General features: G+C 64.4%; 50 protein-coding genes (2 of these 50 only partly in view). 28 read left to right on the forward strand and 22 right to left on the reverse strand.

Going from position 1 to position 57229, the window contains the following annotated elements; all coding sequences use genetic code 11:
* On the reverse strand, nt 1-413 hold the start of the coding sequence (locus tag JYK05_RS15310; RefSeq protein ID WP_206469284.1) for a hypothetical protein. Its footprint begins 859 nt before the window's first position; 413 of the gene's 1272 nt are visible here — the first part of the coding sequence; the start codon lies at nt 411-413; its stop codon lies beyond the left edge, outside the window.
* Nucleotides 414-568: 155 nt separating this feature from the next.
* On the opposite strand from JYK05_RS15310, the gene JYK05_RS26715 reads away from it, so the two are divergent.
* On the forward strand, nt 569-1087 hold the full coding sequence (locus JYK05_RS26715) for a hypothetical protein (protein WP_206469286.1): 519 nt from the start codon (nt 569-571) through the stop codon (nt 1085-1087).
* A complete protein-coding gene (locus tag JYK05_RS15320; RefSeq protein WP_371826447.1) occupies nt 1065-2069 on the forward strand; it encodes a L,D-transpeptidase in 1005 nt (334 codons plus the stop codon). The genes JYK05_RS26715 and JYK05_RS15320 overlap by 23 nt, the downstream gene beginning before the upstream one ends.
* A 12-nt stretch (nt 2070-2081) precedes the next feature.
* Here JYK05_RS15320 and JYK05_RS15325 read toward each other — a convergent pair whose 3' ends face one another.
* Nucleotides 2082-2963: a DMT family transporter gene (locus tag JYK05_RS15325; protein WP_206469288.1), complete on the reverse strand. Its 882-nt coding sequence runs from the start codon at nt 2961-2963 to the stop codon at nt 2082-2084.
* Nucleotides 2964-3138: 175 nt separating this feature from the next.
* Between JYK05_RS15325 and phnS the strand changes: the two genes are divergently transcribed.
* The 5 genes from phnS (at nt 3139) to JYK05_RS15350 (ending at nt 9680) form a co-directional block, all read left to right on the forward strand.
* Nucleotides 3139-4227, forward strand: coding sequence for a 2-aminoethylphosphonate ABC transporter substrate-binding protein (gene phnS, locus JYK05_RS15330; protein ID WP_206469290.1), 1089 nt, complete (start codon nt 3139-3141; stop codon nt 4225-4227).
* Nucleotides 4224-5300 (forward strand): 2-aminoethylphosphonate ABC transport system ATP-binding subunit PhnT, encoded by a 1077-nt coding sequence (phnT, locus tag JYK05_RS15335; protein WP_241269980.1) that lies wholly within the window; start codon nt 4224-4226, stop codon nt 5298-5300. Before phnS ends, phnT begins: the two co-directional genes overlap by 4 nt.
* Nucleotides 5278-6189 carry a 2-aminoethylphosphonate ABC transporter permease subunit gene (gene phnU, locus JYK05_RS15340; protein WP_206469292.1) on the forward strand — a complete coding sequence of 304 codons (912 nt, stop codon included), beginning with the start codon at nt 5278-5280 and terminating at the stop codon, nt 6187-6189. Before phnT ends, phnU begins: the two co-directional genes overlap by 23 nt.
* Before the next feature lie 43 nt (nt 6190-6232).
* Nucleotides 6233-7003, forward strand: coding sequence for a 2-aminoethylphosphonate ABC transport system, membrane component PhnV (phnV, locus tag JYK05_RS15345; RefSeq protein WP_241269999.1), 771 nt, complete (start codon nt 6233-6235; stop codon nt 7001-7003).
* 223 nt (nt 7004-7226) lie between these two features.
* On the forward strand, nt 7227-9680 hold the full coding sequence (locus JYK05_RS15350; RefSeq protein ID WP_206469295.1) for a glycogen/starch/alpha-glucan phosphorylase: 2454 nt from the start codon (nt 7227-7229) through the stop codon (nt 9678-9680).
* 42 nt (nt 9681-9722) lie between these two features.
* On the opposite strand, the gene JYK05_RS15355 is transcribed toward JYK05_RS15350, so the two are convergent.
* The gene (locus JYK05_RS15355) at nt 9723-10115 is read right to left on the reverse strand and encodes a DUF6232 family protein (protein ID WP_206469298.1); all 393 of its coding nucleotides are present in this window, start codon (nt 10113-10115) and stop codon (nt 9723-9725) included.
* A 446-nt stretch (nt 10116-10561) separates the two neighbouring features.
* On the opposite strand from JYK05_RS15355, the gene JYK05_RS15360 reads away from it, so the two are divergent.
* Nucleotides 10562-11026 (forward strand): YMGG-like glycine zipper-containing protein, encoded by a 465-nt coding sequence (locus JYK05_RS15360; protein ID WP_241270000.1) that lies wholly within the window; start codon nt 10562-10564, stop codon nt 11024-11026.
* 53 nt (nt 11027-11079) lie between these two features.
* Here the strand turns inward: JYK05_RS15360 and JYK05_RS15365 are convergent, their stop codons facing one another.
* From JYK05_RS15365 to JYK05_RS15390, 6 genes are read right to left on the reverse strand one after another with little or no spacing between them, the layout of a single operon-like run.
* Nucleotides 11080-11676: a membrane integrity-associated transporter subunit PqiC gene (locus tag JYK05_RS15365; protein WP_206469301.1), complete on the reverse strand. Its 597-nt coding sequence runs from the start codon at nt 11674-11676 to the stop codon at nt 11080-11082.
* Nucleotides 11676-13277, reverse strand: coding sequence for an intermembrane transport protein PqiB (locus JYK05_RS15370; protein WP_206469303.1), 1602 nt, complete (start codon nt 13275-13277; stop codon nt 11676-11678). Before JYK05_RS15370 ends, JYK05_RS15365 begins: the two co-directional genes overlap by 1 nt.
* Nucleotides 13274-14569 carry a paraquat-inducible protein A gene (locus JYK05_RS15375; RefSeq protein ID WP_206469305.1) on the reverse strand — a complete coding sequence of 432 codons (1296 nt, stop codon included), beginning with the start codon at nt 14567-14569 and terminating at the stop codon, nt 13274-13276. The genes JYK05_RS15370 and JYK05_RS15375 overlap by 4 nt, the downstream gene beginning before the upstream one ends.
* Nucleotides 14566-16041, reverse strand: a complete 1476-nt coding sequence (locus JYK05_RS15380) for an efflux transporter outer membrane subunit (protein WP_175941106.1) — start codon at nt 16039-16041, stop codon at nt 14566-14568. The genes JYK05_RS15375 and JYK05_RS15380 overlap by 4 nt, the downstream gene beginning before the upstream one ends.
* Nucleotide 16042: 1 nt before the next feature.
* A complete protein-coding gene (locus JYK05_RS15385) occupies nt 16043-19261 on the reverse strand; it encodes an efflux RND transporter permease subunit (protein WP_175941108.1) in 3219 nt (1072 codons plus the stop codon).
* A 53-nt stretch (nt 19262-19314) separates the two neighbouring features.
* Nucleotides 19315-20598: an efflux RND transporter periplasmic adaptor subunit gene (locus JYK05_RS15390; RefSeq protein ID WP_206469307.1), complete on the reverse strand. Its 1284-nt coding sequence runs from the start codon at nt 20596-20598 to the stop codon at nt 19315-19317.
* A gap of 603 nt (nt 20599-21201) precedes the next feature.
* Here JYK05_RS15390 and JYK05_RS15395 point away from each other — a divergent pair.
* From JYK05_RS15395 to JYK05_RS15410, 4 genes are all read left to right on the forward strand, one after another.
* Entirely contained in the window at nt 21202-21495 is a 294-nt protein-coding gene (locus JYK05_RS15395; RefSeq protein WP_175941112.1) for a helix-turn-helix transcriptional regulator, read from the forward strand.
* A 61-nt stretch (nt 21496-21556) separates the two neighbouring features.
* A complete protein-coding gene (locus tag JYK05_RS15400; protein ID WP_175941115.1) occupies nt 21557-22618 on the forward strand; it encodes an alkene reductase in 1062 nt (353 codons plus the stop codon).
* Nucleotides 22619-22966: 348 nt separating this feature from the next.
* Nucleotides 22967-24658, forward strand: coding sequence for an aspartate-alanine antiporter (gene aspT / locus JYK05_RS15405; RefSeq protein WP_206469309.1), 1692 nt, complete (start codon nt 22967-22969; stop codon nt 24656-24658).
* Between the two features lie 65 nt (nt 24659-24723).
* Nucleotides 24724-26364, forward strand: a complete 1641-nt coding sequence (locus JYK05_RS15410) for a bifunctional aspartate transaminase/aspartate 4-decarboxylase (RefSeq protein WP_175941119.1) — start codon at nt 24724-24726, stop codon at nt 26362-26364.
* A gap of 55 nt (nt 26365-26419) precedes the next feature.
* On the opposite strand, the gene JYK05_RS15415 is transcribed toward JYK05_RS15410, so the two are convergent.
* Nucleotides 26420-27613, reverse strand: a complete 1194-nt coding sequence (locus JYK05_RS15415; protein ID WP_206469310.1) for a porin — start codon at nt 27611-27613, stop codon at nt 26420-26422.
* A 260-nt stretch (nt 27614-27873) separates the two neighbouring features.
* Here JYK05_RS15415 and JYK05_RS15420 point away from each other — a divergent pair, with 260 nt between their 5' ends.
* Nucleotides 27874-28242, forward strand: coding sequence for a nuclear transport factor 2 family protein (locus JYK05_RS15420; RefSeq protein ID WP_206469311.1), 369 nt, complete (start codon nt 27874-27876; stop codon nt 28240-28242).
* A 14-nt stretch (nt 28243-28256) separates the two neighbouring features.
* Here JYK05_RS15420 and JYK05_RS15425 read toward each other — a convergent pair whose 3' ends face one another.
* Together JYK05_RS15425 and JYK05_RS15430 are read right to left on the reverse strand one after the other, a co-directional pair.
* Nucleotides 28257-29372 carry a succinylglutamate desuccinylase/aspartoacylase family protein gene (locus JYK05_RS15425; protein ID WP_206469312.1) on the reverse strand — a complete coding sequence of 372 codons (1116 nt, stop codon included), beginning with the start codon at nt 29370-29372 and terminating at the stop codon, nt 28257-28259.
* Nucleotides 29373-29612: 240 nt separating this feature from the next.
* On the reverse strand, nt 29613-30404 hold the full coding sequence (locus JYK05_RS15430) for an ABC transporter substrate-binding protein (RefSeq protein WP_206469313.1): 792 nt from the start codon (nt 30402-30404) through the stop codon (nt 29613-29615).
* Nucleotides 30405-30754: 350 nt separating this feature from the next.
* Here JYK05_RS15430 and JYK05_RS15435 point away from each other — a divergent pair, with 350 nt between their 5' ends.
* Nucleotides 30755-32200: an MFS transporter gene (locus JYK05_RS15435; protein WP_206469314.1), complete on the forward strand. Its 1446-nt coding sequence runs from the start codon at nt 30755-30757 to the stop codon at nt 32198-32200.
* 87 nt (nt 32201-32287) lie between these two features.
* Nucleotides 32288-33181 (forward strand): ferritin-like domain-containing protein, encoded by an 894-nt coding sequence (locus tag JYK05_RS15440; RefSeq protein ID WP_206469315.1) that lies wholly within the window; start codon nt 32288-32290, stop codon nt 33179-33181.
* On the opposite strand, the gene JYK05_RS15445 is transcribed toward JYK05_RS15440, so the two are convergent.
* Entirely contained in the window at nt 33174-33914 is a 741-nt protein-coding gene (locus JYK05_RS15445) for a TetR/AcrR family transcriptional regulator (protein ID WP_206469317.1), read from the reverse strand. The genes JYK05_RS15440 and JYK05_RS15445 overlap by 8 nt on opposite strands.
* 163 nt (nt 33915-34077) lie before the next feature.
* Between JYK05_RS15445 and JYK05_RS15450 the strand changes: the two genes are divergently transcribed.
* The 3 genes from JYK05_RS15450 to JYK05_RS15460 are packed head-to-tail and all read left to right on the forward strand — an operon-like array spanning nt 34078 to nt 38888.
* Nucleotides 34078-35259 (forward strand): isovaleryl-CoA dehydrogenase, encoded by a 1182-nt coding sequence (locus JYK05_RS15450; RefSeq protein WP_206469319.1) that lies wholly within the window; start codon nt 34078-34080, stop codon nt 35257-35259.
* Between the two features lie 11 nt (nt 35260-35270).
* Nucleotides 35271-36878 (forward strand): carboxyl transferase domain-containing protein, encoded by a 1608-nt coding sequence (locus JYK05_RS15455; RefSeq protein WP_206469321.1) that lies wholly within the window; start codon nt 35271-35273, stop codon nt 36876-36878.
* 15 nt (nt 36879-36893) lie between these two features.
* Nucleotides 36894-38888 (forward strand): acetyl/propionyl/methylcrotonyl-CoA carboxylase subunit alpha, encoded by a 1995-nt coding sequence (locus JYK05_RS15460; protein WP_206469323.1) that lies wholly within the window; start codon nt 36894-36896, stop codon nt 38886-38888.
* Here the strand turns inward: JYK05_RS15460 and JYK05_RS15465 are convergent.
* On the reverse strand, nt 38885-39409 hold the full coding sequence (locus JYK05_RS15465; RefSeq protein WP_206469324.1) for an OmpA family protein: 525 nt from the start codon (nt 39407-39409) through the stop codon (nt 38885-38887). The genes JYK05_RS15460 and JYK05_RS15465 overlap by 4 nt on opposite strands.
* A gap of 170 nt (nt 39410-39579) precedes the next feature.
* Between JYK05_RS15465 and JYK05_RS15470 the strand changes: the two genes are divergently transcribed.
* On the forward strand, nt 39580-40671 hold the full coding sequence (locus JYK05_RS15470) for an AI-2E family transporter (protein WP_206469325.1): 1092 nt from the start codon (nt 39580-39582) through the stop codon (nt 40669-40671).
* 13 nt (nt 40672-40684) lie between these two features.
* On the opposite strand, the gene JYK05_RS15475 is transcribed toward JYK05_RS15470, so the two are convergent.
* From JYK05_RS15475 to pcaH, 3 genes are all read right to left on the reverse strand, one after another.
* Entirely contained in the window at nt 40685-40993 is a 309-nt protein-coding gene (locus JYK05_RS15475) for a DUF2288 domain-containing protein (protein WP_206469326.1), read from the reverse strand.
* Between the two features lie 78 nt (nt 40994-41071).
* Nucleotides 41072-41662: a protocatechuate 3,4-dioxygenase subunit alpha gene (gene pcaG, locus JYK05_RS15480; protein WP_206469327.1), complete on the reverse strand. Its 591-nt coding sequence runs from the start codon at nt 41660-41662 to the stop codon at nt 41072-41074.
* Nucleotides 41663-41664: 2 nt separating this feature from the next.
* A complete protein-coding gene (pcaH, locus tag JYK05_RS15485; protein WP_206469328.1) occupies nt 41665-42366 on the reverse strand; it encodes a protocatechuate 3,4-dioxygenase subunit beta in 702 nt (233 codons plus the stop codon).
* Nucleotides 42367-42478: 112 nt separating this feature from the next.
* Here pcaH and pcaQ point away from each other — a divergent pair, with 112 nt between their 5' ends.
* Together pcaQ and JYK05_RS15495 are read left to right on the forward strand one after the other, a co-directional pair.
* Nucleotides 42479-43417: a pca operon transcription factor PcaQ gene (pcaQ, locus tag JYK05_RS15490; RefSeq protein WP_206469329.1), complete on the forward strand. Its 939-nt coding sequence runs from the start codon at nt 42479-42481 to the stop codon at nt 43415-43417.
* A 190-nt stretch (nt 43418-43607) separates the two neighbouring features.
* Nucleotides 43608-43976, forward strand: a complete 369-nt coding sequence (locus JYK05_RS15495) for a PleD family two-component system response regulator (protein ID WP_206469330.1) — start codon at nt 43608-43610, stop codon at nt 43974-43976.
* On the opposite strand, the gene JYK05_RS15500 is transcribed toward JYK05_RS15495, so the two are convergent.
* A complete protein-coding gene (locus JYK05_RS15500; protein ID WP_175941156.1) occupies nt 43973-44686 on the reverse strand; it encodes a 1-acyl-sn-glycerol-3-phosphate acyltransferase in 714 nt (237 codons plus the stop codon). The two genes, JYK05_RS15495 and JYK05_RS15500, sit on opposite strands and share 4 nt — an antisense overlap.
* 136 nt (nt 44687-44822) lie before the next feature.
* Here JYK05_RS15500 and pip point away from each other — a divergent pair, with 136 nt between their 5' ends.
* Nucleotides 44823-45794, forward strand: a complete 972-nt coding sequence (gene pip, locus JYK05_RS15505) for a prolyl aminopeptidase (protein WP_206469332.1) — start codon at nt 44823-44825, stop codon at nt 45792-45794.
* 507 nt (nt 45795-46301) lie between these two features.
* Here the strand turns inward: pip and JYK05_RS15510 are convergent.
* Nucleotides 46302-47540, reverse strand: coding sequence for an EAL domain-containing protein (locus JYK05_RS15510; protein ID WP_206469334.1), 1239 nt, complete (start codon nt 47538-47540; stop codon nt 46302-46304).
* 302 nt (nt 47541-47842) lie between these two features.
* Between JYK05_RS15510 and JYK05_RS15515 the strand changes: the two genes are divergently transcribed.
* The 3 genes from JYK05_RS15515 to JYK05_RS15525 all read left to right on the forward strand — a co-directional run bounded on the left by JYK05_RS15515 (nt 47843) and on the right by JYK05_RS15525 (nt 52659).
* Nucleotides 47843-48265: a hypothetical protein gene (locus JYK05_RS15515; RefSeq protein ID WP_159834340.1), complete on the forward strand. Its 423-nt coding sequence runs from the start codon at nt 47843-47845 to the stop codon at nt 48263-48265.
* Between the two features lie 472 nt (nt 48266-48737).
* Nucleotides 48738-49523: a hypothetical protein gene (locus JYK05_RS15520; protein WP_206469336.1), complete on the forward strand. Its 786-nt coding sequence runs from the start codon at nt 48738-48740 to the stop codon at nt 49521-49523.
* A 166-nt stretch (nt 49524-49689) separates the two neighbouring features.
* Nucleotides 49690-52659 (forward strand): bifunctional diguanylate cyclase/phosphodiesterase, encoded by a 2970-nt coding sequence (locus tag JYK05_RS15525; protein ID WP_206469338.1) that lies wholly within the window; start codon nt 49690-49692, stop codon nt 52657-52659.
* Nucleotides 52660-52692: 33 nt separating this feature from the next.
* On the opposite strand, the gene JYK05_RS15530 is transcribed toward JYK05_RS15525, so the two are convergent.
* A complete protein-coding gene (locus JYK05_RS15530; protein ID WP_175941166.1) occupies nt 52693-52902 on the reverse strand; it encodes a hypothetical protein in 210 nt (69 codons plus the stop codon).
* Between the two features lie 230 nt (nt 52903-53132).
* Here JYK05_RS15530 and hutU point away from each other — a divergent pair, with 230 nt between their 5' ends.
* Both hutU and hutI read left to right on the forward strand, forming a co-directional pair.
* Nucleotides 53133-54806, forward strand: a complete 1674-nt coding sequence (hutU, locus tag JYK05_RS15535; RefSeq protein WP_206469339.1) for a urocanate hydratase — start codon at nt 53133-53135, stop codon at nt 54804-54806.
* Nucleotides 54803-56023, forward strand: coding sequence for an imidazolonepropionase (gene hutI, locus JYK05_RS15540; protein WP_175941170.1), 1221 nt, complete (start codon nt 54803-54805; stop codon nt 56021-56023). The genes hutU and hutI overlap by 4 nt, the downstream gene beginning before the upstream one ends.
* Before the next feature lie 60 nt (nt 56024-56083).
* Here the strand turns inward: hutI and JYK05_RS15545 are convergent, their stop codons facing one another.
* Nucleotides 56084-56338 (reverse strand): GlsB/YeaQ/YmgE family stress response membrane protein, encoded by a 255-nt coding sequence (locus JYK05_RS15545; RefSeq protein ID WP_175941172.1) that lies wholly within the window; start codon nt 56336-56338, stop codon nt 56084-56086.
* 215 nt (nt 56339-56553) lie between these two features.
* Here JYK05_RS15545 and JYK05_RS15550 point away from each other — a divergent pair, with 215 nt between their 5' ends.
* On the forward strand, nt 56554-57042 hold the full coding sequence (locus tag JYK05_RS15550) for a hypothetical protein (protein WP_175941174.1): 489 nt from the start codon (nt 56554-56556) through the stop codon (nt 57040-57042).
* Nucleotides 57043-57120: 78 nt separating this feature from the next.
* Here JYK05_RS15550 and JYK05_RS15555 read toward each other — a convergent pair whose 3' ends face one another.
* Nucleotides 57121-57229: the end of an OmpA family protein gene (locus JYK05_RS15555; protein ID WP_206469341.1), read on the reverse strand. The gene runs 1721 nt beyond the window's last position; the window shows 109 of its 1830 coding nt (coding positions 1722-1830); the start codon falls outside the window, past its right edge; its stop codon occupies nt 57121-57123.

Consider the following 57229-nt stretch of genomic DNA (forward strand, 5'->3'; position numbering starts at 1 on the left):
AAGGCAAAAGGCAAAAGGCAAAAGGCAAAAGGCGGAGTGCCAAATGCAATGCAAAACGCCGAATGCAAGATCGCGCACGCGGGCACCACCCGCCACTCATTTAACGGCGAGCGCGACGCGCATGGCCAGTTGCTAGCCGACAACCACGAACCACAAACCACGAACCACGAACCACGAACCACGAACCACGAACCACGAACCAAGAACCAAGAACCAAGAACCAAGAACCAAGAACCAAGAACCAAGAACCAAGAACCAAGAACCAAGAACCAAGAACCAAGAACCAAGAACCAAGAACCAAGAACCAAGAACCAAGAACCAAGAACCAAGAACCAAGAACCAAGAACCAAGAACCAAGAACCAAGAACCAAGAACCAAGAACCAAGAACCAAGAACCAAGAACCAAGAACCAAGAACCAAGAACCGCGAGCGGTCCGTGAGCCGCGCGCCGAGAACCGAGAACCGAGAACCGCGAGCCGGTAGCCGTGCACTGCGAGCCGTGCATTGCCGCACTTGCACTCCGCCATCGCGCATTTCTCCAATCGCGCAGCTACCGCCGGAACAGACCTTGCTCCTTCGATGGGACGAACTAAACATCACAGCGAAGCCGGTGCCATCCCAAACACCGGCTTTTTTGTCGATGCGCGTTCGTGCGGTGGACGGTCCGGCAAACCGTCCGTGGTCGAGACTCAAGCGGATCATTTATGCGGCACGAAGGAAACAACGAGACGCCAATGGGCGCACGAATCATCGGGGTCGCGGCACTGATCGCACTATTCGCCTGCATGCCGCAAGCTCGCGCGGAAAGCGCGTCGTCGGGGTCGGTTGTGCAAGGGCGGGTCGCGCCTGCGCCAGTACCGCCCGCGCCGCCTTTTCTGCGTGGCGCCAGTGCGCCACAGGCCGCGAGCGCGCCGCCTCGCGCGTTGCCCGCGATGCCGGTCCCAATGACACCGCAAGGAGCATCGGCGGCGTTAGCCCGATCGAGTGCATCGGCAGCAAGCGGGGCATCAGCCGAACGCGGAGCATCGGCAGCAAGCTGGGCATCGTCAGCAAACAAGGCATCAATGGCACGCAAAGCATCGGCTGAAAGCGGACCGTCAGCGATTAGCGGTGCATCGGCAGCAAGCGGGGCATCAGCGGCAAGCGAAGCATCCGCAGCAAGCGAAGCCTCCGCTGCCTCCGCAGCATCATCAGCCGAAGCCGCCTCCGCCGCCGAAGCCGCATCCGAAGCCGCCGCGCCCGAAGTCCCGCTTCCGCCCGAGCCGCCCGAGCCGAACGTCGCGCAGCGCACCGGCCTTCCGGCGACGGGCGCGTACGCGATGCGTCAGACGTTCGCGAGAGAAGTCGATCGCCGCCTGAACGTGCCGCTCGCCGCACAGCAGGCCTATGCACGCCTCCTGCAAAACGCGCTCGACGAACACGGCCACGGCGATCTCGCGAAGGAGTTCGTCGTGCTCGTCGATCGCGGTGAGAACGTACAGGCGCTCTTCGTCTACTTTCGCGCGAAGCCGGGCGATGCCTGGTCGATGATCGGCGCATCGCCCGTATCGACCGGACGGCCCGGCACATACGACCACTTTCTGACGCCGCTCGGCGTGTTCCAGCACGTCCCCGGCAACATGGACTTCCGCGCCGAAGGCACGCAGAACGAATACAAAATTCGCGGCTACGGCGCGCGAGACATGCGCATCTACGACTTCGGCTGGGCCGATGGCGAACGCGGCTGGGGCAAAGGCGGCGTCTCGCCGATGCGCTTCCAGATGCACGCCACCGATCCGGAAAAGCTCGAGCCGCTACTTGGCATGCAGCATTCAAAAGGCTGCGTGCGCATTCCGTCGACGCTCAACACGTTTTTCGATCACCACGGCATCCTCGATGCGCAGTACGAAGCGCGCGCGGCCGAAGGGGAATCCATGTGGGTGTTGAGGTCCACGCGGCAGACGACGCCGTGGGCGGGGCATTACCTCGTCGTCGTCGATAGCGGCGCGAAGGCGCGGCCCGCGTGGGCGCCCGGACCGGGCAAGGCGGCGCGGGCACGTACGCCGGTGGGCGCGAATTCCGTCGACTGAACGCGGCGAACGCTACTTCGACCGCGCGAGCACCACGCCCGCCAACGCGACGGCGAACCCTGCCAATTGCAGCGCGCCGAGCGTCTCGCCGAACGCGAGATAGCTCATCAGCGCGGCGAGCGGCGGCGCGAGAAAGAGCAGGGCCGTCGCGCGCGACGCGTCCCCACGCCGGACCATCCACACGAGCAGCGTCGTCGCAACGCCCGAGAGCATGAGCACGCCCCACGCGATGCACGCCCACGTCGTTATCGTCGGAATGAAGCGGTGTTCGCCGAGCGCCAGCGCGAGCACCGCCGCGACGATGGCCGCGCCCGCGTTTTGCAGCGCGCTCGCGCTACGGATGTCGGCGCTCGCAAGCGATGTCTTCTGATACAGCGTGCCCGCGGTGATCGCGAAAACGGAGACCACCGCGACCGTCACGACGAGCCATTGCGGCGCGGCGTTCGCGATATGCGCCGCCGGCGCGCCGCTTTGCGCGAGCTTCGGCGCGAGAACGAGCGCGACGCCCGCGAGACCCACGAGCAGCCCGCTCCACGATCGCGCTGAAAGCCGCTCGCCGAACACGCGCGCCGCGATAGCCGCTGTGAGAAGCGGCTGAAGCGCGCCCAGCAACGCCATCACGCCGACGCCCAGACCTTGCGCCACCGCCCAGTAGCCCGCGCCGAGATACACGCCTTGCAGCAGCGCGCCCGCGAAGAGATGCCGCGCGGCATCGCGTGCATTCGGCCATGCCACGCGAGCGGCGAGCGCCAGCACGACGAACAGCAGCGCCGTGCCGCAAAAGCGCGCGAGCAGATACAGATTCGGGTCGACGTAAGGCGTGATCGCCCGCGCGACGATAAAGCCCGTCGACCATAGAAACACGAATACGGGCGCGATGAGCAAGGAGAGCATGAGCGAGTGTGGCAGACCAAAAAGGCAGCAGTATCGACGCAATCGCGCGTGCCGTCTTGTTCAACCGTGCACTGCCCAAGGCGCACATGACAGCGCCGCGCAGTCACGCCGATGTCACAGAGCTCTGCAATGCTTCGGCTCTACCGTCCTCTGTCATCCAGCCACGAGACCCTACATGACCCGCGATTCATCCCTCGCGCGCCGGCTGCTGCCCGGCGCGTGCGCATCGATTGCACTGGCTGCACTGGCTTCTTTCGCGGCGAAGCCCGCGCTGGCCGCCGACGCGGTCGTCCTGTACACCGCCGACGGCCTCGAAAATCTCTATAAGGACGTGCTGCCTGCCTTCGAAAAGAAAGAAGGCGTGAAGATCAATATCGTGACGGCGGGAAGCGGCGAAGTGGTAAACCGAGCGACCGTCGAGAAGGACTCGCCGAAGGCCGATGTCCTTGTCACGCTGCCGCCGTTCATCCAGCAGGCCGCGCAAAGCGGGCTTTTGCAAAACTATCAGAGCGTGAACTACAAAAACGTGCCGGCCATCGCGAAGGCGCCGGATGGCGCGTGGGCCACGTTCGTGAACAACTACTTCTCGTTCGCGATCAATCCGGAAGTCACGAAGACCGCGCCGAAGACGTTCGCGGACCTTCTGCATCCGAACTACGCGGGCAAGGTGGCGTATTCGAATCCGGCCACCGCCGGCGACGGCATGGCGGTCATCATCCTCACGTCCGCGCTGATGGGCGAGGACAAGGCGTTCGACTACCTGAAGTCGCTCGAACAAAGCGCCAAGTTCCACACGAAGGGCACAGGTTATCTCGACGTGCTGCTCTCGCGTAACGAAATCGCGTTCGCGAACGGCGACCTGCAAATGGATCTCGACGATGCCGCGAACGGCGGTTTGTCGATCAAGCCGCTCTTTCTCTCGCATGCCGCGGGCGAAGCGCCGACCACGTTCCAGCTTCCGTACGCCATCGGTCTCATCAAGGGCGGGCCGAATCAGGCGGAAGGCAAGAAGCTGATCGACTATCTGATGTCGGCCGACGTGCAGGCGAAAGTGCCGGACATCTACGGCATCCCGGCGCGCACCGACGTGCCGCTCGCGGGCAAGAACGGCGACACGGTCAAGCAGGCAATCTCCGGCGTCAAGCTGATTCCGGTGGACTGGAATCAAGTGATGCAGAAGAAGGCCGGCTGGAACGACCGATGGAAGAACGAAGTCATCGGCAATTCGGGCAAGCAGACCGAAGTCGTGAAGCCGAAGTCGTGAGCACGCTTGCACTGTCGCCGGTCCCGCGCGAGGAACGCTCGCTCGCCGCGACCTCCGGCGTGCGCATCGAGCGCCTGACCGTGCGCTTCGGCGCGCGCACGGTGCTGGACGACCTCACGTTCAACATCGAGCGCGGCGAGTTCCTGACCGTGCTCGGCCGAAGCGGCTGCGGCAAGACCACGCTTCTGCGCTTCATCGCGGGATTCGTCAACGCGGACGCGCTCGCGGGCACGCTCAGCATCGCCGGGCGCGATCTGACGCACGTGGCCGCGCATCGCCGCAATCTCGGCCTGCTGTTTCAGAATTACGCGCTCTTCCCGCATTTGTCCGTATTCGATAACGTCGCCTTCGGGTTGCGCGCGCGCAAGCTCAACGCGGCGGAAATCGCGCGGCGCGTCGCCGATGCACTCAAGCTCGTGCAACTCGCCGACGCTGGGCACGTGATGCCCGCGCAGCTTTCCGGCGGCATGCAGCAGCGCGTGGCGCTGGCGCGCGCGCTCGTCATCGAGCCGGACGTGCTCTTGCTCGACGAACCGCTCTCCGCGCTCGACGCGAATCTGCGCGCGTCCGTGCGCAGCGAACTGAAGGCGCTGCACGAGCGTCTGCCGAACCTGACTATCGTCTGCGTGACGCACGATCAGGACGACGCCCTCGTGCTGTCCGATCGCACGCTTCTGATGCGCGATGGCCGCATCGCGCAACTCGGCTCGCCGCGCGAGCTGTACGACGCGCCCAACGACGGCTTCGTCGCGCGCTATCTCGGCGCGGCGAATCTGCTGCCGCCGCGCGTGGTGTATCCGGTCGGCGATGCGCGTCACGACGAGCGCGAGCGTCTTGCGTGCATCCGTCCCGAGCGTTTCGCGATTGCGCCGCTCGGCGAAGGGCCGCTGCACGGCACGATTGCATCGGTGGACTGGTACGGCGCGGCGCTGTCCATTGCTGTCGCGCTCGATGCGCTGCCCGGCGAGCCCGTCCTCGTCACGATGCAGCGCGGCCACGCGCGCATGCCCGAAAAGGGCTCGCGCGTTTCTCTTCGCTTCGAGGCTGACGATGTCGTCCTTGTTCGTCCCTGACAGCGTCGCGCAAACGGCAGCGAACGCTGGCGACTTCGCCGCGCATCGGGCGGCGGCGCAGCGTCGCGAAAAGCGCGCTCAGTGGCAGTTGCTCTTTCTTCTCGTCGTGGTGCTCGGGCCGCTTGTCGTGTATCCGCTCGCGCGCCTCGTGTGGCTGAGTGCAACGGGTCCGCACGGCCTCACGTTCGATGCGTACACCGCGTTCTTCGGCAACCCGGAGACGCGCGGCGTGATCGGCACGACGTTCGGCGTTCTCTTCGCGAGCGCGTCGATTGCGTCGCTGCTGGGCGTCGCGCTGGCTTCGATGCTGTTCTTCCGGCCGTTTCCGGGCGCGAAGCTGCTCACGCGCTTTCTCGAACTCTTTGTCGCGTTCCCGTCGTTTCTCGTCGCGTTCACGCTGATCTTTCTGTATGGATCGCAGGGCGCGGTGAGCATCGGATTGAAGCGCATGTTCTCGCTGGAAGCGCCGCCGCTCGATTTCCTGTTCGGCATCGGCGGCGTGATTCTGGCGGAAGTCGTGTTCTATGCGCCGTTCGTCGTGCGTCCGACGCTCGCTTCCTACGCCACGCTCGACATGCGTCTCGTCGAAGCCGCGAAAAGCCTCGGCGCCGATGGCTGGATGGTCGCGACGAAAGTCGTGCTGCCGATCGCGTGGCCGGGCATCGCGGCGGGGACCATTCTGTGCTTTCTGCTGACGTTGAACGAATTCGGCATTCTGCTCGTGCTTGGCAGCGCGCATCTGATTACTCTGCCCATTGCGATCTATAGCGCCGCCACCGTCGATCTCGACCTGCGCGCGGCGGCGGCGGGCTCGGTCGTCATGCTGCTGATGTCGCTTTCGCTCTACGCGCTGTATCGCCGCGTCGATGCGCGCGCGAAGGGTCGCTGACATGCAGCTTTCGGCATCCTACAAACCGGTCTCGCTGTTGCGCATGATGACGATGTCTGTTGTCGCGCTCGTCTGCTTCTGGCTCTTCGTGCTGCCGGTGATCGTAGTGGCGCTGTCGAGCGTGGCGTCGCACTGGTCGGGCACGATTCTTCCTGACGGCTTCAGCACGCGCTGGTTTGCGCGGCTCGGCTCCAGCGAATTCGACGCGCTCACGACGAGTCTGACGACCGGCTTCGCCGTCGCCGTGCTCGGCACCGCGCTCGGCTTGTGGCTTGCGCTCGCGCTCGAAGGGCGCGACCGTCGCGGGCTCGGCGCGCTCGTTGATGCCGTGGCGATGGCGGGCAGCGGCGTGCCGAGCGTCGTGCTGGGGCTCGCGGTGCTGATCGCGTATCACAAGCGGCCAGTCGATTTGTCCGGGTCGGCGGCCATCGTCATTCTCGTGCAGCTCGCGCTCGTGCTGCCGTTCTGTTACCGCTGCGCCGCCGCCGCGCTGCGCCCGGAACTGACCACGTTGCGCGAAGCCGCCGCGAGTCTCGGCGCGCCGCCGCGCATGGTGTTCTCGCGCGTGGTGCTGCCGCAACTGCTGCCCGCCGTGCGCGCGAGCCTCGCGCTCGGCTTCGCGCTGTCGCTCGGCGAACTCGGCGCGACGCTCACCGTGTATCCGCCGGGCTTCGCGACCGTGCCTATCGTCGTGGTCGGGCAGGTCAATCGCGGCTACTATCTGCCCGCGTCGGCGCTGTCTTTCATTCTGCTGGCCGTTTCGCTGGCCGCGCTCTTCGTGATCGCGGGCCGCGCGCCGCGTCGTCAAGGCTAAATCGTTCGACGTCCGAAATAAAATTTACCGGGTTTTTACGCCACAAAGGCTGGAACCTTCGCGCCGCTCGTCATACCAAAAAAAATAAAACTGGCGTAACCTGCCTTTTTCGGGCGACCGCGTCCGCGCGTCTGTGCGCGAAATCAGTCGGTCATGCGAAATCCGGCCGAACTCGCGGCGCCCGTCGCTGTCGTTGCATAAGTTGAAAACACCGGAGGTTTCGATGACATCCGTCGACCTGGAATTCGACCAGCTCAATAGCACCGTCGAGGCGCTGCGGCGCTCCATCTCGAACCGCCTGATGTACGGCGTAGGCAAGGACGCGGCGACCGCGCAGCCGCGCGACTGGCTGCATGCGGCGGAACTCGCCGTGCGCGACCGGCTCGTCGCCCGCTGGATGCGCACGACGCGCCAGCAATACGAACAGGACGTGAAGCGCGTCTATTACCTGTCGATGGAGTTTCTCATCGGCCGCACCTTCACCAACGCGCTGCTCGCGCTCGGCATTCACGACGAAGTGCGCGACGCGCTCGCGAGTCTCGGCGTCGATCTGGCCACGCTGGAGGACCTCGAACCCGACGCCGCGCTCGGCAACGGCGGTCTCGGGCGGCTCGCGGCCTGCTTTCTGGATTCGATGGCGACGGTCGGCGTGCCGGGCTTCGGCTACGGCATCCGCTACGAATATGGCATGTTCCGGCAGACGATCGTGGACGGCAATCAGGTCGAAATGCCCGATTACTGGCTGCGCGCGGGCAACCCGTGGGAATTTCCGCGGCCGGAAGTGGTGTACACCGTGCATTTCGGCGGGCGGACGGTGCAGCACGACGACCGCATCGACTGGATCGACACCGAGCACGTCAACGCGATGGCCTACGACACGGTCATTCCCGGTTTCGCGACCACCGCCACGAACACGCTGCGCCTCTGGTCCGCGCGCGCGACCGACGAATTCGATCTCTCCGCGTTCAATCAGGGCGACTACCGCCGCGCGGTGGAAGCGAAGAACACGTCCGAGCACGTGTCGCGTCTTCTGTATCCCGACGATTCGACGCAGGCCGGCCGCGAATTGCGTCTGCGCCAGGAATATTTCTTCGTGTCCGCGACGATGCAGGACCTGATTCGCCGCTATCAGCGCACGCACACGCATTTCGGCCGGCTCGCGGAGAAGGTCGCCGTGCACCTGAACGACACGCATCCGGTGCTGGCCATTCCCGAACTGATGCGCCTGCTCGTCGATACGCATCGCGTGCCGTGGGACAAGGCGTGGAAGCTCGTGCAGCAGATGTTCTCGTACACGAATCACACGTTGATGCCCGAAGCGCTCGAAACGTGGGACGTGGAGATGCTCGCGCGCCTGTTGCCGCGGCATCTGGAGATCATCTTCGAGATCAACGCGCAGTTCTTGAAACAGGTCACGGAGAAGTTCGGGCGCGATGTCGAACTGATCCGCCGTATCTCGCTCGTCGATGAATTCGGCCAGCGCCGCGTGCGCATGGCGCATCTTGCCATTGTCGCGAGTCAGAAGGTGAACGGCGTCTCGAAGCTGCATTCGCAGCTGATGGTGCAGAACATCTTCTCCGACTTCGCGCGCATGTACCCGGACCGCTTCACGAACGTGACGAACGGCATCACGCCGCGACGCTGGCTCGCGCAGGCGAGCCCGTCGCTGTCGTCGCTCATCGACAAGCGCATCGGGCCGCGCTGGCGCACGGACCTCTTCGAGCTCGGACGCCTGCGTGAATGGCGCGACGATCCCGAGTTCCGCAAGGCATTTCACGACGCGAAGTTCGCCAACAAGCTGCGTCTCGTGGAACGCGCGCGGCGCGAAGCCAACGCGATCATCAATCCCGAGGCGCTGTTCGACTTGCAGGTCAAGCGCATCCACGAATACAAGCGGCAGTTGCTCAACATTCTGTACGTGATCGTGCGCTACAACCGCATTCGCGAGAATCCCGAACGCGACTGGACGCCGCGCGTGGTGATGTTCGCCGGCAAGGCGGCGTCGGCCTACAAGATGGCGAAGAACATCATCAAGCTCATCAACGAGGTCGCGCGCAAGATCAATGCGGACCCGCTCGTCGGCGACCGGCTGAAGGTGGGCTTCATTCCGAACTACGGCGTGAGCGTCGCGGAACTCATCATTCCGGCAGCGGATCTGTCACAGCAGATTTCGATGGCTGGCACCGAAGCGTCCGGCACCGGCAATATGAAGCTCGCGCTGAATGGCGCGCTGACCATCGGAACGCTTGACGGCGCCAACATCGAAATATGCGAAGCGGTCGGGCGCGAGAACATCTTCATCTTCGGCAATACGACCGACGAAATCGAATCGCTGCGCGCGGCGGGGTATCGGCCGCGGCTGATCTATGAAGAGAATCCGGAGTTGAAGCTCGCGCTCGACCAGATTCGCCTTGGGCATTTTTCGCCGGACGAGCCGCATCGCTTCTATGACATCTTCCACACGCTCGTGGACTGGGGCGATCATTACATGGTGCTCGCGGACTTCGAGAGCTTCGACAAGACGCAAACCGAGGTCGATATCAAGTTCCGGGACAAGGACGCGTGGACGAGAAGCGCCATAGAAAACGTCGCGGGAATGGGCATTTTCTCTTCGGACCGCACGATTGCCGAGTACGCGCGCGAAATCTGGCACGTGGAGCCGTTGAGCTTCGATTGACCGGCGGTAAAAGCTGGCCGCGAGCGCGCGGCCAGCGAAAAGTCACGCCTGCGGCCGCGCCGCGTGCTTCGCCACGGCCTCGCCCACGAGCGCCGCCACGCGGTCCGCGAATGCCTGATCTTTGGTGATCAGCAGTTCGCGCTCGCCATCGGGCGTCGAGACCATCAGCTGATAGATCACGTCCTGCGTGATCCACGACAGATAGCCGACCACGACGATCATGACGCCGAGCACGAGCGCCGCGCCCGTGCCGGTTGCCACGCCGGCGCCGAGCACGGCCAGCCCGATCAGCGCGATGATGATCGGCAGCGGCTTCTTGCGCTCGATCTTCACGACCCGCGCCGCGCGCAATTCGCGCAGCGGAATCATCTGTCCGGAAGCGGAAAGGCCGGCGCGCGAGAGCGTCACGCCGCGTTCGTTGAAGGGTGTATCCATAAGCGGTTCGATTCAGTATTGACGGCAAGAGACCGGGCAGATTACCAGACGTCGCGCTCGAGCGAAGAAGTCGCGAACGAGAGCGATTGTAAGTGGCCGCCCGACTCCGGCTGTCGAAATCTGACAGCCGGCGAGCTTCTTTCCGAAAGTATCGTTCGGAGCGTTTCTCCGGCATATTCATTCGGATGCCGAAACATTGTGCGCATGTTGTTGGCACTTCGTTCATGCCGCATCCGTTCGAGCCGTGATGCGCAAACATCGCTGGACTGAGCGGCGCAAAGCGCCTCTAATGATCGTGTATCCGCGCGACGAGCGGGTACGTGTGCCCGTTCCCGCATGGCATGCGGCACTTCATTTGACGCCTGCGATTGTTCAGCGCGTGATTGACTGTATTGCATGCAGTGCTCGGACGTGGTCGACGAGGACAAGGAGAAGCCATGAATGCAATGAGAGGGCGCGCGGTCAGTGCGGTCGTGATCGCCGCGCTGGCGCAGAACGTCGCGGCGCAAAGCAAGCCGATCGCATATCCGTCGAAGGGGCAGAGTCCGCAGCAACAGCAGAGCGACGACGGCGCGTGCTATAGCTGGGCCAAGAGCAACACCGGCATCGATCCCGCGACGGCGTCCACCGCGCCGCCGCCGCCCTCCGGTCCAGCAGTAGGCGGCGGCGAACGCGTGGGCGGCGCGGCGCGGGGCGCGGCGGGCGGCGCGGTGATCGGCGCCATAACGGGCGATGCAGGCAAGGGCGCGGCCATCGGCGCGGCAGCCGGCACGATGGCAGGCGGCGCGAGAGCCCGCCAGAACCGGCGCGCGCAGCAGGCGAACGCGCAGGCGCAAAGCCAGGGCGCGATGGACACTTACTACCGCGCGTGGGCCGCCTGCATGCAGGGGCGCGGCTATTCGATCCACTAGCGCCGAGACGGTTCGACGCATCCACGCGCAGCCGGGTTCGTGGGCATCGCGCCTCACGGGCCTGCGCTGCGGCCGATTCCCGCCGCGATGTCGCGGCTCACGCTCGCGAGCGCGCGGCTATGCGCGGCGACGAGCGCATCGAAGTCGGTTCCCGTCACCGGTTCGCGCACGACCGAGCGGCCGCTTAGCGCCGTATCGCCGCCGACACTGCGCACGGTCCAGTGAGCATCGATCATGACGGTTTCGCCGGGAACGGATTCGAACTGCTGGATATCGACGCGCACGCGCCACGCCTGCGAGTCCGCCACCGCGCGCGACGCCACCGCCACGCGGTCGGAGCCGAGCAACAGCGTGAGATCCCCGGCGATGGCATCGGCGATGCTGCTCTTGAGCGGCGCGCCCCAACGCGCGTATTCGTTGAGCGTGACCTGGTTGGCCGAATCGCGCGTGACGATCTGCGGACGATCGACCAGTTCCGGCACCGTTACGGGGCCGACGATCAGCGGCTGGCCCGGTTCGAAACGGGTCGTCGCGGTAAGCGACGGTTCCGCGCTCAGCCGGTAGAAGCTCGCGCGCGGCGACGCGCAGCCCGCGCAGATCGCGGCGAAAAAAGCGACGGACAAAACGACGGACACGAGAGCGGCGCGCATCACTTCTTGTCCTCCGGCTTGCCGCGCAACAGCGCTTCAGGATGCTCCTGCAGATAGTCCGCGAGACTGCGGAACGAGGCCGCCGTGCGCGTCAGTTCGCGGACCGCTTCGGCCGTGTCCTGCTGCAGGCCGGAATCGGGCATGAGCGTGGAATGCGCGGCATCGAGCGCGGCGCGGGCGGCCGCGAGCGTCGTCGCGGCTTGCGGGACGATTTGCGTGTTCAGGTTGCTCATCAGCTGGCTCGTGTTGTCGAGCGTCTGCTTCGCGCTCGCCGTGAGTTCCTCGATCGGCAACTTGTCGATGCGCGTCATGATGCGGTTGACCGAATCCTGCAACGACGCGAGACCGCTCGGCGTGGTGGGCAGAAGCGGCGGCGTGCGGTTCCAGTCGATGCTCGCCTTCTTCGCAGTCGGGAAGAAGTCGAGCGCCACGTACAGTTGTCCGGTGAGCAGACTGCCCGTTCGCAACTGCCCGCGTAAGCCGCGAGCCACGAGCAGTTCCGCGAGCGCGCGCGGGTCGCTCACCATCCGGCCGCCCTTCGCGCCACTGGCGAAACGGGAGGTGAATCGCTCCGGATAGAGCTTCACTTCGACGGGAATGCTGATCTGCCGCGTCGCCGGATCGAAGCTCGTGTAGATGGCCGATACCTCGCCGATGGTGATGCCCCGGAAATCCACCGGCGCGCCGACGGCGAGCCCGCGCACCGAGCCGTGAAAGTCGAACGCGTAGGTCTCGACGATGCGCTCCTGCACGCGCAGCGCGTCGGCGCGCGTCGGAAAAAGCGCGAACGTCGTGTTCGCGGGCGCCTCGGCCCAGTCGAGCGATGCTGCGGGCGTCTCGAACGCGAGGCCGCCGATCACCATCGAAACCAGAGACTGCGTGTTGAGCTTGAGCCCGTCGGTGCTGAGCGTGAGGTCGATGCCGCTTGCCTGCCAGAAGCGCGAATCCGCGTTCACATAGCGGTCGTAGGGCGCGTTCACGAACACGTGAAGGGTGACGCCGCTGCCGTCCTGATCCAGTTCGAACGACGTCACCTGGCCCACTTGCAGGCGACGGAAGTAGATCGGCGCGCCGACATCGATCGAGCCGAGATCGGCCGCTTTGAGGATGAATTGCCGCCCCGGAACGTCGTTCGAGAAGACGGGCGGCGTTTCGAGGCCCACGTAGTCGCGCCGCTCGCGCTTCGTGCGGCCGATGTCCATGCCGATATACGCGCCCGAGAGCAGCGTGCTGATGCCCGATACCGAGCCGCCGGCCACGCGCGGCCGCACGACCCAGAAGCGCGTGTCGTCGACGAGCATCTTGCTGGCATCGCGCGTCAGCTCCGCCGTGGCGACGACGCGCGAATAGTCCTTCGAAAGCGCCACCGACTTGACGAGCCCGATCTCCACGTCCTTGAACTTGATCTTCGTCTTGCCCGCTTCGAGCCCTTCGCCGGTTCGGAAGCTGATGGTGACGGTCGGCCCTTGTGCGAGCACGGCCTGTGCCGCGAGCCAGATGCCGATCGCCACAGCGATGGCCGGCACGATCCACACCCACGGAATGCGGAAGCGGCGTCTGGGCACGACCTCGGCGTCGGGCGTCTCGTCCGGCGTGCTCATCGTGCCTCCTTGCGCGGCGTCGCGGTGTCCCAGATGAGGCGCGGATCGAACGACATGGCGGCGAGCATGGTCAGCACGACGACCGCGCCGAACGCAATCGACGCGGGACCGGCCTCGATGGTCGCCACCGCGCTGAACTGCACGAGCGCGACGAGCACCGCGATCACGTAGATATCGAGCATCGACCAGCGGCCCACCAGTTCGACTATCCGGTAGATACGAGCGCGCTGTGCGTTGCGCTGGGTCATGCGCAGGTTGGCGCTCGCGGCGAGATAGCCGATGGCGAGAATCTTGAGCATCGGCACCGCGATGCTCGCGATGAATACGATGATCGCGAGCGGCCACGATCCCGACTGCCACAAATAGGCGACGCCGCTCAGAATCGTGTCCTTCTGCGCGCCGAAGAGCGAGCTCGTGTTCATCACCGGCAGCGTGTTGGCGGGAATGTAGAGGACCGCCGCCGCGCTCAGATAAGCCCATGTGCGCGACAGGCTTGCAGGCTTGCGCAGATGCACGCGCGCGCCGCAGCGCGGACAGCACAAGTGAGCGTGCCGGCGCGCGCCTCGCGTGCACAGGCCGCAGTCGTGACAGATGAAGATGCCGTTGGCGGCGGCGGTCGCGCCCCGTAGCGGCGTGTCGGGCGGCATGCCGGGCGGCGCGCCTTCGATGCGCGCCCACATGGCCCGCTCGTCGAATGCCGACGATGCCGCGACGAGCAGCAGCATCAACGCCGCGAGCGACCACAGCGCCGGACCCGTCACCACCGACGCGATATGCGCGAGCTTCACGACGGCGACGAGGAGGCCGAGCATCAGCACTTCGGTCATGCCCCATTCGCGCGCGACGCGCAGCAGGCGAAACACCGCATACGCGCGCCACGGCCTGCGATTCAGGTGCAGCGGCAGCAGCAGCCAGACCATGCCGAGCGCCTGCAAGCCGGGCATGAGAACCGTCGTGAAGAAGACGAGCCCGGCGAGCGGCCACATGCCGTCGCGATACAACACGCGCGCCGCGCCCATGAGCGTGGTCTGCACGAGCGAGCCGCTGACGGAAAGGCCCACGATCGGAAACGCGTTCGAGATGATCCACAGCACGCACGCCGTGAGCGCATAGGCGAGCGCGCGGTCGAATCCCTTTCGACGACGCCGGTAGAGCACGGCGCCGCATCGGCAGCAGGTCAGCGCGCCGCCGGGCGGCACCGGATTTTCCCGCTGAATGAGATCGCATTCGTGGCACGCGATCAGCGGACGAGCGCCGCGCGAGGCGGCCGACGCGGATGGCAGCGTGCTCATTGCAGCGCCTGAGCTGTCCCGGCGGGAGCGTTCGTGCCCGCGCTCGCCTGTCCGGTCATCTTGTCCGCCTCGACGACCCAGCCGCCGCCCATCACCTTGTACAGCGTGACGAAAGACGAGAGCGCGGCCGCCTGCGTCTGCGTCTGCGCGAGTTGCGCGTCGAAGAGACTGCGCTCGGCATCGAGCACTTCGATGTAGCTCGTATAGCCGCCCTCGTAGCGCGCCCGCGCAAGCCGCGCATAGGTGGCGAGCGCGGCGACCTGCCGGCCTTGCACTTCGAGCTGCGTGTGCAGTTTCTCGGAGGCGATGAGCGCGTCGTCGACTTCCTGAAAGGCGACCTGTATGGCTTTCTGATACGACAGCAGCGCAGCCCGCTGTTGCGCTTCGGCCGTCTGCACCTGACCGGAGATGTTGCCCGCCGTGAAGATGGGCTGCGTCACTGCGCCCGCGAACGACCACACGCGCGACGGCCCGGTGAAGAGCGACGAGAACTGGCCGCTCGCCGTGCCTAACAAGCCGGTGATGGAGATCTGCGGGAAATACAGCGCCCGCGCCGCGCCGATGAGCGCATTCGCCGCGACCAGGTCCTGCTCGGCTTGCAGCAGGTCGGGCCGGCGCTCGAGCAGATCGGAAGGCAGTCCCGCCGGAATCACGGGCGTAGCGAGCGCGCCGAGTTCGCGGCCGCGCACGATCGGCCGCGGGTTGTCGCCAAGAAGTATGGAGAGCGCGTCTTCCTGCTGCGCGATTTGCGTTTCCAGTTGCGGAATCGTGGCGAGCGAGGCTTCGTACTCCGACTGACTTTGCGCCAGTTCCAGTTGCGATACCTCGCCGCCTTCGAAGCGCAGCGTGAACACATGGACCGACTCCGCGCGGCTTTCGGTGGTCGCCTTCGCGATGGCAAGCTGCTGATCGAGGCTGCGCAGGTTCAGATACGACGACGCGACCGACGCCACGAGCGACAAGATCGTCGCGCGGCGGGCTTCCTCGCTCGACAGCAGGTTCGCGCGCGCCGCTTCCGTCAGCCTGCGGACGCGGCCGAAGACGTCGATCTCCCACGCCGCCGACACCGAAAGCTCGAAGCTGTTATAGACCGGTCCGACGCCCGGCAGCGTAGGCTGCGGTCCCGCCTGCGAGATGCGCTGCCGTCCCGCCGTCGCGCCTGCCGAGATCTGCGGGAAGAGCGCCGAGCGCGTCGTGACGAATTGGCCCATGAACTGTTCGACGCGCGCCGCCGCGATCTTCACGTCCTTGTTGTTCGCGAGCGCGGTGGCAATGAGGTCGTCGAGAACGGGGTCCTGAAACTGCTTCCACCATTCGGTGTTCGCGGTATCGGCGACCTCGGTGGCGGCGAAGCGAAACGTCGCGGGCGTCGGCACGGGCTCGCGCGAATAGTTCGGCCCGAGCAGGCAGCCGTTCAGCGACACGACGCCGACGATACCTGCGAGCGAAAGAAGGAGCCGGGCGCGCCGCATGTCAGTTCCCCTCGTTGGGAGCGGAAGGCCGCGCGTCGGCGCCGCCGCCCGATGCGCCGTGAGCCTGCGTAGCGTCGGAAGCGGGCGGGGCGTGTCCGCTTTTCTTGCTCGAACGCGAGGACATCGTTTCGAGCACGTAGAAGAACATCGGAATGAAGAACACGGCGATGACCGTCGCGCCGAGCATCCCGCCGATCACGCCGGTGCCGATGGAATGCCGGCTGTTCGCCGATGCGCCCGTCGCGATGGCGAGCGGCACGCAGCCGAGAATGAATGCGAGCGATGTCATGACGATCGGCCGCAGACGTTCTTCGGCGGCGGTCATCGTGGCATCGAACACGGATTTGCCCGACTCGCGGTTGATCACGGCGAACTCGAAGATGAGAATCGCGTTCTTGGCGGCCAGCGCGACCAGCATCGTGAGGCCGATCTGGAAATACACGTCGTTGTTGAGCCCGCGCAGCAGAATGGCGAGCAGCGCGCCGAAGATGGCGAACGGCACGGCCATCAACACGCCGAACGGCAGGCTCCACTTCTCGTACTGGGCGGCGAGGATCAGGAACACCATCACGAGCCCGAATATGAAAACGAGTGCCGACGAACTGCCCGACTGTTTCGCTTCGAACGCCTCGCCGCTCCACGCAATGCCGTAATCGGACGGCAATCCCGCTGCCACTTCTTCGAGCGCCTGAATGACCTGCCCGGACGCATAGCCGGGCGCGGCGTTCGCCGTGATCTTGACTGCCGGGAAGTTGTTGAAGCGCGTGATGAGATCAGGCCCGGTGACATAGCGCGTGTTGACCACCGACTTGAGCGGCACCATGCTGCCGCTCTTGCTCTTCACGAAGATCTGCGTGAGATCGTCGGGCCGTAGCCGATACGAAGGCTCGGCCTGCAGGATCACTTGCCAGAGGCGGCTCGAGCGGTTGAATTGCGACACGTAGAGCGAGCCGAACATCGTCTGCATCGCGCTATACACGTCTTCGACGGGCACGCCGAGCGTCTCGGCCTTGTCGCGATCCACGTCGGCGAGCAACTGCTGCGAAGCCGCGTTGAAGGTGGACGTCACGCCGGTCAGTTCGGGCCGACGCTTGGCCTTCGCCACGAAGTCGTCGACGATCGCCGCGAACTGCGAGATGGGTGCATCGCCCTTGCTCTGAACCCACATTTCGGTGCCGCCCGTGGTGCCGAGGCCCGGTATGGACGGAGGATTGAGCGGCACCACGATGCCTTCCCTGATCTCCGAGAGCGACTTGTAAGCGTTGACCAGCACGGACCGCGCGTTTTGGGTGCGGATGTTCGCGGACTTGTATCGCTCCTCGAAGCTCTTGAAGCCCACGAAGAACGTGGAAGCGTTGTTCTTGTTCTGACTGTCGAGAAGACTGAAGCCGTCGACCGTCGTGATGCTGCCGACGGCCGGCTGCTTCATGAAATACTCGGTGACGCGGTCCGACACTTGTCCGGTTCTGTCGAGCGACGCCGCGTCCGGCATGATGACCGCGCCGAGCAGATAGCCCTGGTCCTCCGGCGGCAGGAACGCGGTGGGAATGTCGCGCATCATCACCACAGCCAGCGCGATCAATCCGGCAAAGAGCAGCAACGCGATCACGAAGCGTTTGATAACGAGCCGCACGACGCTCGTGTAGCCCGCCGTCATGCGCGCGAACTGGCGGTCGAACCAGCGGAAGAAGCCTTTCTTCTCGTGATGCCCCGGCTTGAGCAGCAGCGAGGCGAGGGCAGGCGACAAGGTCAGCGCGACGATGCCCGATATGATGACCGATATCGCGATGGTAATGGCGAACTGCTTGTACATCTGCCCCGTGATGCCGCCGAGAAACGCCACCGGCACGAACACGGCGCACAGCACGAGTACGATGGCGACCACCGGCCCGGCCACTTCGTCCATCGCGAGCTTCGCGGCCGCCTTCGGATCGAGCTTGTGCACCGTCATGTTGCGCTCGACGTTTTCAATCACGACGATCGCATCGTCCACGACAATGCCGATAGCCAGCACCATGCCGAACAGCGTCAGCATGTTGATCGAGAAGCCGAGCGCCGACATGCCCATGAACGTGCCGACGATGGACACCGGCACTGCGAGCACCGGAATCAGCGTGGCCCGCAGGCTTTGCAGGAACACGAACACGACGATCACCACGAGCACGACCGCTTCGAAGAACGTGTGCACGACATCGGAGATGGAGGCCCGCGTGAACTCGGTCGTATCCATCGCGATCTGGTAGTCGATGCCTTCCGGGAACGACTTCTTCATTTCTGCGAGACGCGCGCGCACCTGCTTCGACACGTCGAGCGCGTTCGCGCCCGGCTGTTGATACACCGCGAGCACGGTCGCGGACTTGCCCTGAAAGCGGCTGCGAATGGAATAGTCTTTCTGGCCGAGCTCCGCGCGACCCACGTCCTTCAGACGCACGATAGCCGCGCCGCCCGACTCCGCCCGGATGATGATGTTCTCGAACTGCGACGGCTCCGTGAGCCGCCCCGATGTCGTCACCGCGAACGACTGCTCGACGGGCGCGCCCGTCGGCGATTGCCCGAGACGTCCCACCGCGAACTGCTGGTTCTGATTGGCGACGGCCGTCTGCACATCGGCGGCCGTGACGCCGAGTTGCGCCATGCGGTCGGGTTTGAGCCAGATGCGCATGGCGTAATCGGGCGTGCCGAAAATGCTCGCCTGATTCGCGCCGGGAATGCGCTTGAGCGCATCCAGCACGTAGACGTTCGCGTAGTTGGCGATATACGTGGCGTCGTAACGCTCGTCGGGCGAATAGATGGCAATCACCATCATGAACGCCTGCGACTTCTTCTGCACCTGCACGCCTTGCGCCGTGACCGACTGCGGCAGTTGCGGCAACGCGAGATTGACGCGGTTCTGCACGTCCACTTGCGCCAGCTCCGGGTTCGTGCCGATCTCGAAGTACGCGTTGATGGTCAGGTTGCCCGTCGAGGAACTCGACGAGCTCATGTAGATCATCCGGTCGGCGCCATTGACCTGCTGCTCGATCGGCGCGGCCACGTTGTTCGCGACGACATCGGCGCTCGCGCCCGGATAGGTCGCGGAGATGGTGATTTGCGGCGGCGTGATGTCCGGATACTGCGCGGTCGGCAGCGCGAGCATCGCGAGCGCGCCGCCCAGCGTGATGACGATGGAAATGACCGAGGCAAAAATCGGGCGGTCAATGCAGAAATGTGAGATGTTCATTGGCCTCTTCCGCGCGACGTGCTTCCGATGCTTCCGATAGTCGACTCTTCACATCACTTCTCGGTGCCGCCGCCTTCGCTTTTCGTTTGGGTCAGGGACGCCTGCGCGCCGGGAGCGGACGTCGCGGCTGGCGCGGTTGCCGGTGCCGCGCCCGGCGTCGGCGCGCTTACCACGCGCACTTGAGAATCGGCTCCGACGCGCACCGCGCCGTCCACGATCACGCGCTCGCCGGCCTTCAGTCCGCTCGTCACGAACCAGTCGTCGCCATGCCATTCGCCGACTTCGACCACGCGCTGACGCGGCTTGGATTGATCATCGAGCACCCAGACGAAATGACTTTTCGCGCCCTGCAGAATCGCGCGCTGCGGCACCAGAATCGCGTTGGGGCGGACGGCGCCCGCCACGCGCGCTTTGACGAACTGGCCAGGACGCAACGTGCCGCGCGGATTCGCGAACACCGCGCGCACGAGGAACGTGCCCGTCTCCGTGCTGAACGCCGGATTCGTGAAGTCGATGTGGCCGGTCTGCGGGTAGACAGATCCGTCTGCCTGAATGACAGTCACGTCGAACTTGTTTCCGGGCGGAAAGTGGAGTTCGTTCTTGCTGATCTCTTCGCGCCATCTCAGCAACTCGTTCTCCGAGATGCTGAAGTTCACCCACATCGGGTCTAACTGATAGATGTAGGTGAGCAAGCCCGATTGCGTCGGCGTGACGTAGCTGCCTTCCTGCACGCGCGCAAAACTCGACAAGCCCTTGAGCGGCGAACGGATCGTCGTATAGCTCAGGTTCAGTTGCGCGGTCTGCACTTCGCCCTGCGCGGCGATGACGGCGGCCTCGGCCTGCTTTTCATTACCGGTGGCGTCGTCGAGATCCTTCTTGCTCAACGCGTTCATCGCGGCGAGAGGCACCACGCGCGCGAGGTTCTGCTTGGTCACGTAAAGCCGCGCCTGCTGCTGCGCGAGCGCGCCCTTGGCCGTTTGCAACGCGGCCTCGAAGGGACGCTTGTCCATGAGGAACATCACCTGTCCGGCTTCCACCAGCGCGCCTTCGGTGTACATGCGCTTCTCGAGGAAGCCGTCGACGCGTGCGCGTATTTCCACTTCGCGCGAACTCTGTGTTTGCGCGGTGAACTCGAAGTCGACTGGCGTGGACTTCGACGTGACAGTGACGACGGTGACATCGACGGCCGGCCGCGGCGCTTCGGGAGGCGGCTTGTTGCACGCAGCGAGCGCGAGCAGCACGATCGAGGCAGAGCAACGCAAGCGCAGTGCGAGCATCCGGCGCGGCAGTTCGTGGAACCGCTTGCAGTCGAGCATCTGTTTGCACATGAACGCCATGAGCGCCTCCCCCCTGGGATGGCCGATAGTCGGGAGCGAACGCGCTGACGCGTGCTCGCCACGGCATGCTCGCGCGATGCAATTGGCGACTGCGTGCTAAACGACGGCGTGCCGCAAAAGCCGTGGCTTTCCGAGCGACGTCATCGATACAACCGAACGGCCAAGCGACGTCAATGAGCGCGAGCCTGATACTTGTGATGTGTTAGCGGACTCCGATCGTAACGGTGCAAAGCGCCCGAAAGGTCGGCTCTCCACCGTCAGGCGTGACGTGTCGATGAGTCCAGTAATAAACGAAGACGATCCAAAACGCTATAAAAAGTTTGGTGACATCGCCGGAGGACCTCGGCGCGCGTCATGCTAAACGCAGATGAATCACCGCAGTTAGCGAATGTAGGGATTGCTTATTATCTTTCCTCACCGCCGTGTCCCTTTTTGAAACGATGGTCGTGACTGTGTACTCGTGTGCTCTATTACCCGCTTTGGACGCGACTGACGCGCGTACTTGCATATCGGAAAATAACGATATATAATTCGCCTCAAGACGATTCGAAACGTGCGTGCTCACTGCCGCATGTGTCGGCCGTCAGACGCACGAGCAACGAAATGGACATCGACGCAATTCATAAGGCCCTCGCCAACCCCCTTCGCCGCGAGATTCTCGAATGGCTGAAGGAGCCGGAGCGACATTTCCCTGATCAGGAACTGCCGCTGTCGCATGGCGTCTGCGCGGGTCAGATCGATGGGCGCTGCGGCATGTCGCAGTCCACCGTTTCCGCGCACCTTGCCACTTTGCATAAAGCCGGGCTCGTCACCACCAAGCGCGTAGGGCAGTGGGTGTTCTTCAAGCGCGACGAAGCGGTCATTCAGGCGTTTCGCGATTCCATCGAGAATCTTTGAGCGTCCGGATGCGCTTCCAGGTGACAGCATCATTTCAATTAACTTAGGATTTCTTATCGTTATGCCGACTCTTTTCGATCCGCTTCAGGTAGGCGCAATCACGCTCAAGAACCGCATCATCATGGCGCCGCTCACGCGCCAGCGCGCAGGCGTCGAACGCGTGCCGAACGCAATGATGGCGCAGTACTACGCCGATCGCGCATCGGCCGGTCTCATTCTCAGCGAAGCGACCTCCGTCACGCCGCAGGGCGTCGGTTATGCCGATACGCCGGGCATCTGGTCGGACGAGCAAGTGGAAGGCTGGAAGCTCGTGACGCGCGCCGTGCACGAAGCAGGCGGCAAAATCTTCCTGCAACTGTGGCACGTGGGCCGTATTTCGGACCCGATCTTCCTGAACGGCGAACTGCCGGTTGCGCCGAGCGCGATCGCAGCGAGCGGACACGTGAGTCTCGTGCGTCCGCAGCGTCCCTACGTCACGCCGCGCGCGCTGGAACTGGATGAAATCGCGGGCGTGGTCGCGGCTTATCGCAAGGGCGCGGAGAACGCGAAGCGCGCGGGCTTCGACGGCGTGGAAGTGCACGGCGCGAACGGTTATCTGCTCGACCAGTTCCTGCAGGACAGCACCAACAAGCGCACCGACGAATACGGCGGCCCGATCGAAAACCGCGCGCGCCTGATGCTCGAAGTGGTCGACGAGTGCATCGCCGTGTGGGGCGCGGATCGCGTGGGCGTGCATCTCGCGCCGCGCGCCGATTCGCATACCATGGGCGACAGCGACCGCGCAGCCACCTTCGGCTATGTGGCGCGTGAGCTCGGCAAGCGCAAGATCGCGTTCATCGCGGCGCGCGAGGCAGAAGGCCCGGACAGCCTCGGACCGCAACTGAAGAAGGCATTCGGCGGCGTGTATATCGCCAACGAAGGCTTCACCAAGCAAAGCGCGGAAGCCATCATCGAGCGTGGCGATGCCGACGCCGTGGCGTGGGGCAAGCCGTTCATCGCGAACGCGGACCTCGTGCGCCGCTTCGAAATCGACGCGCCGCTGAACCAGCCGGATACCACGACGTTCTACGCGCCGGGTCCGAAGGGCTACACGGATTACCCATTGCTGGAGACGGCGGAATAAGCAACGCACGCTTCGAGCATGTTTCGAGAACAGCGGCTTCGGCCGCTGTTTTTTTTCGCCCAAACATCGGTTACATGCGCTGCCATGCACAGTGCAACGATCTGATCGCTTCAAACGCACTGCGAAATTATCGCTTTCGCCCTCAACCGCACCGCGAAAATAGTGTATTGGTGCGTTTGACTCTCTGCCGGCCGTTCTCAACCACGCGCACCCGCGCCGGAACGACACCAACCAGGTGCATGCCGCGATTCCTCTCATGAACGATTGAAGACACCGCTCATTCCTTACGTTTCTCCCGTGCCCGTCGGGCATCTAACGGTCGCGGGTTCGTCCCGCAAAGGAGCGCATATGTCGTGGCTTACGCAAACGCTGCGCAGTTACCCGGAGATTGCCATCTTTCTCTCGCTCGGCGTCGGGTACTGGGTCGGCGGAAAGTCGTTCAAAGGATTCAGCCTCGGTGCGGTGACCGCGACGCTGCTCGCCGCCATCGCCATCGGGCAACTCGGCATCACCATTTCGTCGAATGTAAAGGCCGTCTTCTTTCTGATGTTTCTGTTCGCGGTCGGCTATGGCGTCGGCCCGCAATTCGTGCGCGGCATCGCAAAAGACGGCTTGCCGCAGGCGCTTTTCTCCGTCATCCAGTGCGTGCTCTGTCTCGCGGCGCCGTATGCAGCGGCGAAGATCGCGGGCTATGACGTCGGATCGGCGGCCGGACTCTTCGCGGGATCGCAGACCATCTCGGCGTCGATGGGCCTCGCCACGGACGCGATTAATCGCCTGGGCCTGCCCGCCACCGAGACCAAGGCATTGCTCGACGCGATGCCGACCGCGTACGCCGTCACGTACATCTACGGCACCATCGGCTCGGCGATCATTCTCGCGATGCTCGGGCCGAAGCTGCTCAACATCGATCTCGTTGCCGCGTGCAAAGAGTACGAGCAACAGCTCGGCGGAACGGCCGAACTCGGCGGGCCGGGCAGCGGATGGCACCAGTTCTCGCTGCGCGCGTATCGCGTCGCTGATCAGGGCCGCGCAGCCGGCATGAGCGTGAGCCAGCTGGAGGCGCTGCGGCCCGCCGGCGCGCGCCTTTTCATCGAACGCATCCGGCGCGAGGGCAAGATTCAGGAAGCGAAGCTCGACGATGTGCTTCAGCCGGGCGATGTGGTCGCGGTCGTCGGGCGGCGCGAGCATCTTGTCGATTTGCTCGGCGGCACGGCGACCGAAGTGGATGACGCCGAACTGCTCGCGGTGCCGGTTGAAGGCGTCGACGTCTATATCACCAGCAAGAACGTCGAAGGGCGCACGCTCGCCGAACTCGGGCAAACGCCGGGCGCGCGCGGCGTGTTCATCCGGCGCATCAAGCGCGGCGCGACGGAGACGCTGATTCCCGTGCTGCCGAGCACCAAGCTGTATCGCGGCGACACCGTGACGCTCGTCGGACGCACGCAGGATACGACTGCGGTGGCGAACGCAGTAGGCGTCATCGACCGCCCGAGCGACATGGCTGACATGGCGTTCGTCGGTCTCGCCATCACGCTCGGCGCGCTCATCGGCGCAATCGTGATCCGCTTCGGCGCGGTGCCTATCACACTCTCGACGGCGGGCGGCGCGCTGATCGCGGGCATCATCTTCGGCTGGCTGCGCGCGATCCATCCGACGTTCGGGCGCATTCCGTCGCCGACCATCTGGTTCATGAATTCAGTAGGACTGAATGTATTCATCGCGGTCGTCGGCATATCGGCGGGCCCCGGCTTCGTCGCGGGCCTGCAAAAGCTCGGCGTGAGCCTGTTTCTATGGGGCATTTTCGCGTCGTCGGTGCCGCTCATCATCGGCATGTATATCGCGAAGTACGTCTTCAAGTTCCATCCGGCGATTCTGCTCGGCATCTGCGCGGGCGCGCGCACGACGACGGCCGCGCTCGGCATGATCTGCGATGCGGCCAAGAGCCAGGTGCCGGGCCTGGGCTACACGGTCACGTATGCGGTCGGCAATACGCTGCTCACCATCTGGGGGATGGTCATGGTGATGCTGATGACGTGAACGCGGACGCTGCGTGTCTCATCGTTTTTTCCTGTACCTGATTGCTCTTTTACTGGGGGTGTTGGATGTCAAAGTCCTCGAAGTCCGGTTCCGACGATCGTGCAGCGATGGCCTCGCTCAGCCCGTTCGAACTCAAGGACGAACTCATCAAGGCAGCGGGCGGCGGCGTGGTGGAGCGTCCCGCGAACGTCGCGATGCTCAACGCGGGCCGCGGCAATCCGAATTTCCTCGCGACCATTCCGCGCCACGGCTTCTGGCAACTCGGTCTCTTCGCGATGCGCGAATCGGAGCGTTCCTTCGCGTACATGCCCGAAGGCATCGGCGGTTTTCCGAAGCATGAAGGTCTCGAAGAACGCTTCGAAATCTTTGCGCGCGAGAACAAGGGCACGCCGGGTATCGCGTTCCTGACGGGCGCGGTGTCGTATGTGCGAGATCAGCTCGGCCTGAACGCAGGCGACTTCCTCTATGAGATGTGCGAAGGCATTCTCGCTTCGAACTATCCGGTTCCGGACCGCATGCTCAAGTTGTCGGAGGTCATCGTCGGGCAATATCTGCGGCGCGAGATGATCGGCAAGCATCCGTTCGTCGGCGACTTCGACATCTTCGCGGTCGAGGGCGGCACCGCCGCGATGACGTACATCTTCAACACGATGCGCGAGAACTTCCTCATCAAGCAAGGGGACACCATTGCGCTCGGCATGCCGATTTTCACGCCGTACATCGAGATTCCGAAACTCAACGACTACAAGCTCGAAGTCGTGAATCTCAATGCGGACGTCGCGCAAGGCTGGCAATATTCGAAAGAGGAACTGGACAAGCTGCGCGATCCGAAGATCAAGGCGTTCTTCCTCGTCAATCCGAGCAATCCGCCTTCCGTGAAGATGGACGACGAGAGCCTGAGGTATATCGCGGAGATCGTGAAAGAGCGGCCCGATCTCATTCTTCTGACCGACGACGTGTATGGCACCTTCGCCGACGACTTCGTGTCGCTCTTCGCACTGTGTCCAAAGAATACGATTCTCGTGTACTCGTATTCGAAGTACTTCGGCGCGACGGGCTGGCGGCTCGGGACCATCGCCACGCACCGCGAGAATATCTTCGATGAACAACTCGCCGCGTTGCCGAAAGAGCAGAAGGCGATCTTGCACGAGCGTTACGAATCCATCACGACGGAGCCGGACAAGCTCAAGTTCATCGACCGGCTGGTGGCCGATAGCCGTACCGTGGCGCTGAATCACACGGCGGGGCTGTCTACGCCGCAACAAGTGCAGATGGTGCTGTTCTCGCTCTTCTCGCTGATGGACACGCCCGACGCGTACAAGAACGCGCTCAAGCGGCTCATTCGCAATCGCAAGCAGGCGCTCTATCGCGAGATCGGTATTCCGCTGGAAGACGACGACAAGAATCTCGTCGATTACTACACCATTCTGGATATGGAATACCTCGGCGAGCGCATGTATGGCCGCGACTATGTCGACTGGGTCATGAAGAACACGAAGCCGACAGAGCTGCTCTTCAGGCTCGCGCAGGAAGCGCGCGTCGTGCTGTTGCCGGGGCGCGGCTTCGGCACGCAGCATCCTTCGGGACGCGTGTCGCTCGCCAATCTCAACGAAAGCGACTACATGCAGATTGGCCGCGCGATTCGCAAGATGCTCGATGAGCACGTCGCGCAATATCAGGCGCAGAACGGCAAGAAAGGCAAGTAGAAGACAATCGGGCCGCGCAAGGCGGCCCGATTGTCCAAGCCATCTGGCGCGACGCTTAGAACTTGTGGCGCATGGCGATGCGGAACGCCAGTTGATTGTTCTCGCCCGCGCCCGACGTGCCGAAGTAGCTCGACGACGAGGAACCGATCGACGCCTGATTCTCCACGCCGTTGTTCGAACCCGAGGCTTTCTGATAGATGGCGAGCAGGTACACGTCGGTGCGCTTGCTCAACGCATAGTCGAAGCTCGCGTCGATCTGGTGCCAGTGGCCCTTCAGGTTGTCGTACAGGTCCATGTAGGTGTAGCCGAGACCCGCCGTCATCACGGGCGTAATGGCGTACTTGCCGCCGATATCGAACGCATTGATACGCGAGCTCGAACCGACGATCGGCTCGAAGCGCGTGTTCGTCCACAGGCCGAAGACGGTCGCCGCGCCGAACGCGTAAGTCGCGCCGACGCCGAACGAGCGCAGGTCCTTCGCGTTGTTGGTCGTGCCGGTGGTGTTGATGTTGGCGATCGTCGAGCTGAATGCAGGCGTCGCAGCCGTCGGATAGTGAATGTCCGTGTACGCCGCGCCGATGCCGAGCGGACCGGCCTTGTAGTTCAGGCCGAAGCTGTAGGCGCGCGAGGAGCCCTGAGTGGTCGTGGTGCCGACGGTCGTGTTGGGCGTGCCCGCGAACGCGCCCGCCGTGTTCGAGAAGCCATACAACGCGCCGAACGTGAAGCCGTAGAAGTTCGCGCTCGAGAACTTGACCGCGTTGTTGATCCGGCTCGACGTCAACTGGTCGAAGTCGTTCATGTGGTACCCGTAGTTGCCGGCGACGGTCTGGCCGCCGATGGAATACGCGGAGCCGAGATAGTCGGTGCTGAAGCTGTATTGACGACCGAACGTCAGCGAGCCGACGTCGTTCTTCGAGATACCCACATAAGCCTGACGGCCGAATTCCGCGCCGCCCTGACCAAGCGTGCCCGTGCCGCTGTTGAAGCCGTTCTCCAACGTGAAGATCGCCTTGAGGCCGCCGCCCAGGTCTTCGGCGCCACGCATGCCCCAACGGCTGGCCTGAGCCACGCCGTCGTCGTACTTCACGAGCGACTTGCCGGCGCGCGTCGTGCTGGTCGAACTGTTGTTCACATAGCTGATGCCGGCGTCGATGATGCCGTACAGCGTCACGCTGCTCTGTGCATGAGCGGACGTGGCGAGGGTGGCGAAAGCGGCGAGGGCGGCAATAGCCAAAAGATTCTTCTTCAAAACGTGCTCCGTGAGTTGGTTCGCGGTGTGTGGTCGCGCTGCAAGGGCAGCGCCTGTCGGCGGCGCGTCGCGCTCTGTCCGGCGCGTGGCGGCGACGGGCGCAAATTTAGCGATGACTGAAGAAAGAAATGTGACAGGGTTTACCTCGACCTCGCGTGTCTCGCCCGTGCAACGGGGCTGGCGCATCGCGCTCGGGTGTGCCAACGCGCGCACGCGTGGCCGCGCTATGCTGGGCGGGTCATCACCGCGAGCGCATAGACATGGACGAACAGGGAATCCGCGAACTGGAGGAACGGCTGAGGCAGGCGATGATCGCCTCGGACGTGAAAGCGCTCGATGCGCTTCTCGCCGACGACCTGAGCTTCGTCGACGCAACCGGCAAGGTCTGGACGAAGGCCGACGACCTGAACGGGCATCGCTATGGCATGCAGCGCATCGACACGCTGAGGATCGAGGAGCAAAGCATCCGCGTGTACGGCGCGTTTGCGATTACGGTGACGCGCGTGACGATATCCGGCACGTTCGGCGGCGCCCCGTTCACGGGCAGCCTGCGCTATACGCGGACTTGGGGCGAGACCGCAGGCGCCTGGCGCGTGGTCGCGGCGCAATGCGGTCTCATGGCTTTCTAGAAACTAAAGAACGATTAGGCCGACAGCAGCGAGCCCGTGCGATACGCCTTCGCGCCCGCGATGCGCGCGACTTCGAGACCCGCCGTCGCGAAGCGCGTGATATGCCGCGCGTACATGACGCCCGACGTGCTGCACTTGACCGTGGTCACCGTGTCGGTCAGCGGATCGACGATATCGGCGATCGCTTCGCCCGCGTCGATGAACGCGCCCACTTGCGCGCGAAACACGAGCACGCCCGACACGGGCGCGACAATCGGCTCCGCGCCTGCGAGCGGCGTCGCGGGGAACGCGAGCGCGGGCAGCGGCGCTTGCGGCGCATCGATCACGCCGCGGTGAATCAGGTAGTTGACGATTGCCTGCGCGTCCTTGTCCGCGAGTTCGTGCGACACGTCATGCTGGCTGCGCAATTCCACCGTCACGGAGATGCCGCCGTTCGGAATCGGGAAGCGGTCGCCGTAACGCGCGCGCAGATCCGACCAGCAGAAGCTGTGAATCTCGTCGAACGGATTGCCGACCGAATTCAGCGCGAGCAGCGATGCCTTCGAGTCCAGATAACGCGCGAGCGATTCCACTTCTTCCCAGATGTCCGGGTTCGTGTACAGATGCAGCGCGGCGTCAAGGTCGCAGTGCAGGTCGAGCACGACGTCCGCGTCGTAGGACAGCTTTTGCAGCGCCAGGCGTTGCGATTCGAGCTCGGTGCGCGGCGTCTGTTCGTCGAGCGCCTCTTTCATCGCGGCGCGCACGGCGAGGCGGTTCGCATCCGCGTCGTTGGTCAGGCGCGCTTCGATGCGCGGCGCGATCAGCGCGGCGAGATCGTGGAAATTGCGGTTGAAGTTGTGACCGCTGTTGGTATCGAACCGGCCGAGCAGATTGCCGTGCAGGAATTGATTGAGGCCGATGGGATTCGGCACCGGCACGATCACCACTTCGCCGCGCAGCTTGCCGGCGGCTTCGAAAGCGGCGAGCTGGCGGCGCAGCTTCCACGCGACCAGCATGCCCGGGAGTTCGTCCGCGTGCAGCGACGACTGAATGTAGATCTTCTGTCCGTCACCCGGACCGTAATGGAAACTGGCGATGCTGCGTGAGGTGCCGAGCGTCGGCGAGATGAGCTGGTGAGTTCTGGTCTGCATAGTGTTCGCGCGCACGCGAGTGCGCGAGGTCTTGCCTCGATGGTTGCTGGACGGGCTGAGGCGCTCCGATGCGGGGCGAGTGGGGCGCCGCGGTGTCTCCGTCCGCCGGCGCCGCCTCAGACGTTCGATCTTAGCCGAAATCGGCGCGGCGGGCGGCCGGCTTGTCGGCACGGGCCGAACGGCGCGCAATAAAAAACGGGCTCCGCGGAGCCCGTTCGTTCTTTGGCTGCTTCCGGAGAATTAGCCGCCGTACACGTCGAAGTCGAAGTACTTCTTCTCGATCTTCTTGTACGTGCCGTCCTTGATGATGTCGGCGATCGCCTTGTCGATCTTCGTCTTCAGGTCGGTGTCTTCCTTGCGCAGACCGATACCGGCGCCATTGCCGAGAATCTTCTCGTCGACGATATCCTTGCCCGCGAAATCGTAGCCCGCGCCGCGGGGCGTCTTCAGAAAGCCGATGTCGGCCTGCACTGCGTCTTGCAGCGCGGCGTCCAGACGGCCCGAGGTCAGGTCGGCGTAGACCTGGTCCTGGTTCTGGTACGGCGTGACGGTCACGCCCTTCGGCGCCCAGTACGTCTTGGCGTAGGTTTCCTGAATCGTGCCCTGCTCGACGCCCACATTCTTGCCCTTCAGGCTCTCAGCCGTCGGCAGAATGCCGCTGCCTTTCTTCGCGACGAGGCGCGTCGGCGTATTGAAGAGTTTGCTGGAGAAAGCGATCTGCTCGGCGCGTTGCGGCGTCATGGACATCGACGACAGCACGCCGTCGAACTTCTTCGCCTTCAGCGCGGGGATCATGCCGTCGAAATCGTTCTCCACCCACACGCACTTGGCCTTCAGGCGCGCGCAGATTTCATTGCCGAGATCGATGTCGAAACCGACCAGCTTGCCATCCGAACCCTTCGATTCGAACGGGGGATAGCTTGCGTCGACGCCGAAGCGGATCGTCGAATAGTCCTTGGCATGGGCCGTGACGGCGGTGAACGACGTGACGGCGAGAAGGGACATCGACAAGGCGGCAAGCAGTTTCTTCACTGTTTTAACTCCAGAAGGTGGTCAGTTCGGCCCGGAAGGTCTCGTTCCGGTGCCGTCCGGCGAGGCGGGCGGTCGCCTGAAACAGGCCGGAAGGCGCGCATTCCGCGGATCGTGTCCGTGCAGAATCGGCAGAAGGTTACCAAGCCAAAATAGTTCGGAACCTAGTGAAACCCCGAATAGAGCTTTTCCTCCTTTCGGCATCCGCTTTCGAGCGCGCCGGCCGTCCCCGAACCCGCCGCGCCGCGAGGATGATCCATCCGGTTAAGATGCGGCCTTCGCTTTGCGCGCCTCGAAGTCGAACGCCGCGCATCGCCAGATAACAGCCCGACATGAATCAGGAGACGACACCGATGCCCACCTCACCCGCGGCGACTTCCAGCCGCGCATCCGCCGATGCCGCGCCGCCCGCGCTGTCCGCCGGCATGATTTCCGCGCGCCTCGACCGGCTGCCCGCCACGCGCACGGTATGGACGCTCGTCGTGCTGCTGAGTCTCGGCTTCTTCTTCGAGCTTTACGACTTGCTGTATTCGGGCTATGTCGCGCCGGGTCTCGTGCGAAGCGGCATTCTGACGCCCACTACGAACGGCTTCTTCGGCATGACGGGCGTGGCGAGCTTCATCGCGTCGCTGTTCGCGGGGCTCTTTATCGGCACGGTCGCGTGCGGCTGGCTCGCCGACCGCTTCGGGCGTCGCGCGGTGTTCACGTATTCGCTGCTGTGGTACACGGCAGCCAACGTCGTGATGGCGTTTCAGGAGACCGCGACGGGCCTCAACTTCTGGCGCTTCATGGCGGGCGTGGGCATCGGCGTGGAACTCGTGACCATCGGCACGTATATCTCCGAACTCGCGCCGAAGCACATTCGCGGCCGCGCGTTCGCGTGCGAGCAGGCGGTGGGCTTCATGGCGGTGCCGGTGGTCGCGTTCCTCGCGTATCTGCTCGTGCCGCGCGCGCCGTTTCACATCGACGGCTGGCGCTGGGTCGTCGTGATCGGCGCGCATGGCGCGCTTTTCGTCTGGTGGATTCGCCGCCGCTTGCCCGAGAGCCCGCGCTGGCTCGCGCAGAAGGGGCGGCTCGACGAAGCCGACCGCGTGATGTCCGCGCTCGAAGCGCAGGTGCAGCGCGAATACGGCAAGCCGCTGCCGCCGCCCGCCGAGCCGGAGCCGGTTCTGGACGCCGAGCGCGCGAAAGGCGGCTCGTTCGCCGGCATGTGGCGCGCGCCCTATGGCAAGCGCGCGACGATGATGATCATCTTCAACGTGTTTCAGACCGTCGGCTTCTACGGTTTCGCGAACTGGGTGCCGACGCTGCTCATCAAGCAGGGCATCACGGTGACGTCGAGCCTGATGTATTCGAGCATCATCGCGATCGCCGCGCCGATCGGCCCGATGATCGGCCTCGCGATTGCCGACAAGATCGAGCGCAAGACGGCCATCGTCGCGATGGCGGCGGCCAATATCGTGTGCGGGCTGATATTCAGTCAGTCGTCGAATGCCGCGTTTTTGATTGCGATGGGCGTCGGACTCACGCTGTCCTCGAACATCATGTCGTACAGCTTTCACGCTTATCAGGCCGAGCTTTTTCCGACGAGCATCCGGGCGCGCGCGGTCGGCTTTGTCTATTCGTGGAGCCGATTTTCCGCGATCTTCACGTCGTTCATCATCGCGGGCGTGCTGAAGGGTTTCGGCACGACGGGCGTGTTCGTGTTCATCGCGGGTGCCATGCTGATCGTGATGGCGGCGATCGGGCTGATGGGGCCGCGAACGCGCGACATGGCGCTCGAGAAGATCTCGCATTGAGAGGCGACGGCGTGCCGATTGCTGCGTGTGGGCGTTCTGTATGCCAGAATCCGCAGAACGTTCCTTGTTAAAGCCAACAATTCGAATATGTCCGACACGCTCACCCCAGTCGAAGCAGATCATGCGATGCGCAACTGGATCTATCGATCCGAAGGCCGGATTCGGATCGGTTCCGAGCTGCACAAGCGCATGTTCTGCGAGATGCTGCTGACGACGCACAACCCTTATAAGCCTGCCGTCATCGAGTGGCCGAAGCTGGACCCGGCGGCGCTCAGGCGCGTCACGTCGCTGCCCATCTGGGATATCGCGGTGCAGACCGAAGGCCGCGCGTCGATTCGCGTGGCGACGTATGCGGCGAGCGTGTCCGACCCGCTGCTCAACGAAGCGCTCTGCATGAACGGCGGCGAGGAGGCGCGGCACAAGCTCGTGCTGTCGAAGCTCGTCGAGGCGTACGGCATCGAACTCGCGCCCGAGCCGCCGTATCCCGCGCCCGACGACGCCCTGCGCGCGTGGATGCTCACGGGCTACAGCGAGTGCATCGACAGTTTCTTCGCCTTCGGTCTTTTCGAGGCGGCGCGCCAGTCCGGCTATTTTCCGGAAGCGCTCGTCGAGACGTTCGAGCCGGTGATTCAGGAAGAGGCGCGGCACATTCTGTTCTTTGCGAACTGGGTGGCGTGGTATCGGCGCAGCTTGCCGTGGTATCGCAAGCCCGGCTTCCTGCTGAAGACCGCGGGCGTGTGGCTTTCGCTGATCCGCGATCGCATTTCGCTCGCGCGGGGTTTCGACAAGAGCGGCGCGGCGCAGGACGCGAATTTCCCGGCAAATGTCGGGGATTCGGTGGCCGGGAACGTGTCGGTGGGCGCGTTGATCGATCTGTGTCTCGTCGAGAACGAGCGCCGCATGGCGGGCTACGACGCGCGGCTGCTGCGGCCGACCACGGTGCCGATGCTCGCGCGGCTGGCGCGGCGGTTTGTCAAGTAGCCGAGCTCGCTCCGGGTACTTTGGCCCGCTCCTCATACCGCCGCGACGCATCCTCCACGTCCTGCCTGAACCGTGCCAGCGCCGCGAGCTGCGCATCCGGCGGTTGCAGCGCGGCCCACAACACGTCCACCAGTTCATCCGCCGTCGTCTCGATCTGAGCCTGACTCAGGCGGCGCTTCGCCAGCGTCGCGTCCCACAGCACATGCTCCATCGGCCCGAAAACGAGCGAGCGCAAGAGACGCAGCGACACGTCCGCGCGTACGTGCCCGAGCGCTTGCCCGCGCGCGAGCACGTCCATCAACGGCGCGGTGTAGCGGCGCTGCAATTCAGTCAGCGTATCCGACAGATCGTGCTGTTTCGTGCGGCCTTCCGACAGCACCAGCGAACATAAGCCGGTGCCGTTGACGAGCATCAGCCGCAAATGCGTCCGCACGATGAACGCGAACTGTTGCCGGATCGAGCCCTCGCGCGGCAGCCCGCTCTCGAACGCGTCGATGATCTCGTCGTACCAGTCCGCGATCACGCGCGCGCACAGCGCCCGCTTGCCGCTGAAGTAGCTAAAGACGGTCGCCTCCGAAATGCCCGCGCGCTGCGCGATTTCCGCCGTGGTTGCCGCGTCGTAGCCTTTTTCCGCGAAGACATCGCGGCCTGCTTGCAGGATGTCGCGCACGCGTTGCTGCGATTTGACGCCGGCAGGCGTGCGGCGGCCGGTTCCGGTGGATTGCGTGGACATGATCGTGCCGAAGAGTGTCGGGAACAAATGTGAGCGTAGCTCAAAACCCTATTGACGGCTACCCGATTTGAGCGTGAAATAAGCCACCATTCGGCTTGATGCCCGTTGTGAGCGAAACTCAAATTCGGGCACGCCAACCCTACTGCATATCGAGGAGACACCCATGAGCACCGTGCCGGGCCTGAACTTCGCGCTGGGCGAAGACATCGACATGTTGCGCGACACGCTCGTCAACTTCGCAGCGAAGGAGATTGCGCCGCGCGCCGCGGAAATCGACCGTACCGACCAGTTCCCGATGGACCTGTGGAAGAAGTTCGGCGATCTGGGCGTGCTCGGCATGACGGTCTCCGAAGAATACGGCGGCGCGAACATGGGCTACACCGCGCACATGGTCGCGATGGAGGAGATCTCGCGCGCGTCGGCGTCGGTGGGGCTGTCGTACGGCGCGCATTCGAATCTGTGCGTGAACCAGATTCATCGCAACGGCACGGAAGCGCAGAAGCGCAAATATCTGCCGAAGCTCGTATCCGGCGAGCACGTGGGCGCGCTGGCGATGAGCGAGCCGAACGCCGGGTCGGATGTGGTCAGCATGAAGCTGCGCGCCGACGAAAAGGGCGATCACTATGTGCTCAACGGCACGAAGATGTGGATCACCAACGGCCCGGACTGCGACACGCTCGTCGTGTATGCGAAGACGGACATCGAAGGGGGCGCGAGAGGCATTACGGCGTTCATCGTCGAGAAGGGCATGAAGGGCTTCTCCGTCGCGCAGAAGCTGGACAAGCTCGGCATGCGCGGCTCGCATACGGGCGAGCTCGTGTTTGAAAATGTCGAAGTGCCGAAAGAGAACATCCTCGGCGCGTTGAACGGCGGCGTGAAGGTGCTGATGAGCGGTCTCGACTATGAACGCGCCGTGCTCGCGGGCGGTCCGACCGGCATCATGCTCGCGTGCATGGATGCGGTGGTGCCGTATATCCACGATCGCAAGCAATTCGGGCAGGCCATCGGCGAATTTCAGCTGATTCAGGGCAAGGTCGCGGACCTTTATACGACGCTGCAAGCGTGCCGCGCGTATTTGTATGCCGTGGGACGCCAGCTCGATACGCTCGGCTCCGGCCACGTGCGCGACGTGCGCAAGGACTGCGCAGGCGTGATTCTCTATACCGCCGAAAAAGCGACGTGGATGGCCGGCGAAGCAATCCAGATTCTCGGCGGCAACGGCTATATCAACGAATATCCGGTCGGGCGTCTCTGGCGCGATGCCAAGCTCTATGAAATCGGCGCGGGCACGAGCGAGATCCGCCGCATGCTGATCGGGCGCGAACTGTTCGCAGAGACGGCATAAGGGCGCGCGTCATGACCATCATCGAATCGAAGCTGAATCCGCGGAGCGAGGAGTTTCGCACCAACGCGGCCGCGCTCGAAGCACTCGTCGCGGACTTGAAAGCGAAGGTCGCGAAGATCGCGGAAGGCGGCGGGCAGGCGGCGCGCGACCGTCATCTGTCGCGCAACAAGCTGCTGCCGCGCGATCGTATCGCGCAGTTGCTCGATCCCGGCACGCCGTTTCTCGAACTCTCGCCGCTCGCGGCGTACGGCATGTACAACGACGAAGCGCCGGGCGCGGGCATCATCACCGGTATCGGGCGCATTGCGGGGCAGGAGTGCGTGATCGTCTGCAACGACGCGACGGTGAAAGGCGGCACGTACTATCCGGTCACGGTAAAGAAGCATCTGCGCGCGCAGGAAATTGCCGAGCAGAATCGCTTGCCGTGCGTGTATCTCGTCGATTCGGGCGGCGCGAACCTGCCGAATCAGGACGACGTCTTTCCCGATCGCGATCACTTCGGCCGCATCTTCTATAACCAGGCGAACATGTCGGCGCAAGGCATCGCGCAGATCGCGGTCGTCATGGGATCGTGCACGGCGGGCGGCGCGTATGTGCCCGCGATGAGCGACGAATCGATCATCGTGAAAGATCAGGGCACGATCTTCCTGGGCGGTCCGCCGCTTGTCAAAGCAGCAACGGGCGAGGAAGTCAGCGCGGAAGACCTGGGCGGCGGCGATGTTCATACGCGGCTCTCGGGCGTCGTCGATCATCTCGCGCAAAACGACGCGCATGCGCTCGGCATCGCGCGCAGCATCGTCGGCAATCTCAATCGCGTGAAAGCGCCGACGCTCGCGCTCAAGGAACCGCTGCTGCCGCGTTATGAGCCAGAGAGCGTGTACGGCGTGATTCCGGTCGATACGCGTAAGCCCTTCGATGTGCACGAAGTGATCGCGCGCATCGTCGACGATTCCGCATTCGACGAATTCAAGGCGCGTTACGGCACCACGCTCGTTTGCGGCTTCGCGCATATCTGGGGGCATCCGGTCGGCATCGTCGCGAACAACGGCATTCTGTTTAGCGAATCCGCGTTGAAGGGCGCGCACTTCATCGAACTATGCTGCCAGCGCAAGATTCCGCTCGTCTTCTTGCAGAACATCACGGGCTTCATGGTCGGGCGCAAGTACGAGAACGAAGGCATTGCGCGTAACGGCGCGAAGATGGTCACGGCGGTGGCAACGGCGAAAGTGCCGAAGTTCACGGTCATCATCGGCGGCTCGTTCGGCGCGGGCAATTACGGCATGTGCGGCCGCGCGTATTCGCCGCGTTTCCTGTGGATGTGGCCGAACGCGCGCATCTCGGTGATGGGCGGCGAGCAGGCCGCGTCGGTGCTGGCGACCGTGCGGCGCGACGGCATCGAGAAGAAGGGCGGCACGTGGTCGAAGGAAGACGAGGAAGCGTTCAAGGCGCCGATTCGCGAGCAGTACGAGATGCAAGGCCATCCGTACTATGCGAGCGCGCGTTTGTGGGACGACGGCGTGATCGATCCGGCGCAAACCCGCGACGTGCTCGGCCTCGGGCTCGCGGCGACGATGAACGCGCCTATCGAAGACACGCGCTTCGGCGTGTTCCGCATGTAACCGGATGTGATGCCCATGTTCAACAAGATACTGATTGCGAACCGCGGCGAAATTGCATGCCGCGTGGCGGCGACGGCCAGGCGCCTGAACGTGGCGAGCGTCGCCGTGTATTCGGATGCGGACGCGAAAGCCAAGCACGTCGATGTCTGCGACGAAGCGGTGCACGTCGGCGGATCGGCTGCGTCGGAGAGCTATTTGCGCATCGAGCGTATTGTCGAAGCCGCGAAAGCAACCGGCGCGCAGGCCGTTCACCCCGGCTACGGCTTTCTTTCGGAGAACGAAGAATTCGCCAACGCCTGCGAACAGGCGGGCATCATGTTCATCGGACCGCCTGTGGAAGCGATTCGCGCGATGGGTTCGAAAGCCGCAGCGAAGGCACTGATGCAGTCCGCATCCGTGCCGCTCGTGCCCGGCTATCACGGCGACGATCAGGACGCGGCGCTGCTGCAACGCGAGGCGGACCGCATCGGTTATCCGGTGTTGCTGAAGGCGAGCGCGGGCGGCGGCGGCAAAGGCATGCGCGTGGTGGAGCGCAGCGAAGACTTCATGCAGGCGCTCGCGTCGTGCAAGCGCGAGGCGGCGTCGAGCTTCGGCAACGATCGCGTGCTGATCGAGAAGTATCTGCTGCGCCCGCGACACGTCGAAGTGCAGGTCTTCGCGGACACGCACGGCAACGCGGTGTATCTGTTCGATCGCGATTGCTCGGTGCAGCGGCGTCATCAGAAAGTGCTGGAAGAAGCGCCCGCGCCCGGCCTCGCCGATGAAACGCGTCGCGCGATGGGCGAAGCGGCCGTTGCCGCTGCCCGCGCCGTGAATTACGTCGGCGCGGGCACGGTCGAGTTCATCATGACGCAGGACGGCCAGTTCTATTTCATGGAGATGAACACGCGGCTGCAAGTCGAGCATCCGGTGACGGAAATGGTGACGGGGCTCGATCTCGTCGAATGGCAATTGCGCGTGGCGGCGGGCGAGCCGCTGCCGCTGAAGCAGGACGAGTTGCGCGTGAACGGTCACGCAATCGAAGCGCGCATCTATGCCGAGAATCCGTCGCGCGGCTTCTTGCCGTCGACGGGCACGCTCAAGCATCTGGCGCTGCCGGAAGCGGTCGAATTCACGCTCGATGGCAACGTGCGCATCGACAGCGGCGTGCGCGAAGGCGACGCCATCACGCCGTTCTACGACCCGATGATCGCGAAGCTGATCGTGCATGGCCGCGACCGCCGCGATGCGCTCGCTCGCATGGCGCGCGCGCTCGCGCAGTGCGAGATCGTCGGCTTGCAGACGAACGTCGAGTTCCTGCAACGCATTGTGAGAAGCGAGCCGTTCTCGCAAGGCGAACTGGATACGGGTCTCATCGAGCGTCATCGCGATGCGCTGTTCGCGCCGTCGCCGGTATCGCGCGGCAAGGCGCTCGCGCTTGCGTGCGCCGCGCTGCTCACGCGCGAGGGCGGCGAAGCGCACGGCCACTCGCCGTGGGACGCGCTCTCGCACTGGCGCATGGCGGGCGGCTACAGCCAGGACCTGAACTGGCGCGCGGTCGACACGGACGAGGCGCTGAAGGTCGTCTTCACGAAAGGTCGGGAAAAGCGCCTGCAATGGGACGAGAAAACCGCGCGCTTCGACTGGTCGCATCGCGGAGAAACGTCGTTCACGGTTCAGCTCGACGATGCGCTCATCAAAGGCCACGTCTTTACGGACGGCGACACGTTCCACGTCTTTTACGAAGGCGCGGCGTTCGCTTTCGAGTGGCAGAACCTGATGGCGCACGCGGGCGACGCCGAGCACGAAGGGCGTCTGACCGCGCCGATGCCGGGCAAGGTGATTGCCGTGTTGGTGGAAGCGGGCGCGTCGGTGGAAAAGGGCGCGCCGCTGATCGTCATGGAAGCGATGAAGATGGAGCACACCATCGTCGCGCCGACGGCGGGCAAGATCGGAGAGATTCTCTTCGATGTCGGCGATCAGGTCGCCGACGGCTCGCAACTGCTTGTGCTGGAAGCGCAGCCGGCCTAGCGCTTCTTCTTCGGCGGGCGGCCGAGCAGCGTTTCTTCGCTCTCCGCCCGCACGAGTATCTCGACGCGCCGGTTCATCGCGCGGCCTTGCGGCGTGTCGTTGCTGGCGATGGGCCGCAGATACGCCATGCCTTTGGTCGTGAGGCGCTCGGCCGGCACGCCCCGCGCGATCAACGCGCGCGCGACCGCTTCAGCGCGCGCCTGAGAAAGCGTCTTGTTATAGGCGAGCGTGCCGTCGTTATCCGTGTGGCCTTCAATCAGCACGGGCCGCATGCTGCGCTTGAGCACCGTTGCCGCGCGGTCCAGCGCCGGCAGACTGCCGCGGCGAATCTCCGCTTCGTCGGTATCGAAAAGCGCGACTTCGGGAAGCCGCATCTCCACGCCGCCGTTCACCTGCTGCATCGAGATGCCGTACTGCGCATTCAGACGCTCTTCCGTCGAGCGGTCCAGCTTGGTCCCGCAGCCCGTCAACAACGCGAGCGACGCACATGCTGCCACCGCCAGTATGCCTTTGCCGACCATTCCGAGTTTCCTGCGTTAATGCCCGAGCCGCGATTATAGGGACGACTGAGCACAGTTTTGTAAAGAACGTTGCATCAATCGTTGCTGCGAAGTGGAACGAATCGTGCGGCTACAATGCACCCGGCTCTATCGCTTTCGCTTGTCGTCGATTCCCTCAGAGGCTCCCTTTCATGGCGATTTCATCGCGCACCGAGACCACGCCCAACGCGGCGGAAGCGGCCGAGCGCACGCGCAGGATGCAGCGCGCGGCGTCGGCGGTGCTCTATACCGTTCTCGTGCTGGTTGCGGCTTATACCGCGCGCACCTTCATTCCCGCGGTCGTCTGGGCCGCCGTGATCGCCATTGCGTTGTGGCCGGCGTTCGGCTGGCTGGAGCGGCGTCCGGTCTTCCGGCAGCGTCAAACGCTGCTCGCAGTGCTCCTGACGCTTGCGGTCGGCTTGCTCTTCGTGGTGCCGTTCGCCGTCGTTGCGGCGCAGACCGCGGACGAAGCGCACGACATGCTGCAATGGTTCCATGACGTGCTGCGCACCGGCATTCCGATGCCCGCGTTCATCGAGCGGCTGCCGACCGGCGCACAGCAGATCGCGCACTGGTGGCAGGCCAATCTCGCGACGCCGCTCGAATCGTCGCCGGCCGTCAAGAACCTGCACAGCGCGACTTTCGTGGCGATGACGCGGCATTTCGGCAGCCGCGTCGTGCATGGCCTCGTGATCTTCGGCTTCATGCTGATGACGCTCTTCTTCATCTTTCAGGCGGGCGCGAAGCTCGGCAGGCAACTGATCGCGGGCTCGCGGCGCGCGCTCGGCGCGGACGGCGCGGCGCTGTTGCAGCGCATGGCCGATTCGGTGCGCAGCACGGTCGTCGGACTGGTCGTCGTGGGATTGGGTGAGGGCGCGTTGCTCGGCATTGCCTACGCCGTGACGGGCGTGCCGCACGCGACGCTGCTCGGCATGCTGACTGCGGTCGCCGCGATGCTGCCGTTCTGCGCGCCGATCGTCTTTCTCGGCTCCGCGCTGTGGCTGCTGGCCCAAGGCTCGATGATCGCGGCGGCGGGCGTGGCGATCTTCGGGCTCGTCGTGGTGTTCGTCTCGGAGCACTTCGTGCGGCCGGTGCTGATCGGCGGTTCGACGCGCCTGCCGTTTCTGCTCGTGCTGTTCGGCATTCTGGGCGGCGCGGAGACCTTCGGGCTGCTTGGGCTTTTCATCGGTCCGGCGCTGATGACGATTCTCGTCGTGCTGTGGACCGACTGGGTTCGCGCCTGATTCATGCGTTCGGTCAGTCGCCGCGTTCCTGCACGCACACCCACGGCGACACGACCACGGCCCACAACTCGGGATCACGCGCGGCGAGGTCGGCGGCTGTTTCGGACTGCACGCGCTCGACGAGCCCCGCCGAAAGCCATTGCGTGACCTGCTGCGTGTCGTCGCTGGCGACGGCTTCGGCCACGCTGACGAGGTCGAGATCGCGCTTCACCCAGATCAGCACGCCCTTCGCAAAGAAACGTTCGAGTTCCGACCAGCCGATCTGCGCGGTTTCGGCGAGGAGCTTCACATAGAGCGGGCTGGGATTGGCGGCGTCGGTCATGGCGGGAATGCGATAAAAACGAAAGGCGTCCGACACTATAGCGCAGTGCCGGACGCCTTCTTTGCAGCCTACAGCGAATTACAGGTCGAAGAACACGGTCTCGTTCGGTCCGCGCAGATGAATGTCGAAGCGGTAAATGGTCGAGGACGTGCCCGGCTCGCGTTTCGCGATGAGCGTGTGGCGGCGCTCGGCCGGCACGCTTTGCAGCACGGTGTCCTTGGCGTTCGCTTCGGTTTCGTCGTCGAAGTAGATGCGCGTGTACGAATGCAGCAGCATGCCGCGCATCAACAGGATCACGTCGAGGTGCGGCGCGGAATCGTCGTCGGTCGCGCCGGGCTTCACCGTATCGACGATAAAGCGCAGCTTCGGGTCCGTGCCCGTGCCGACGCGCGCGAAGCCGCGAAAGCCCGACGCGCGCGCTTCTTCCACGCTCTGCACGTAGCGGCCGTTCGCATCGGCCTGCGCCACTTCGATCAGCGCATCGCCGATCGGCTTGCCTTCCGCGTCGAACACGTTGCCGACCACGGCGATGTGCTCGCCCGGCACTTCGCGGTCCGCCGCCGAAGCGGTGAACAGGCTCTTCAGGTCGAAGTTGTACTGCTCGGGCACGAGGCCGTACGCGAAGTACGGTCCGACGGTCTGGGAGGGCGTTTGCTTGAGGGTCGTCATGGTCACTCCGTCGGGGTCTCGTCCGGGCCGCGCAGCACGATGTCGAATTCGTAGCCGAGCGCGTAGTTTTCCTGCGTCGTATCGATGGAGAAGCGCGAAACCAGCCGATTCCGCGCATGCTCCGGAATGCCCTGGAAAATCGGATCGAGTTCGAGCAGCGGGTCGCCGGGGAAGTACATCTGCGTGACGAGGCGCGAGCCGAAGTATTCGCCGAAGAGCGAGAAGTGAATGTGGTTCGGCCGCCATGCGTTCGGATGGTTGCCCCACGGATACGCGCCCGGCTTGATGGTCATGAAGCGGTAGCGGCCCTGATCGTCGGTCAGGCAGCGGCCCGCGCCGAGGAAGTTCGGGTCGAGCGGGGCGTCATGCTGATCCGCCTTGTGCACGTAGCGCCCGGCGGCATTCGCCTGCCACACTTCGACGAGCGTGTTGCGCACGGGGCGACCGCCTTCGTCGAGCACGCGGCCAGTCACGATGATGCGCTCGCCGAGCGGCGCGCCGTTCTTCGCGGCATTGCGGGTGAGGTCGTTGTCGTACATGCCGAGATCGTCCGCGCCGTACACGGGCACGCGGCGGTTGCGCAGGTTCTCCTTGAGCGGGATGAGCGGCAGCGAAGGACTGCGCGACACCGACGACCGGTAGCCCGGCGACAGGTAGGGCGGATGCGATTCCCAGTCGCGCGGCGTGAGAATGGGGGACGTCATGTCACTGTCTCCTGATGTTGTGACGTGAATAGGACATTTCTGGCGACTACTTTATCGAACGCGCCGAGTTATGGAAAATGACGTTTTATGCGGCGAACCATAACGGCTCTTCATGGATACGGACTTCACCAACACGCGCGTCAAGTTCCGACACTTGCAGTGCTTCCTGGCCGTGACGCAACTCGGCAGCGTGCAGCGCGCAGCCGATAGCCTGTCGATCACGCAGCCGGCCGTGTCGAAAACGATCGGCGAACTCGAATCCATTCTAGGCGTGCGGCTCTTCGAGCGCGGACGGCGCGGCGCGGTGCCCACGCGCGAGGGCCGGCTTTTCGCGCCGCACGCGAGCGCGTGTGTGGCGTCGCTGCGCGAGGGCGTCGACATGCTGCTGCGGGAGCGCGGGGACGTGCCGGGCGCCGTGTCGATCGGCGTGCTGCCGACGGTCGCGAACGTACTGCTGCCGCCCGCGTTCGCCGCCTTCCGGCAGCAATGGCCGGCGGTCTCGCTGAGCGTGCAAACGGATTCCAACGCGCCGCTGCTCGACCGTCTGAAGGCCGGCGAAGTCGATCTGGTGGTCGGGCGGCTGTCGGAACCGGAGGCCATGCACGGGCTGTCGTTCGAGCAGATTTATCGCGAGCCGCTCGCGGTGGCGGTGCGGCGCGATCATCCGCTCGTGTTCGAAACGCCGCTCACGCCGGCGCTGCTCACGCGCTTCGCCATTGTCGTGCCGCCGTTCGGCACGCTCATCCGGCAGTCCGCTGAGAGCATGCTGACCGCGTTCGGCGCGCACGCGCTGACCGCGCTGGTCGAAACGCTGTCGGTTTCGCTCGGACGCTCGCTCGCGCTTCATAACGACGCCGTCTGGTTCGTGCCTGCGGGCGCGGTCGAGCACGACATCGCGCTCGGGCTGCTGGTCGCGCTGCCGATGCCGTTCGCCGGCACCGACGAGCCCATCGGGCTCATCCGCCGCAACGACGCCGCGCGCACGGCGGTGGAGGAATCGCTCGTGGATGCCATCCGCGAGGCGGGACGCTCGCGCGCGGCGAGCAAATGACCGACGCCCGCGCGCGGCCCGCTGTTTGCTCAGGCAGCATTTACCGCGCAAATTTCGCGGGAACAAAATACTATGACGAAAGGGCGGACATGGCGTGCTCGCGGCATCGAAAGCAAACGTTCACGGTCAACCACTCGCTGCCGCCCGGCCCTCGTTCCCGCCTCCAACCCGTGCCCGCACCGTTCGCACCATGAAGACCGTACTTCTCGTCGACGACGACCCCAGCACCATCGAAGCCTGGACTCTTTGCATGCAGGGCGAGGATTGCACTGTCCTCAGCGCGTTCGACGGCAACCGGGCGTTATCGATCCTCGGCGAGCAGGCGGTGGACATCGTCGTGTCCGACTGGATGATGCCGGGCTTAGGCGGCGCGCTGCTTTGCCAGACGATGAAGAACGACGCGTCGCTCGCGCACATTCCCTTTTTGATGATTTCGGGGCATCCAAACCCGCCGGCGTTCGTCAGCTACGACGGCTATCTGCGCAAGCCGGTGGATACGGAAACGCTGCTCTCGGCGGTGAATCGGCTGTGCGCCGCGAAGAAACGCCCGCTCTACTAACGCAGTTCGGCGAGCGCCTCGTCCATCTGGTGCTGCGCGAGCCGGTTCAACTCCTGCGGAATCTCGCAATCCAGCGGCAGCGGCGGCGTGACGATCACGCGAATGTGCCCGCCGCGGTCCGGCCAGCCTTTGGCGGGCCACACCTTCCCGGCGTCGTGCACGACCGGCACCACGGGCACTTTCGTCGCGCAGGCGAGCCGCACGCCGCCCGAGGCGAGCTTGAGCGGCGCATCATGGGCAACGCGCGTGCCTTCCGGAAAAATGACGACGGCATCGCCCTTTTTCAGCCGCGCCGCGCATTCCCGCGTGACCGCCTGATGCGCCTGCCGGATCGAGCCGCGATCGAGGCTCACCATGTCGAGTCCGCGCAAGACCCAGCCGAAGAACGGAATCTTCATCAGTTCCCGTTTGAAGACGAAGCTGATGCGGCGCGGAAAGAGCGCCATGAACGCGAGCGTCTCCCACGTCGATTCGTGCCGGCTCAGGATGATGAACGGTCCTTCCGGTAGATGCTCCAGCCCTTCCACCGAGCAGGTCACGCCGGCGATGACGCGCATCATCGCGACCATGGCGCGGCACCAGAGCTTCGCGAGCCAGTAGCGCCCGTTTCGGCCGACGAACGGGAAGAGCGGCAGGATCAGGATCGACCAGAGCGTGCCGCTGCCGAGCAGATAGGTAGCGAATAGCCACTTGACGAGAGTGCGGCGCATCGGGCGTGGGAGCTATCGGATTGAAGGGAGGCAATAAGGGCAGAAGCATAGCGTATCGCTCTTTCGGGAGCTTTCATGCGCGGCTCGCGTCCGAATGCAACAATGGTCGCCGTTCAACACTTTCGGGAAAGACGCGATGGATGCAGTGCCGGTGAATTTCGACGAGGGCATGCTCGACGTCGGCGACGGACATTCGATCTACTGGCGCGCGCAGGGCCCGCGCGATGCGCCCGCGCTGCTCGTCGTGCACGGCGGCCCCGGCGGCGCGATGAACGTGAAATGGGCGGAAGTGCTGGGCGCTCACGCGTGGCGCGTCGTGTTCTTCGACCAGCGCGGCTGCGGCAAGTCGACGCCTTTCGGCAAGCTGGAGCACAACGGCCTCGACGCGCTCGTCGGCGACATGGAAAAGCTGCGCGTCGCGCTCGGCATCGAGCGATGGGCGCTTTTCGGCGGTTCGTGGGGCACGACGCTCGGCCTCGCGTACGGCGTCGCGCATCCGGAACGTTGTACGGGCTTCCTGCTGCGCGGCGTGTTCCTCGCGCGCCAGGAGGATATCGACTGGTTCCTGTGGGACGTGCGTCGCGTGTTTCCGGACGCGCACCGCGCGTTTCTCGACGCGATCGAAGCCGCCTGCGGCCAGCGCCCGGCGAACGCGCAGGAGATTCTGACGCTGACCGAGGCGCCGCTCGCGCGCTTCGACGAGGCGGGCGCTCGGCTCGCGCGAGCGTGGACGCTGTATGAGACGACGCTATCGGTCGTCAACAAGCCGGCCACGGAACCCGCCGACGAGGACAAGCGGCCGAGCGCCGAGGCCAATGCCGCCGCGGTGTCCATGGCGCTGCTCGAGCGTCATTACATGGCCGAAGAGTTGCCGCCGCCGGCGCTGTTGCCGCGCGTCGCGCGCATTGCGCATCTGCCGTGCCGAATCGTCCACGGGCGCTTCGACATGGTGTGTCCGGCGGATCAGGCGGTGGCGCTCGCGGCGCAGTGGCCGGGCGCGGAACTGGCCGTCGTGAGCGGCGCGGGGCACTGGACGTTCGAGCCGGGCAACGTGGCGGCGCTGCGCGCGGGCGCGGCGGCGCTTGCGGAGGCGATTGCTGGTGTGTGAGGGGGCGGGCGTCTGCGACGATTGCGCGGCTGTCATCACCGGCCCGTGAACGCGCGCAGGCGAGTAAGCGAAGCAGCGGCGTGCGCTCGCCGGCCGAGGGTACTCTTGTGGCGAAGTCACGCTCGCAGCAAATGTCGACGCGGGCGTGCCGCAAAGCGAGACGCCCTGTATCGGCCTGTAATCAGCGCAGGGGAGTGATCGAAGCAGCGACGTGCGCGCGGTGTCGGTGAGTGGTCGCCAGGTCGGGAGTTGCGCTTGCGACGATGGCGAGCGCGGCCCGTCATCCGCCCGCAGCGTGGCTGGACGAGCGATCGACGCGGCGGCGTCCGCGCGGCTTCGCCAGCGCTAGTCAGTCGAGGGTGACTCTTCTGACGATGGCGGGAGAGGCCCGTCACCGGCCTGCCGGCGTGTGCGGACGAGCGATCGGGCAGCGGCGTGCGCGCGATTTGGGCGAGCGCTGGCCAGCCGAGGGTCGCGCTTACGACGATCGCGAGCCCGGACGAGCCATCAAGGCAACGGCGCGCGAGCCGCTTCCGCGAGCCGTCGCCAGTCCAGATCGACGCCTGCGACGATGGTCCGCTCGCCGCGCCGCGTCGCGATAGCGAGCGTCACGCACAGCGACGTGCCCGTCACGGAGAGATACGGCGCCGACGTAATGACCTGCTGCGGCTGCGCGCAGGCATCGACGAAATACGAGCGATTGTCCCAGCGGCCGCGCGACGGATCCGAAATCGGCGCAAAACGCTCGCTGCGCCGCTTCGCGCAGACGCCGGGCAGCGCGGGCATGAACTCGCGGCCGGCTTCGTCGAGAAAGAAACAGCTCACGGTGCTCGGCAGCGCCAGAATCTCGGCGCACGCGGACTCGCCGCTCGCGCCACCCGCGAGGCGTCGCGCCGCCTGCGCGAGCCCGGCGCGATACGGCATCAGCAAAAGGTCGCGCGTCAGGCGCTCGGTGCGGCGGGTCTGCGCGAGCGTGTCGAATGCCTCTTCGATCAACGCGGTGGCCGCGCCGCCCGGCATCAGCCCTTCGCTTGGCTTGCCGAGGAGATAGCCCTGCACGAAATCGACGTTGGCACGCGCGGCGAGCAGCAGATCCTCGCGCGTCTCGATGCCTTCCGCCACCACGAACATGCCCGACTGATGCAGCAGATCGACGAGCTTCGGCAGCACCCAGTCGCTCAGATGTGCGCGCTTCTGCGCGTTTTGCACGCGGATGAGACTGCGATCGAGCTTGACGATGTCCGGGCGCATCGTCAGCAGCCGGTCGACGTTAGAGTGCCCCGCGCCGAAGTCATCGACGGCGACGAGAAAGCCTTCCGCGCGAAACGCCCGCGTCGCGCCGGCAATGCGTTCGACGTCGATGCCGCCCGACTCCAGCACTTCGATAACCAGCTGCTCGGGCGCGAGGCCGGCATCGCGCGTGCGCTGCGCGAATTCGCGCGCATAGCCCGCATCGGTGAAGGTCGCCGGGTTCATGTTGACGAAGAGCCACTGGGCGCTGGGCAAGAAACCGGCGGCGCTGCGCAGATGCGTGAGATGGCTCAGGCGGTCCAGCTCGACGACCTTGCCGGACACGATCGCGCGGCCGAAGAGATCGAACGGACCGATCAGCGGTTCATCGTCGCTCGCGTCTTTCTTGCCGCGCAGCAGCGCCTCGTAGCCGATTTCGCGTTGATGCGAGAGGCTGAAGATGGGCTGGACGTGCGTCGAGAGCGTGATGCCGTCGACGACTTCGGCGCGCCGCATCAGTCTTCCACCCGTTCGCGCGAGGCGCGGCAGGCGCGCGCCGGCCAGCGGTCGTCAGGCAGAGCAGACGAGGGCGCGCACGGGTCGGCGGACAGAGCGGAGAACGGCAGCACGGCGGCGATACGAAACTTCGAATGGGATGCCCACGTTATCGGCGTGCCCGACACGAACTTGAGCGCGCCGCCGGATTTGCCGGTGCACGTCCCGCGACCTATCTTTGATGATGCGGTGATACGATCGCGCTGCAACTACCTGGCGCGCGGCTCGTCGAACGCTGCATTCGAACTTCAAGAGAGACATCGATGGCGCAACAGAAAACCAATCCCAAACTCGAGCAGGCGCTGACGCGCGGCGATCTTGCGATTCGTCAGGCCAACTCGGGCCGCGCCACCGCGGTGCTGCGCGCGCTCGGCAAGATGATCGTCGAGGCATCGGCGACCATCGGCGTCGAGGCGCACGTCGTCATCCACGATGGCGACAAGATCTACGATCCCGCCGACGGCGTCTGGCCGCAGCAATTGCTCGTCTCGCTCGACGGCCCGGTCGAAGAGAACGATCCGGACGAGATCCGCACGGTCACGCTGCTCGCCGACACGCCGGGTACCGTGTTCCGCTGCGAATGGCAGCGGGCAGACGGCAACCTCGGACGTCAGGAGGGCCGGCCACTCGCAATGGTCGCTTTCATTACAGACGTCGATATTCCCTGGCTCGACGAAGAAGACTAAGCCCGCTCTTTTGGCTAAGCGAACGCGGATAGCGGCTGCAGCCGCGTCCGCGTTTTCTTTTTCGGCAGCAGCTTTCGGGTCCGAACTCGACGCGCAACGTTTCCGCCGGTAGTTTTCTATTTCGCGACTGCTTAAGACTCATGTCTTATTTCGTCATAGACGGCTATTCTTCGAATTGCCTCTCGCGCGGGGTTTTGTTCAGGCTCGCCCTCGTTCAATTCACCATTTTCGTGCACGATGATTCCCGTACGGCACATGTTTATTCGAAACTCGAAGCCTACCGGTCGATAATTCGTTTTTAGAAGCTTTCCTCCACCGGCATAGCCCGAAAGTTGCTCTTGAACAGCGGCAAGCGCGCACCCCGTTATTTGACTTCGTGAGAGGCTCGACACGCCGCATTGAGGGTCCTACCTACCATCAGCCCTCATGACGCGGCACATCCTAATCGCCGAGAAAAAATGGGGTTTAACAAATGGAACGTCTGGATCTTGCCAATCACGCCGCCGTCAACCAAGCAAATCAATTCGACAGCGCACTTCGCCCGACGCTTACGGTCGTGCCCTCGCTTCAGAAAACCGAGCGCATGCCGTTTACTATTCGTATCGTCCGCGACGATGACGGGCTGCAAAAAGCCGTAAGCATCCGACGTTCTGCGTATGGGCGGCATTTGCCGGAGTTCGCCGAGAAAATGGCGGTCGAGCATTCAGACCGCGATCCCGGCACGGCTGTGCTGCTCGCGGAGTCGAAACTCGACGGCGCGCCGCTCGGCACCATGCGCATTCAAACCAATGCGTATGGCCCGCTCGCAGTCGAGCAGTCGATCACGTTGCCGGATCATCTCGCGACGAGCCGCCTCGCCGAAGCGACGCGGCTCGGAGTCGCGGGCGGCATGGTCGGCCGTGTCGTGAAAGTGGCGCTGTGCAAGGCGTTGTGGATGTTCTGCGAATTGCACGACATCGACTGGATGGTGATTACCGCGCGCGCGCCGCTCGACCGTGAATACGAGGCGATGTTGTTCAGAGATGTTTTCGGTGCGAATGAATATCTGCCGATGTCGCATGTCGGTGGGTTACCGCACCGAGTCTTGGCGAAAGAAGTGGCTGTCGCGCGGCAGCGTTGGGAAGAAGCGCGTCATCCATTGTTCAACTATATGGTGAACACGCATCATCCGGACATCGATCTGCAATCTGTCGATTTATCTTTTGATTGGGAAACGGTAGGATGCCCGGAGGCGCCGTTGATGGCTTATGGCCGTTAATGGCACCGCCGTTTTTCAGGGATGCACCAACGAAGGTAAAAAGTAATTAGCCGGACCCCGGCGCGGTCCGGTTGGCCAAAAAGGCAGCGGTGACGGCGTGCCGTCCCGCTGTTCGCCGATGCCGGCGCGACGGGGCGCTGGCGGCGTGAACGGGGGTTGTCCAGGTATGGCGTCGGTTATTCCAGCTTCCTTATCGAGATTCAAACGAAGCGGCTCGTGGATCGACGACGCGCTGTACGCCGTCGCCGTCTACGCGGTGCCGTTTCTCATTGCGATCGGCACCATCGCCACGCTTTATTTTCTGCCGCGCCAGTACGAATCGCGCGGCGCCATTGCGCTGCCACTGCGCGTCGTGGCGGACGAAGGCGAGCAGTTGCGACCCGCCGAGGCGCTCGCTGCGCTGAGCGCCGCCGCGCCCGTTCAACGTTACAGCACCCATCTTTCCGAAAAGCCCGTCTGGTTCACGTTCACTGCGCCGCCAATGGGCGGCGAGTTGACGACCACGGTGGAATTGCCTTCGCGTCATGCGCAAACGCTTGCCTGCTGGGACGCAGCGACCTTGCTCCCGCTCGGCCGAGCCGACCGCGATTCAGCGAGCGGGTCGATGCATCCGGTGAAGGCCGGCTTCTTCATTCAGGCGGGGCGCCTCACGCAACCCGAGACGATCCTTTGCCGCGGCACGTACTCCGGTCCGGCCCAGATCAACGCGCTCGCGTGGAACTGGCAGGGCCTGCGCAGTTCCGCGCTCGACTTTCAGGAAAGCTCCGGTCTCATCGCGGGCGGCCTTCTGACGCTCGCCGTCTTCGTTTTCGTCACGGCGCTCATCAACCGCGAGTGGACGTACGTCATCTTCGCGGTATGGCTCGTCGGCAATCTCCGTCTGTGCGCGAACGCGATGGGCTGGGACATGCAGTGGCTCGGCCGCGTGCTGCCGTCGGAATTCATGATGCCGCTGCGGCAGATCACGTTCGCTGCCTACTATCTGCTCACCGCCGCGTTGTTCGCGCAGTTGTTCCGTCGCGAGCTACGCGTGGTCGGGTATCGGTGGCTGCTGCGGGTCATTCAGTACGTGGGCATCGTGCTGCTCGTCGCGGCGCTTGCGTTGCCTTATTCGCTGTTCATCCCGACGCTGTGGGTCATCGCGGGCTTTGGCATCTGCGTGCTGGTGTTCTTCCTTGTGCGCCTCGTGTGGATGGCGCGTTCGCGGACCGTGCTGTGGTATGTCGCGTCGCTTGCCATCGTGCTGTTCGCCACCTTCTCGGAAGTGCTCGGGGCCGCGTTCGGCGTGAAGCTGCTCCTGAGCGGCGTCAACACGGTCATGGCCGCGCTGTCGTCGAGCATGATGGCCGCGTTCGCCATCGCCGAGCAGATGCGCGCCGAGCGCGACGTCCGGCGGCAGGCGCAGATGGAGTTGCGCAATACCTATGAAGTCACGCCCATCGGGCTTTTCACGCTCGACGAGAAAGGTCACTTCGTCCGCACGAATCCCGCGTTGCGCGCCATGCTCGACTTGCAAAAGGGCGAGTACAAGCAGCGTCACTGGCACGACTATTTCGAGCCGGGCGCGTGGGGCGCGTTGCAGGCGCTTGCATCGAAGGGCAGCGACGGCGAACTCGAAATGAGCGGTTCGGTGGAACGCGGCACCGGCGAGCGGCGCTATTTGCTGAAGGCCATACGCTCGAACGGCTGGATAGAAGGTTCACTGCAGGACACGACCGAACGTTCGAAAGCGGTCGAGCGCCTGCGGTTTCTCGCCGAGCACGATCCGCTCACCGGCTCGCTGAACCGCCGCGGCGTCGAGAAAGCGATCGCTGCGCAGAACGAGGAATCGCTGCCGTGGGCGCTCGCGTATGTCGATCTCGACCGCTTCAAGCTCGTCAACGACCTCTTCGGACACCGAAGCGGCGACGAAGTCTTGCGGCAAGTCGCCGCGCGCACCCGGGCGCATTTTGCGCGCAGCTATCCGGTCGGCCGTATCGGCGGCGACGAGTTCGTCTGCGTGATGAACGACACGTCGATCGAAGACGCCATCGCGCAATGCCGCGAGCTCATCTCCATTCTGAGCGACGCGCCGTATCAGGTCGGCAATCGCGCGTTTCAGGTGAAGGCGTCGATCGGGCTCGTGGAATGTTCGCAGGGCGTGCGCGTGCAGGACGCGCTTTCGCACGCCGACCGCGCGTGCCGCGAAGCCAAGAAGGTCGCGCACACGCATCTGGTCACGTATCGCAAGGGCGCGGCGGCGTTCGAGGAGCGCGCGGAAGAACTGAAGCTCGTCGAAACGCTGGGGCGCAATCGGCTGCCGCCCGGCCTCTTTCTCGTGATGCAGCCGATCATGTCGCTGCGCGCGCCGAACGAGTCGCTGAACTTCGAAGTGCTGCTGCGCATGCGCGCGCCCGACGGGACCACGCTGCCGGCGGGCAAGGTCATCGTGGCGGCGGAGGAATCGGGCAATATCGCGGCCATCGACCGCTGGGTGATTTCCACGCTGCTCGAATGGATCGAGACGCACCGCCATGAATTGACGAACACGCAGTTCATCTGCGTGAACTTGTCCGGCGGCTCGCTCAACGACGAGCAGTTCATGGAGGACATCTTCGCGCTCTTCGCGCGGCACCAGTCGGTCGTCCAGTATCTGTGCCTCGAGATTACCGAGAGCGTCGCGCTGCACGACCTCGAAAACACGCAGCGTTTCATTGCGCGCGTTCACGAAATGGGCGGCAAGATCGCGCTCGACGATTTCGGCGCGGGTTATACGTCGTTCAAATACCTGAAGTCGCTTTCGGCGGATGCGCTCAAGATCGACGGCGAATTCGTGCGCTCGATGTGCGAACATCCGGCGGATATCGCGATCGTCGAGGCGATCGTCGCGCTGGCGCGCAATCTCGGCATGCGAAGCGTGGCGGAGTGGGTCGAAGATATCGATACGCTGCGCGCGTTGCAGGAAATCGGCGTCGATTACGTGCAGGGCTTTCTGGTCGCGCGGCCGCAGGACAGTTCGGCCATTCTCGCGGCCCGCTCGGCGGCGAGCTTCGTCAAGGACCCGGAGGTCGTCAGCTTCGTGCAGTGTCTGTCGGAACCGGCGCAGGCCATTGCCATCGACTTCGAGCGGCGCACGCGCGCCGCGAGCACGCACTGATACTGATAATCCGCGCGTTTTCGGCGGCCGTGCTCAGGCCGCTTTCATCTCACTCAGAATCTTTTCCGCCGCAATGGGAATGCGCGTGTCGTCCCATTGCGCGAGCCATTGCAGTTCTTTTCGCGTGAAATAGCCGGCGTGATTTCGGAGCGCATATTGGAGCGCATCGACAACGTGATCGCGGATGATTTGCGGCGCATTATCGTCCGTGACGACTGCGTGAAATGCTTCGAGTGTGCTCATGTCGCGTTTGTCTCGTTCGGGCATTAAAGAAAGCCATTAAACATAACCGGCCAAAATACGCGGACGAAATAGTCGGCGCGGCTCCCCGGCGTGCGCATAGCGGGCGGTTCCTGTCTAGACAAGACAACGAGAGAAACACTACGTCATGGCCGGGAAATCCCTAATACAACGCGAGTTGTATATACAAGAACATGCGGTGAACCACTCAATGCCCGTGCGCAGGAGCCACCGTGACGTCTTCCTCCCGTTTTCGCGATACCCAGATCCGCGCCCCGCGCGGTAGCCAGCTCAACGCCAAAAGCTGGCTGACCGAAGCGCCGCTGCGCATGTTGATGAACAATCTGGACCCGGACGTCGCGGAGAATCCAAACGAACTCGTGGTCTATGGCGGCATCGGGCGGGCGGCGCGCGACTGGGCCTGCTACGACAAAATCGTCGAGACGCTCAAGCGCCTCGAATCCGATGAAACGCTGCTGATCCAGTCGGGCAAGCCGGTCGGCGTCTTTCGCACGCATAAGAACGCGCCGCGCGTGCTCATCGCCAATTCGAATCTCGTGCCGCATTGGGCTAACTGGGAGCACTTCAACGCGCTCGACGCGAAAGGGCTCGCCATGTACGGTCAGATGACGGCGGGAAGCTGGATCTATATCGGCAGCCAGGGCATCGTGCAAGGCACGTACGAGACGTTCGTCGAAGCGGGACGGCAGCATTACGGCGGCAACCTCAAAGGCCGCTGGGTGCTCACGGCGGGACTCGGCGGCATGGGCGGCGCGCAGCCGCTCGCCGCGACGCTTGCGGGCGCGTGCTCGCTGAATATCGAATGCCAGCAGAGCCGCATCGACTTCCGTCTGAAAACGCGCTATGTCGATGAGCAAGCCAGCGATCTCGACGATGCGCTCGCGCGAATCGGCCGCTATACGTCGGAGGGCCGCGCGGTGTCGGTCGCGTTGTGCGCGAATGCCGCCGACGTGCTGCCCGAGCTCGTGCGGCGCGGCGTGCGGCCGGACCTCGTCACGGATCAGACGAGCGCGCACGATCCGCTGAACGGCTATCTGCCGCGAGGCTGGACGTGGACGCAGTACCGCGACCGCGCGCAGAGCGATCCGGCGGCGACCGTGAAGGCCGCGAAGCAGTCGATGGCCGAGCACGTGCGCGCGATGCTCGCGTTCCGTGAACAGGGCGTGCCGACGTTCGACTACGGCAACAACATCCGCCAGATGGCGAAGGAAGAAGGCGTCGAGAACGCATTCGACTTTCCCGGCTTCGTGCCCGCATATATCCGGCCGCTGTTTTGCCGCGGCGTCGGGCCGTTCCGCTGGGCCGCGCTCTCGGGCGATCCCGAGGACATCTACAAGACGGACGCCAAGGTGAAAGAGCTGATCGCCGACGACGCGCATCTGCATCGCTGGCTCGACATGGCGCGCGAGCGCATCCGCTTTCAGGGCCTGCCGGCGCGCATTTGCTGGGTCGGGCTCGGCCAGCGCGCGAAGCTCGGCCTTGCGTTCAACGAAATGGTGCGTAACGGCGAACTGTCGGCCCCGGTGGTGATCGGGCGGGATCATCTGGATTCGGGGTCGGTCGCGAGTCCGAATCGCGAAACGGAAGCGATGAAGGACGGCTCCGACGCGGTCTCCGACTGGCCGCTGCTCAATGCGCTGCTGAACACGGCTAGCGGCGCGACGTGGGTGTCGATTCACCACGGCGGCGGCGTCGGCATGGGCTTTTCGCAGCACGCGGGCGTCGTGATCGTGTGCGACGGCAGCCGCGAAGCCGACGAGCGCATCGCGCGGGTGCTGCACAACGATCCGGCGACCGGCGTCATGCGCCACGCGGACGCGGGCTATGACATCGCGATCGAATGCGCGCGCGAGAAGAATCTCGATCTGCCGATGATTTCGCGATGAGCACGCTCTGGCATCACTGTCACGCGGCAACGATGACAGGCGGCAAGTATTCGACCATCGAGGACGCGGCGATTTTGACGGACGGCGGGCGCATCGAGTGGATCGGGCCGCTTGCCGATGCGCCGCGCGATAGCGGCTGCGAGCGAGTCGACCTCGGCGGCGCGTGGGTGACGCCCGGGCTGATCGATTGCCATACGCACCTCGTCTTCGGCGGCGAGCGAAGCGGCGAGTTCGAGGCGCGTCTCGAAGGCGCGACGTACGCGGAAATCGCGGCGCGCGGCGGCGGCATCGCGAGCACGGTTCGCGCGACGCGCGAAGCAAGCGAAGACGCGTTGTTCGACGCGGCCCGCTCTCGCGCGCTGGCTCTGATGCGCGACGGCGTGACGACCATCGAAGTGAAATCCGGCTACGGCCTCGACCTCGCGAACGAACGCAAGATGCTGCGCGTCGCGCGGCGTCTCGCGAGCGCGCTGCCGCTCACGGTGCGCGCGACATGCCTCGCGGCGCATGCGCTGCCGCCCGAGTACACGGGCCGCGCGGACGACTACATCGCCTACGTCTGTGAAACGATGCTGCCGGCGCTTGTCGATGAAAAGCTCGTCGATGCCGTCGATGCCTTTTGCGAGCATCTCGCGTTTTCGCCGCAGCAAGTCGAGCGCGTGTTCCGGACGGCGCGCGACCTCGGCGTGCCGGTCAAGCTGCACGCGGAGCAGTTGTCGTCGCTGCGCGGCGCGACGCTGGCGGCGCGCTACGAGGCGCTGTCGGCGGACCATCTGGAATACATGACGGAGGACGACGCTATCGCGATGGCGCACGCCGGGACCGTCGCCGTGCTGCTGCCGGGCGCGTTTTACATGCTGCGCGAAACGCAAGTCCCGCCCGTCGACGCGCTACGCCGGCACGGCGTGCCGATCGCGCTGGCGAGTGATTTGAATCCGGGCACATCGCCCGCGCTGTCGCTGCGCATGATGCTGAACATGGGCTGCACGCTATTTCGTCTGACGCCGGAGGAAGCGCTCGCGGGCGTCACGATTCACGCGGCGCGCGCACTTGGCCTGAAGGAAACGCACGGCTCGCTGGAGGCGGGAAAGGCGGCCGATTTCGTGGCTTGGCGCATCAATCGGCCTGCGGAACTCGCGTACTGGCTCGGCGGCGCGCTGCCGAATCGGGTGGTTCGAAAAGGCGAGGAGATCGCCTCGGATACGCTCGCCGCATAAGACGACGCCCCGACACTTGCGAGACTTGCGACGGGGCGCCGCTTTCGGCGCATTGCGTGGTTAAGCGCGACGTCCGCGCACCATCCCATAGATGACGAGCAGAATGATCGCGCCGATGACCGAGGCGATCCACCCCGCAGGCTGTCCCGGCTGATACCAGCCGAGCGCCCGGCCTACGTATCCCGCGATCAGCGATCCGGCAATGCCGAGCACGATGGTCATGATCCAGCCCATGCTGTCGTCGCCCGGCTTGATGGCGCGGGCGATCAGACCGACGACCAGTCCAACGATCAAGGTACCGATGAATGCAAGCATGCGGTTGCTCCTTCACGTGATTGCTGCGTGTTAGCAGATAGGTTCCGGGCGTCGCCCGGTGCTTCAACGTAGCACGGCCGGTCGCGTTTGAGTATGGCCGCGCCGGCCGTGGACGGCATAGACCGTTCGGCTAATGCGGGTAGCACGCGGGATGCCACGCAATCTAGCAGGTAGAATTCGTTGCATTGCTTCACGCACAGACACCGCACTGCACGATGACCGACTCCGCACTCCCTTCCACCGACGAGCCGCTCCACGAAGACCGCCTCTGGCGCGACGACGGCTGGACCGCCCGCGTAATCAAGAACGAAGATGATGACGGCTGGGCCGTCGAGATGATTCAGGCGGGCGAGGCCGAACCGGCGCTCGTCGGTCCGTGGACGATGGGCCGCGACAAGAAGAACCCCAAGCCGCTGGACGCCGCCGCGTTTCGCACGCTCGTGAAGACGGCCTCCGAGGTGCTGCGCCGCCATGAGCAACAGCGTCACGCGATGCTGCACAAGAACGTCACCATCGACGTGCGCGGCGAGGAGATCACGGTCACGCTGGATATAGTTCCCGATGACGACGACCCGTACGCCGACCTGAAAGCCATCGATGCGTTCGGCGCGCAACTGGCGCACGTGCGCGTCTCGCCGGCGTTCAAGCTAAATAAGGCGAGCGCGGAGCGGTGGGCCGAGAACGACTTCGCCAAGCCGAATTAAGCGGCTCGCGCTTGCCGCGAAAAAAATGCCGTCACGCGAACGTGACGGCATTCTTCTTTGCGCTGGAGCGGGCAACGGTTACTTGACGACGAACTCGATTCGACGGTTCGCGAAGCGTCCGCTGGCGGTCGCGTTGTCGGCGACAGGGTTGGCATCGCCGTAGCCCGTTGCCGTGAGCGACTGCGGC

The sequence above is a fragment of the Caballeronia sp. M1242 genome (assembly GCF_017220215.1).
GTDB lineage: Bacteria > Pseudomonadota > Gammaproteobacteria > Burkholderiales > Burkholderiaceae > Caballeronia.

Excerpts from the sequence above, each read along its gene's own strand:
- JYK05_RS15510 (WP_206469334.1), bottom strand. The coding sequence starts at position 47,540 with ATGCGGCGCGCCGAAGTCGTCGACGGCATCACGCTCTCGACGCACGTC.
- hutI (WP_175941170.1), top strand. The coding sequence starts at position 54,803 with ATGAGCACGCTCTGGCATCACTGTCACGCGGCAACGATGACAGGCGGC.
- JYK05_RS15325 (WP_206469288.1), bottom strand. The coding sequence starts at position 2,963 with ATGCTCTCCTTGCTCATCGCGCCCGTATTCGTGTTTCTATGGTCGACG.
- JYK05_RS15390 (WP_206469307.1), bottom strand. The coding sequence starts at position 20,598 with ATGGCGTTCATGTGCAAACAGATGCTCGACTGCAAGCGGTTCCACGAA.
- JYK05_RS15420 (WP_206469311.1), top strand. The coding sequence starts at position 27,874 with ATGGACGAACAGGGAATCCGCGAACTGGAGGAACGGCTGAGGCAGGCG.
- pcaG (WP_206469327.1), bottom strand. The coding sequence starts at position 41,662 with ATGACGACCCTCAAGCAAACGCCCTCCCAGACCGTCGGACCGTACTTC.
- phnV (WP_241269999.1), top strand. The coding sequence starts at position 6,233 with ATGATGACGATGTCTGTTGTCGCGCTCGTCTGCTTCTGGCTCTTCGTG.
- JYK05_RS15400 (WP_175941115.1), top strand. The coding sequence starts at position 21,557 with ATGCCGACTCTTTTCGATCCGCTTCAGGTAGGCGCAATCACGCTCAAG.
- JYK05_RS15520 (WP_206469336.1), top strand. The coding sequence starts at position 48,738 with ATGGAACGTCTGGATCTTGCCAATCACGCCGCCGTCAACCAAGCAAAT.
- JYK05_RS15470 (WP_206469325.1), top strand. The coding sequence starts at position 39,580 with ATGGCGATTTCATCGCGCACCGAGACCACGCCCAACGCGGCGGAAGCG.
- JYK05_RS15350 (WP_206469295.1), top strand. The coding sequence starts at position 7,227 with ATGACATCCGTCGACCTGGAATTCGACCAGCTCAATAGCACCGTCGAG.
- JYK05_RS15395 (WP_175941112.1), top strand. The coding sequence starts at position 21,202 with ATGGACATCGACGCAATTCATAAGGCCCTCGCCAACCCCCTTCGCCGC.
- phnU (WP_206469292.1), top strand. The coding sequence starts at position 5,278 with ATGTCGTCCTTGTTCGTCCCTGACAGCGTCGCGCAAACGGCAGCGAAC.
- JYK05_RS15370 (WP_206469303.1), bottom strand. The coding sequence starts at position 13,277 with ATGAGCACGCCGGACGAGACGCCCGACGCCGAGGTCGTGCCCAGACGC.
- JYK05_RS15460 (WP_206469323.1), top strand. The coding sequence starts at position 36,894 with ATGTTCAACAAGATACTGATTGCGAACCGCGGCGAAATTGCATGCCGC.
- JYK05_RS15530 (WP_175941166.1), bottom strand. The coding sequence starts at position 52,902 with ATGAGCACACTCGAAGCATTTCACGCAGTCGTCACGGACGATAATGCG.
- phnS (WP_206469290.1), top strand. The coding sequence starts at position 3,139 with ATGACCCGCGATTCATCCCTCGCGCGCCGGCTGCTGCCCGGCGCGTGC.
- JYK05_RS15515 (WP_159834340.1), top strand. The coding sequence starts at position 47,843 with ATGGCGCAACAGAAAACCAATCCCAAACTCGAGCAGGCGCTGACGCGC.
- JYK05_RS15455 (WP_206469321.1), top strand. The coding sequence starts at position 35,271 with ATGACCATCATCGAATCGAAGCTGAATCCGCGGAGCGAGGAGTTTCGC.
- JYK05_RS15500 (WP_175941156.1), bottom strand. The coding sequence starts at position 44,686 with ATGCGCCGCACTCTCGTCAAGTGGCTATTCGCTACCTATCTGCTCGGC.
- JYK05_RS15525 (WP_206469338.1), top strand. The coding sequence starts at position 49,690 with ATGGCGTCGGTTATTCCAGCTTCCTTATCGAGATTCAAACGAAGCGGC.
- JYK05_RS15365 (WP_206469301.1), bottom strand. The coding sequence starts at position 11,676 with ATGCGCGCCGCTCTCGTGTCCGTCGTTTTGTCCGTCGCTTTTTTCGCC.
- aspT (WP_206469309.1), top strand. The coding sequence starts at position 22,967 with ATGTCGTGGCTTACGCAAACGCTGCGCAGTTACCCGGAGATTGCCATC.
- JYK05_RS15440 (WP_206469315.1), top strand. The coding sequence starts at position 32,288 with ATGTCCGACACGCTCACCCCAGTCGAAGCAGATCATGCGATGCGCAAC.
- JYK05_RS15375 (WP_206469305.1), bottom strand. The coding sequence starts at position 14,569 with ATGAGCACGCTGCCATCCGCGTCGGCCGCCTCGCGCGGCGCTCGTCCG.
- JYK05_RS15360 (WP_241270000.1), top strand. The coding sequence starts at position 10,562 with ATGAGAGGGCGCGCGGTCAGTGCGGTCGTGATCGCCGCGCTGGCGCAG.
- pcaH (WP_206469328.1), bottom strand. The coding sequence starts at position 42,366 with ATGACGTCCCCCATTCTCACGCCGCGCGACTGGGAATCGCATCCGCCC.
- pip (WP_206469332.1), top strand. The coding sequence starts at position 44,823 with ATGGATGCAGTGCCGGTGAATTTCGACGAGGGCATGCTCGACGTCGGC.
- JYK05_RS15410 (WP_175941119.1), top strand. The coding sequence starts at position 24,724 with ATGTCAAAGTCCTCGAAGTCCGGTTCCGACGATCGTGCAGCGATGGCC.
- JYK05_RS15445 (WP_206469317.1), bottom strand. The coding sequence starts at position 33,914 with ATGTCCACGCAATCCACCGGAACCGGCCGCCGCACGCCTGCCGGCGTC.
- JYK05_RS15475 (WP_206469326.1), bottom strand. The coding sequence starts at position 40,993 with ATGACCGACGCCGCCAATCCCAGCCCGCTCTATGTGAAGCTCCTCGCC.
- JYK05_RS15465 (WP_206469324.1), bottom strand. The coding sequence starts at position 39,409 with ATGGTCGGCAAAGGCATACTGGCGGTGGCAGCATGTGCGTCGCTCGCG.
- JYK05_RS15355 (WP_206469298.1), bottom strand. The coding sequence starts at position 10,115 with ATGGATACACCCTTCAACGAACGCGGCGTGACGCTCTCGCGCGCCGGC.
- JYK05_RS15380 (WP_175941106.1), bottom strand. The coding sequence starts at position 16,041 with ATGCGGCGCGCCCGGCTCCTTCTTTCGCTCGCAGGTATCGTCGGCGTC.
- JYK05_RS15425 (WP_206469312.1), bottom strand. The coding sequence starts at position 29,372 with ATGCAGACCAGAACTCACCAGCTCATCTCGCCGACGCTCGGCACCTCA.
- JYK05_RS15450 (WP_206469319.1), top strand. The coding sequence starts at position 34,078 with ATGAGCACCGTGCCGGGCCTGAACTTCGCGCTGGGCGAAGACATCGAC.
- pcaQ (WP_206469329.1), top strand. The coding sequence starts at position 42,479 with ATGGATACGGACTTCACCAACACGCGCGTCAAGTTCCGACACTTGCAG.
- JYK05_RS15545 (WP_175941172.1), bottom strand. The coding sequence starts at position 56,338 with ATGCTTGCATTCATCGGTACCTTGATCGTTGGACTGGTCGTCGGTCTG.
- JYK05_RS15495 (WP_206469330.1), top strand. The coding sequence starts at position 43,608 with ATGAAGACCGTACTTCTCGTCGACGACGACCCCAGCACCATCGAAGCC.
- JYK05_RS15385 (WP_175941108.1), bottom strand. The coding sequence starts at position 19,261 with ATGAACATCTCACATTTCTGCATTGACCGCCCGATTTTTGCCTCGGTC.
- JYK05_RS15550 (WP_175941174.1), top strand. The coding sequence starts at position 56,554 with ATGACCGACTCCGCACTCCCTTCCACCGACGAGCCGCTCCACGAAGAC.
- JYK05_RS15320 (WP_371826447.1), top strand. The coding sequence starts at position 1,065 with ATGGCACGCAAAGCATCGGCTGAAAGCGGACCGTCAGCGATTAGCGGT.
- JYK05_RS15435 (WP_206469314.1), top strand. The coding sequence starts at position 30,755 with ATGCCCACCTCACCCGCGGCGACTTCCAGCCGCGCATCCGCCGATGCC.